Source organism: Arcicella rosea (genome assembly GCF_014204325.1).
Lineage (GTDB): Bacteria > Bacteroidota > Bacteroidia > Cytophagales > Spirosomataceae > Arcicella > Arcicella rosea_A.
In genome coordinates, this window is record NZ_JACHKT010000039.1 from 1 (window position 1) to 47,103 (window position 47,103).

At 36.2% G+C, this 47,103-nt stretch carries 26 protein-coding genes; 8 read left to right on the forward strand and 18 right to left on the reverse strand.

From position 1 onward, the window contains the following. The first annotated feature begins 232 nt into the window (after positions 1–232). The 4 genes from aceA (at position 233) to HNP25_RS19105 (ending at position 6,017) form a co-directional block, all read left to right on the forward strand. Positions 233–1,522 (forward strand): isocitrate lyase, encoded by a 1,290-nt coding sequence (gene aceA / locus HNP25_RS19090; protein ID WP_221432513.1) that lies wholly within the window; start codon positions 233–235, stop codon positions 1,520–1,522. Positions 1,523–1,739: 217 nt separating this feature from the next. Then, positions 1,740–3,320 (forward strand): phosphoenolpyruvate carboxykinase (ATP), encoded by a 1,581-nt coding sequence (gene pckA, locus HNP25_RS19095; protein WP_184136896.1) that lies wholly within the window; start codon positions 1,740–1,742, stop codon positions 3,318–3,320. Positions 3,321–3,446: 126 nt separating this feature from the next. Beyond that, positions 3,447–4,487: a class 1 fructose-bisphosphatase gene (fbp, locus tag HNP25_RS19100; protein WP_184136898.1), complete on the forward strand. Its 1,041-nt coding sequence runs from the start codon at positions 3,447–3,449 to the stop codon at positions 4,485–4,487. 129 nt (positions 4,488–4,616) lie between these two features. Beyond that, entirely contained in the window at positions 4,617–6,017 is a 1,401-nt protein-coding gene (locus HNP25_RS19105; RefSeq protein WP_184136900.1) for a glycoside hydrolase family 30 protein, read from the forward strand. Positions 6,018–6,358: 341 nt separating this feature from the next. On the opposite strand, the gene HNP25_RS19110 is transcribed toward HNP25_RS19105, so the two are convergent. From HNP25_RS19110 to HNP25_RS19140, 7 genes are all read right to left on the reverse strand, one after another. Then, a complete protein-coding gene (locus HNP25_RS19110; RefSeq protein WP_184136902.1) occupies positions 6,359–7,837 on the reverse strand; it encodes a c-type cytochrome domain-containing protein in 1,479 nt (492 codons plus the stop codon). Between the two features lie 585 nt (positions 7,838–8,422). Further along, positions 8,423–9,496, reverse strand: coding sequence for an NHL repeat-containing protein (locus HNP25_RS19115; RefSeq protein ID WP_184136904.1), 1,074 nt, complete (start codon positions 9,494–9,496; stop codon positions 8,423–8,425). A 3-nt stretch (positions 9,497–9,499) separates the two neighbouring features. Further along, complete coding sequence (locus HNP25_RS19120) at positions 9,500–9,868, reverse strand: glyoxalase superfamily protein (RefSeq protein ID WP_184136906.1); 369 nt, start codon at positions 9,866–9,868, stop codon at positions 9,500–9,502. A 145-nt stretch (positions 9,869–10,013) separates the two neighbouring features. After that, the gene (locus tag HNP25_RS19125; protein ID WP_184136908.1) at positions 10,014–11,336 is read right to left on the reverse strand and encodes an alpha-L-fucosidase; all 1,323 of its coding nucleotides are present in this window, start codon (positions 11,334–11,336) and stop codon (positions 10,014–10,016) included. A gap of 73 nt (positions 11,337–11,409) precedes the next feature. Further along, positions 11,410–12,885 (reverse strand): DUF1501 domain-containing protein, encoded by a 1,476-nt coding sequence (locus HNP25_RS19130; RefSeq protein WP_184136910.1) that lies wholly within the window; start codon positions 12,883–12,885, stop codon positions 11,410–11,412. Positions 12,886–13,096: 211 nt separating this feature from the next. Beyond that, positions 13,097–15,883 carry a DUF1553 domain-containing protein gene (locus HNP25_RS19135; protein WP_184136912.1) on the reverse strand — a complete coding sequence of 929 codons (2,787 nt, stop codon included), beginning with the start codon at positions 15,881–15,883 and terminating at the stop codon, positions 13,097–13,099. A gap of 412 nt (positions 15,884–16,295) precedes the next feature. Beyond that, complete coding sequence (locus tag HNP25_RS19140) at positions 16,296–17,636, reverse strand: sugar porter family MFS transporter (RefSeq protein ID WP_184136914.1); 1,341 nt, start codon at positions 17,634–17,636, stop codon at positions 16,296–16,298. 108 nt (positions 17,637–17,744) lie between these two features. On the opposite strand from HNP25_RS19140, the gene HNP25_RS19145 reads away from it, so the two are divergent. After that, on the forward strand, positions 17,745–18,632 hold the full coding sequence (locus HNP25_RS19145) for an AraC family transcriptional regulator (protein WP_221432514.1): 888 nt from the start codon (positions 17,745–17,747) through the stop codon (positions 18,630–18,632). A gap of 146 nt (positions 18,633–18,778) precedes the next feature. On the opposite strand, the gene HNP25_RS19150 is transcribed toward HNP25_RS19145, so the two are convergent. From HNP25_RS19150 to HNP25_RS19200, 11 genes are all read right to left on the reverse strand, one after another. After that, positions 18,779–22,108 carry a DUF5107 domain-containing protein gene (locus HNP25_RS19150; protein WP_184136918.1) on the reverse strand — a complete coding sequence of 1,110 codons (3,330 nt, stop codon included), beginning with the start codon at positions 22,106–22,108 and terminating at the stop codon, positions 18,779–18,781. 66 nt (positions 22,109–22,174) lie between these two features. After that, on the reverse strand, positions 22,175–25,036 hold the full coding sequence (locus HNP25_RS19155) for a sugar-binding domain-containing protein (RefSeq protein ID WP_184136920.1): 2,862 nt from the start codon (positions 25,034–25,036) through the stop codon (positions 22,175–22,177). A gap of 141 nt (positions 25,037–25,177) precedes the next feature. Continuing rightward, the gene (locus tag HNP25_RS19160; protein WP_184136922.1) at positions 25,178–28,480 is read right to left on the reverse strand and encodes a VCBS repeat-containing protein; all 3,303 of its coding nucleotides are present in this window, start codon (positions 28,478–28,480) and stop codon (positions 25,178–25,180) included. Positions 28,481–28,591: 111 nt separating this feature from the next. Then, on the reverse strand, positions 28,592–30,172 hold the full coding sequence (locus tag HNP25_RS19165; RefSeq protein ID WP_184136924.1) for a RagB/SusD family nutrient uptake outer membrane protein: 1,581 nt from the start codon (positions 30,170–30,172) through the stop codon (positions 28,592–28,594). 53 nt (positions 30,173–30,225) lie between these two features. After that, entirely contained in the window at positions 30,226–33,297 is a 3,072-nt protein-coding gene (locus HNP25_RS19170) for a SusC/RagA family TonB-linked outer membrane protein (protein WP_184136926.1), read from the reverse strand. 431 nt (positions 33,298–33,728) lie between these two features. Then, complete coding sequence (locus tag HNP25_RS19175; protein ID WP_184136928.1) at positions 33,729–36,290, reverse strand: TonB-dependent receptor; 2,562 nt, start codon at positions 36,288–36,290, stop codon at positions 33,729–33,731. Between the two features lie 367 nt (positions 36,291–36,657). Then, positions 36,658–37,656, reverse strand: a complete 999-nt coding sequence (locus tag HNP25_RS19180) for a YpdA family putative bacillithiol disulfide reductase (RefSeq protein ID WP_184136930.1) — start codon at positions 37,654–37,656, stop codon at positions 36,658–36,660. A gap of 95 nt (positions 37,657–37,751) precedes the next feature. After that, positions 37,752–38,465, reverse strand: a complete 714-nt coding sequence (locus HNP25_RS19185; protein WP_184136932.1) for a head GIN domain-containing protein — start codon at positions 38,463–38,465, stop codon at positions 37,752–37,754. 156 nt (positions 38,466–38,621) lie between these two features. Further along, positions 38,622–41,069 carry a PspC domain-containing protein gene (locus tag HNP25_RS19190; protein ID WP_184136934.1) on the reverse strand — a complete coding sequence of 816 codons (2,448 nt, stop codon included), beginning with the start codon at positions 41,067–41,069 and terminating at the stop codon, positions 38,622–38,624. 71 nt (positions 41,070–41,140) lie between these two features. Next, a complete protein-coding gene (locus HNP25_RS19195; protein WP_184136936.1) occupies positions 41,141–41,509 on the reverse strand; it encodes a PadR family transcriptional regulator in 369 nt (122 codons plus the stop codon). A 637-nt stretch (positions 41,510–42,146) separates the two neighbouring features. Continuing rightward, positions 42,147–42,686 carry a hypothetical protein gene (locus HNP25_RS19200; RefSeq protein WP_184136938.1) on the reverse strand — a complete coding sequence of 180 codons (540 nt, stop codon included), beginning with the start codon at positions 42,684–42,686 and terminating at the stop codon, positions 42,147–42,149. Positions 42,687–42,830: 144 nt separating this feature from the next. Here HNP25_RS19200 and HNP25_RS19205 point away from each other — a divergent pair, with 144 nt between their 5' ends. The 3 genes from HNP25_RS19205 (at position 42,831) to HNP25_RS19215 (ending at position 46,942) form a co-directional block, all read left to right on the forward strand. Beyond that, entirely contained in the window at positions 42,831–45,035 is a 2,205-nt protein-coding gene (locus tag HNP25_RS19205; RefSeq protein WP_184136940.1) for a TonB-dependent receptor, read from the forward strand. Between the two features lie 151 nt (positions 45,036–45,186). Next, a complete protein-coding gene (locus tag HNP25_RS19210) occupies positions 45,187–45,831 on the forward strand; it encodes a hypothetical protein (RefSeq protein WP_184136942.1) in 645 nt (214 codons plus the stop codon). Between the two features lie 43 nt (positions 45,832–45,874). Next, on the forward strand, positions 45,875–46,942 hold the full coding sequence (locus HNP25_RS19215; protein WP_184136944.1) for a sensor histidine kinase: 1,068 nt from the start codon (positions 45,875–45,877) through the stop codon (positions 46,940–46,942). The last annotated feature ends 161 nt before the right edge of the window (positions 46,943–47,103 follow it).

Here is a 47,103-nt window from a genome sequence, read left to right on the forward strand (position 1 = left end):
AGCCAATAGCTTTTTCAGAAAAGGATTGAATATTATCAGGCGAGGATTTAAGAATCCTACAAAAGTCTTTGTCCAACTCTGGAATAAATGCTTTGGGGCATTTGCAAAATGGATAAATATACAAATGTCTTACAATCAAAACTTTAAAGAAATCTTCGGGTAGAGTATGACATTTTATAATTCATAATTCAAAACTCATAACTATTATAAATTCTTATAACAAAACAAAACCATGAAAATTTCACAAGAAGACAGAATCCAACAGTTGATAACTGATTGGACAACCAACCCACGTTGGAAAGGCGTAGAAAGACCTTACACCGCTGCCGAAGTAGCACGTTTAGCAGGTTCGTATCAGTTTGATTTTAGTATCGCTCGCATGGGTGCTGAACGCCTTTGGAACTTGTTACAGACTGACGAATGGGTAGCTGGCTTAGGAGCATTGACGGGAAATCAGGCTGTGCAAGAAGTACAAGCAGGGATGAAAGCCATTTACTTGAGTGGCTGGCAAGTAGCTGCAGATGCCAACCTTTCAGGCAATATGTACCCAGACCAAAGTTTGTATCCTGCCGATAGCGTACCAAACGTAGTAAAAAGAATCAACAACGCATTGTTGCGTGCAGACCAAATTCAATCAGTAAGTGGCGAAGGCGATGTGCATTGGATGGTACCCATCGTAGCAGATGCAGAAGCTGGTTTTGGCGGAAACTTAAACGCCTTTGAATTGATGAAATGGATGATTGAAGCAGGAGCTTCGGGCGTTCACTTTGAAGACCAATTATCTTCGGCTAAAAAATGTGGACACTTGGGCGGAAAAGTATTAGTACCTACGCAAGAAGCCATTAATAAATTAATTGCCGCACGTTTGGCAGCAGATGTTTGTGGAGTACCAACTTTGGTGATTGCTCGTACAGATGCAGAAGCCGCAAATTTGATTACTTCTGATGTTGACGACAGAGACAAATCTTTTGTAGAGTATGAAAAAGGAAGAACTTCAGAAGGTTTCTATCATGTAAAAAATGGTTTACAACAAGGTATCGACAGAGGATTGAGCTACGCACCTTATGCAGACTTAATTTGGATGGAAACAGGAAATCCAGATTTAGCAATGGCACGTGCTTTTGCCGAAGGTATTCATGCTAAATTTCCAGGAAAAATGTTGGCTTACAACTGTTCGCCTTCGTTCAACTGGGCGAAATTCATGGATGAAAAACAAATGGAAACTTTCCGTGAAGAATTAGCGGCAATGGGCTACAAATTCCAGTTTATTACTTTGGCTGGTTTCCATGCCCTTAATACGGCCATGTTCGAACTTTCATCAGACTACGTAGCTCGTGGAATGGCTGGTTTCTCGCAATTACAACAAAGAGAATTTGCTTTACAAAGCAAAGGCTTCAAAGCAATAAAACACCAAGCTTTTGTAGGAACAGGTTATTTTGATGCCATTCAAAGTACTGTTACAAATGGCTTGAGTTCAACTGGAGCATTAAAAGGCTCGACGGAAGAAGAACAATTTCATTAATTGATTGATTAGTCTTGGGGATGAAAAAAGCCTGTTCATTTTGTGTGACAGGCTTTTTTTACTCAAAGAATCTATAAAAAAACAATAATCTCTATTCTTAAAAAAGTATATGGTAGTGGACTATTAAGCTTATTGACTTTCACAATAATACATTCATCAAGCTTTACAATTCATTTATTCTTTCAGTTTTGTCTTGATCAAATTAACAATTAAAAAAATGAAACATGACATCCTTACTTCTGATTTTAGCAAAATAGCTAAACAAAAAGTGAATCATCCATTATTAAATCTCCACACCGACATTCACCTCAACCTTAGAGTATCAACACTTATCGAGGAAGCTCTGAAAAATGGTGAAGGTACACTTACGGATACAGGTGCTTTTATGTGCGACACTGGTAAATTTACAGGACGCTCGCCAAAAGACAAGTTTACGGTATATGACGATAAAACCGCTGAAACAGTAGCTTGGGGAGAAATCAATCAGACTTTTGAGGCTGATAAATTTGAAGCTCTTTACCAAAAGATGTTGACTTTCGTTGCCAACAAAAAACTCTACGCTCGTTATATTTATGCTTGTGCTGCACCCGAACACCGAACCAATATTTTAGTTGTAAATACATTAGCTTGGCATAACCTATTTTGTAATCACTTGTTTCTTCGCCCAACTGAAAACGAAATTGAAAACTTTGAACCAGAATGGTTGATTTTGAATGTGCCAGAATTTGAAGCTAATCCTGCCATTGATGGTACTCGTCAAGGCAATTTTACTATCATTGATTTCACCAGAAAAATCATTTTGATTGGCGGAACGGCTTATGCTGGAGAAATGAAAAAAGGCATTTTCACAGTACTGAATTATATTTTACCAGAAGAGAAAAAAGTACTTTCGATGCACTGTTCTGCCAACATTGGCAAAGACGGCGATACGGCTTTATTCTTCGGTTTGTCAGGTACAGGAAAAACAACACTTTCAGCCGACCCATACAGAAAACTCATCGGTGACGACGAACATGGCTGGGACGATAAACAAGTATTTAATTTTGAAGGTGGTTGTTATGCCAAAGTTATCAACCTAAGCCAAGAGCAAGAACCAGAAATTTTTGGTGCTATCCGCTACGGTGCTATTTTAGAAAATACTCGTTTTATCGAAGGTACTACCAGTGTGGACTATACCAACCAAAGCGTTACCGAAAATACCCGTACTGCTTATCCAATTAATTATATTCCGAATATAGCTGTGCCGTCGGTTGGCAATGCTCCTAAAAATATTTTCTTCCTTACGGCAGATGCTTTCGGAGTTTTACCTCCAATTTCAAAATTGAGTACAGAACAAGCCATGTACTATTTTGTGGCTGGTTATACTTCAAAATTGGCAGGAACAGAAATGGGAGTAAAAGAACCACAAGCTACTTTCTCGGCTTGCTTTGGAGCAGCATTTTTACCATTACATCCCCTAAAATATGCTGATTTATTAGGCGAAAAAATCAAAGCTGGCGATGTAAAAGTATGGTTGATTAATACAGGCTGGTCGGGCGGTGGTTATGGTGTTGGTTCAAGAATGAAACTTTCTTATACTCGTGCCATGATTCACGCAGCTCTGAAGGGGGATTTTGAAAGAATTAATTTCATCAAACACGATGTTTTCGGTTTAGAAATGCCTGAAAGTTGCCCAAATGTGCCGCAAGAATTATTGAATCCTAAAAATACTTGGGCAGACAAAGAAGCCTATGATACAAAAGCTAAAAACTTGGCGGTATCATTTGAAGAAAACTATCTTAGAATTAGTGGTAAATAGATTATCAGCTGTGAGCTATGAGCTGTCAGATTTCAGCTGTGAGCATTGAGCTATGAGATTTGAGATTTTTTTTAAGAATTAAACCAAAAAAGCTCAAAGCTCATAGCTGATAGCTTACAAAAAACTATGACCAACAACCTTAATCTCGCTTTACCTGTTGGCACTACGCTCGACAGGTTTATCAATCGCCAGCAAGAAGCTTTTCCGTATGCCAAAGGAGAACTTTCTCAGTTGTTGAGGGACATTGCTCTGGCTTCAAAAATCATCAATCGTGAAATTAATCGAGCAGGATTAATCGACATTACGGGTGCTTTAGGAACTGAAAATGTTCAAGGTGAATCACAGCAAAAATTAGATATGATTGCCAATATTCGATTTATCAGGGCTTTGATTAATGGCGGAGAAGTAGTGGGCATAGTCTCGGAAGAAGATGACGAAATTATCCAAACAGGTAATCTGAACGCAAAGTACGTGGTAGCGATAGACCCTTTAGACGGTTCATCGAATATTGATGTAAACGTTTCTATCGGAACAATTTTTTCTATTTATCGAAGAATCAGCCCTATCGGAACGCCAGCCACCGAAGCCGATTTTTTACAAGGTGGACGCAAACAAATAGCAGCAGGTTATATACTTTATGGTTCTTCGACCATCATGGTTTATACCACAGGCAAAGGTGTAAATGGTTTTACTTATGAAAATTCTCTGGGCGAGTATTTCCTTTCACATCCTGACATGAAAATGCCAGAAAATGGCAAAATTTATTCGGTCAACGATGCTTATTATGATGAATTTCAGAATCCTATCAAAGATTTTATCAATAAAATGCGTCAAGAATCAGGCTGTATGGCACGTTATATTGGTTCGTTGGTGGGAGATTTCCATAGAAATTTATTAAAAGGTGGCATTTATATTTATCCGCCAACACGCAAAGCTAAAGATGGGAAACTACGTTTACTTTACGAATGTTACCCATTGGCTTTCGTAATTGAACAAGCAGGCGGAGTATCCTCAGACGGAACACAAAGTATTTTAGATATTCAACCAAAAACACTTCATCAACGAAACATTGCCTATTTAGGCTCTAAAAAACTATTATTTAACCTAAAAAAAAGGCTGGATAAATATCATGACTTGATGATAGAGCAAATGGAAAATGGACTTTGATTATTTTTAATTCGTTTTTATCCAAAATTGCTGTTCTGAATAAAACAGACAAGTCAGGATATTACTTCCTCAGTAAAAAAGATTATTTTGCACAAAAAATGGGAACTGTGTAAAATAATCTTTTTTCTTATGAAAATTATATTCAAAATCTTCTTGTCGATTAGCTTAAATCTTTTTCTTTTTGGAAATCTTCAAGCTCAAAAGCAATTTGCTGAAATTTGGTTCACAAGCTCAGACGAATCTATTTTGTTTAAAAAGCAAGCCAAAACTTTCAATTTTGAATATACCAACAATACTTTACCGAATATTATCATCGACGAAAGTAAGACTTTTCAGAAAATGGATGGCTTTGGTTTTACTTTGACAGGAGGAAGCGCCATGCTTATCAACCAAATGAATACTAAAGAAAGAGCAGCTTTATTACAAGAACTTTTTGCCACAAATGATGCTAATATTGGTATTAGTTATCTCAGAATCAGCGTTGGTGCTTCTGATTTAGACGACCATGTTTTTTCGTATGATGATTTACCCGAAGGAGAAACCGACCCAGAATTGAATAAATTTAATTTAGCAGCCGACCAACAATATTTAATTCCTGTTTTAAAACAGATTTTAGCAATTAATCCCGAGATTAAGATTTTGGCTTCGCCTTGGTCACCACCAGTTTGGATGAAAAGCAATGCAAACTCAAAAGGCGGAAGTTTAAAGCCAGAGTATTATACCACTTATGCGAAATATTTATTAAAGTATATTCAGGAAATGAAGAAAGAAGGCATCAGAATTGATGCTTTGACAGTGCAAAACGAACCACTTCATCCCGGAAACAATCCAAGTTTATTGATGTTGCCCGAAGAACAAGGACTTTTTGTAAGAAAACATTTAGGTCCAATTTTCAAAGCGTCAAAAGCTGATACTAAAATCATTATTTATGACCATAATGCTGACCGTCCAGATTATCCAATCACAATTTTGAACGACCAAGAAGCTAGAAAATACATTGATGGCTCAGCCTTTCATTTGTATGGAGGTTATATTAATACTTTGTCGGATGTACACAATGCTCATCCTGATAAAAACTTATATTTTACTGAACAATGGATCGGAAGTCCTGGAAATTTCTCTGGAGATTTAATTTGGCATGTAAAAAACCTCATCATTGGTGCGTCCAAAAATTGGTGTAAAACGGTATTAGAATGGAATTTAGCTGCCGACCCAAAACAAAATCCACATACAGAAGGCGGATGTACAGAATGTCTTGGAGCAATTACAATTGATAAAAATAATATTAAAAGAAATCCTGCTTACTATATCATTGCACACGCTTCAAAATTTGTAAGACCTAATTCTGTCCGAATTTTTTCAAATACAACCATTAGTTTACCTAACGTTGCCTTCAAAACTCCTTCTGGGAGAAAAGTTTTGATAGTTCAAAACGAAAGTAATAAAGCACAGAAATTCAATATTTCGTATCAAGGGAAAAAAGCCATTCAAACTCTTGAGGCTGGGGTTGTGGCTACTTATGTTTGGTAGGTTTCTTGAAAATTAAGTAAAAAACACATTTATCAGAAAAATTAAAAACATAAAACATGAGTCATCCCGAATTTTAAAATCACAAAAAAGCGGCCAAAAAACTAATTTCGATCGCTTTTTTATGATTGATGGGCAACGAATTCCTACTGTTTGAGCGAAGCGAGTTTAGGAATTCTTGAATTTCTTTTGCGGCCGCCGCTGCGGTTACTTTTCTTGTTTCAAGACAAGAAAAGTAAGGATTGTACAATAATAAATATAAAAACCTCTCAAATCGTCCTAAACCTCACTATTCTAAGAAAAAATTCGGGATGACTCATGTTTAATTTTAAAATTCTGAATAACTATTTCTGAGCAATTACTTTATTAGAATCAACCTTTGTCACTTTATCTTCCCAACCGATGTTTACTTCTACATTTGGCAAGGCTTTTTGTAAGGCTATTACGCCTACTTTTGTAACTTTTGTTTGCCAGCAATATACTTTCTTTAAGTTTTTGAACTTGGCTAATTCTTTCAGTCCTGCATCACCTATTTGAGTATCAAACAAATTGATGTATTCTAAAAATGGTAAATCTTTCAATTGAGCCATTCCAGCATCTGTGATGGCTGTATGTTCTAAATGCAAACGTGTGAGATGCTTTAGTTTAGCAATTTCAATTAATGATTTATCAGTAATTTTCGTACTTCCCAACTTCAACCAGATAATTTGTTCTGATAAATTTATCAAGAGATTAATTTTTGAATCATCAAAGTTTCGAGCATTCACAAAGTTGACATCCAAAAAATTATGACTTTTTGAAACTGGCATTACCATTACATTTAACGCCTTTAGTTTTTGAATATCGTTTTCTGACGCAACAGGAACTTTTTCGCTAAAAACGGCTGAAATACTTTCTCCGCCTGTAGCATCACTACCTTCGCTCCCACTTGCCAAAGAGGCTAACAATGGCTTTACTTTTTCGTCTGGTTTTAGTTGAGCTACTTTTTTATCAAAAGCCGCTCCGTTTTGAATCCACCAATGCAAAAGTGAAATTTCTTGTGCTGTCAAAGGTGTTTTGCCTTTGGGTGGCATGTGATGTTCATCTTCTTCAGGCAATAACAAACGCTTGATTAATTCACTATTAGCAACATCATTTGCTTTGATGATTACTCCGTTTTTACCGCCTTTCATCAAAAGTTCATGAGTATCCATTCGTAACCCGCCTTTTATTTTGTTGGCATTATGGCACGACCAACATTTTTGTTCCATCACAGGAGCTACAATATCTTGATAGACCAATGCTTCGTTTATATTTTCTATTGTCTTTTTTTCACCAGATGTCCCTTTTTCTCTTGGTGGTAAACCTACTAAAGAACGAAAAGGCTCGGGAGTGAAACTATAGAGATAATCTTCGCCATGCGTCATATTTCCACCTAAATGCCCTGTGCCAGTTAACAAAATCACAATCAAGTAAACGGCAGGCATATATGCTTTTTTCATGGTTGGGTCTTCTTGCCAATTTACTTTCATGTACCAAGCAGCTAAAGCAACCAATGCTACACCAATGCCCATCCATTGATGCAAAAACAGCGTTTCTTCACTGTATTCGCCAGAACTTGAGAGTAAATAACCAAAAATACATGAGATAACTGCGGTCAACATACCCCAAAATAAAATTGGAGCAATAGCTGGTTGTAAAGCTGTTAATCCTTTTTTACGAGAAATCAATTCTAAAATCGCTGCAATCATCAACATCCCGATAGGTAAATGAACTACCACGGGATGAAAATGCCCAAAAAACATTGCCCAGTCTGAAGGAGCATTGGCTTGTAATACAATCATTGTTTTGAATAGCTTTAAGTTTTTAGCTATGAGCTTTAAACTTTTTCCTTTACTTGGCGTAGTTTCCTACACTACGTTAAGCAAAGGAAATCAATATTTATTCTTTATTTCCTTGAATTACTGATGGCATGACTGTGAGTCATGCCATCAGTTGAAGTGGGAGTGTTTCAATACAGTTTAAGCGAGCTAAGACTCTGATTTTTTGAGTACTGACTCAGTGTGGGTGAGCTGGTACTCAGATTTTATGAGCTTCAATACAGTTTGAGCAAGCTAAGACTCTGATTTTTTGAGTACTAACTCAGTATGGGCGAGCTGGTACTCAGATTTTCTGTATTCCAGTTCACTAAATCTGTACTCTAATACAGAAAATCTGAGTTACAATACAGTTTAAGCGAGCTAAGACTCAGTATTAGTGAGTTAAGTATTTTGTTGTGGTTTATGGATAAAAACACCCCAAAAGGAGGAATGTAATGTGGACTGGTCAGGAGACCAGCCACGGGAATAGCACTAAATTCATTCCTCATTCCGCACTCCAAACTCAGCACAAAAATTCACTCCTCATTCCGCACTCAAAACTCAGCACTTCTAAGCGATTCTTTCTAATTTAATCGGATATGTTTTTTTAGAACTCCATTGTGGAACGTAAATATTTTCGTCTGAATCAACCCAAACATCATGTGGGTGCATAAATACTTGGTTGGGGTCGTCTTTGTACTGGCGTTGAAGTTTTCCGTCTTTGTAAATCGGTTCAGAACCACCCGGCGTTGATATTACCTTCATGTTTTTATCCATTACCTGAATGTAGCCTGAGTTATTCCAAGATTGGTCTGAACTTCTGTAAGCAGCCGCAAAAATATAGTCACCATGCAATACTGGGCGACAAACGAACGTACCGGGCAAATGATATACTGCTAAAAACTTACCGTCTAAAGTAAATCTTTTCATACAAGTATGCGAACGGTCAGTGATGAGTAAAGTGGGATTCTTTTTATCACGAGTATCTACTAAAATACCATGACAAGTATCAAATTTTTCATCTGAATATTCTTTTGAGTATCCACCAAAATGACGAATGTATTTTCCTTTGCTGTCGTACTGCGTAATGTATTGTGAACCGTAACCATCGGCAACATAAATATCCCCATTAGCTGGATTAATTGCAGTTTCAGTTGGAACAAATCGGTTGGGAGATTCATAAACGCCTGTTTCTTTTGGGTACTCCAATTTCATTACTTCACGACCTTTCAAATCTGTTTTAATCACTTGATGACGATTGTTATCACAAATAAATAAAAACTGCTCTCCGCCTTCGTTTGAAATCGTCAAACCATGTGCACCGGGATAAGTAGTTCCCCAAGCTTCTAACAATTTCCCTGATTTATCATAAATCAAAATATTGTTTTTGGTTTCATTGGTACACATAATCAAACGACCTTTGGCATCTTCAACCATTTCGTGGCAATCATTTACGGGGTTTTTATCGGCATCCAAAACGCCCCATCCTGCCACTACTTTATACTTGTGAGAATTGTGTCCAATAACAATATTTTCCATTTTCTTTTGAATTTTATTTGCTGAAACTGAATTAACGACTAAACCAGTTCCCATCGCTAAAGTACTGGTTTTTAGAAAATTTCTTCTTGATTGATGCTCGTTCATGGATTATGATTTGTGATATTCGTTGAAAACTAATTTATTTCCAAAAGGGTCAATTAAGTTGATAAATCTGGCATTCCAAAAAGCTTCTTCCAATGAAGGACGGTAGTACTTGTAGGGTTTTGCCTGTAATTCTTGAAAAAAACTATCTATGTCAATACAGTTGATGAATACTTTTGCAGCAGGCGAACAATCACCAACGTGTTCGGTCAAATGAAAAGTCAATTCCTCTCTTGAAATCTGAATGTAATAGGGCATATTTTCTTCAAATTGATGAGACCAATCTTCTTTGAAACCCAGCCAATCAATGTAAAATTCTTTAGCTTTATCAACATCAAAGATTCTCAATAAAGGAATTGTCTTTTCTATTTTCATTTTATTTCTCTGTTCCCGTGGCTGGTCTCCCGACCAGTCCACATTGATTATCCTGAATGCTATTCAAGCAGTATTTGCAAAAATAATGTTGGCTTGGTGGCTGGTCGAGAGACCAGCCACGGAAAAGGAATAGACCAATCTCTACTTATTTCTCTAACTCAATTACATTGTCGATTTCGTTTTTATCCAAAGCCGCTACATCAAAAACAAAGTAATTATTATCTAATTTTTGGAATTTAACGGCTGTTCCATTTTTAAATAATTTTGCCGTTTTGAATGCTTGTGGGATTTTTAACATGAATTTATCATCCTTTAATTTTAATAAATGAAGATAAATTTTGTTGCCTTTTTCGGTAACTGCTCCCCACTCTTGCGGACGAATAAATCCACCTTTTGTGCCGTAAATAGTTTCGCCATAAACTTTTGTCCAGTCACCAACTTTTGCCAAACGCTCTACAAATTCAGGCTGAATTTCACCATTGGGCATTGGGCCAACGTTTAATAAAAAGTTTGCTCCATAACCAGCAGCACGCACCAAGTAATCCACCAATTGCTTTGACGATTTATAATTATCATCTTTGATATTATAGCCCCAAGCTCCGTTGAGCGTCTCACAAGTTTCTAATGGTAAAGTAGAAATTTCTTGTCCACTCAAACCACCTTTATTTTCGCCCGGTAAATCACGTTCAAACATTTGAAAATCTTCTCCCGGAATCGGACTTAAATGGTGATTGTTTCCGATTAAACATTGCGGTTGAAGTTTGTGAATCAAGCTATAAATTTCTTCGTATTTCCAATCAATTTTAGATTGTAAAGATTTGTCATGGTCATTATCCAATTGGTCCCAATGTCCATCAAACCATATTGCTGATACTTCGCCGTATTTCGTCAAAAGCTCTGTCAATTGGTTTTTCATAAAATTTAAGTAACTGGCATAATCACTTTTTTTCGTGCGTCCAGTTCCTTTACCTGTTTTTCCTGTTTCGTAAGGATAATCGTCACGATACCAGTCTAATAATGAGTAATAAAAACAAATTTTGATGCCTTGTTTGTGACATTCGTCTGCCAATTCTTTTACAATATCTCTTTTGAATGGCGTATTCATAATGTTCCAGTCCGACTGCTTGGTAGCGAAATTGCTGAAACTATCATGGTGACGAGTAATTAGAGTAATGTACTTCATGCCTGCACCTTTGGCGATGTCCACCCAAGTTTTAGCATTGAAATCAACAGGATTGAAAGCTCTTTGAAGCCTTGTATAATCTTTAACAGGAATGTTTTTATTTTGCATGACCCATTCGCCATCGCCTAAAACACTTGATAAACCCCAGTGAATGAACATTCCGAAACGGGCTTCTTCAAACGCTTTTCGGGCTTTGATGTTTTCTGGACTTGGCGTATAACCAGTCTGAGCAAAAGTGGACATACTTGCCAGTAAAACCCAAAAAGCAACTTGTATTTTTCTCATAATAATTTGTATTGTTTGTTTTCAAAAAAAGGTTTTTACCTTCATTTATACTCACTCACACTGTCCTGTTTAATCAGGATAGCACCGATTGAATCACTTTTCCGCTGGTATCGGTCAGTCTAAAATTTCTTCCTTGGAATGGATAAGTAAATTCTTCGTGGTTGAAACCCAAACAGTGCATAATGGTCGCTTGCAAATCAAAAACAGAAGTACGGTCTTTGATGCCCACATAGCCCACAGGGTCGGTTTCGCCATGCGAGTAACCGCCTTTGATACCTCCGCCTGCCATCCAAACCGTAAAAGCTTCGGTGTGATGGTCTCTTCCTTTAAAGGCAGCGGCTTTTCCTTCACGGTTTTCTGCCATTGGCGTTCTGCCAAATTCTGCTCCCCAAACAATAAGTGTTTCGTCTAATAAACCTCTTTGTTTTAAATCTTGAATTAATGCCGTGATAGCTTTGTCAACGGTCGAACACTTTTTGCTTAATCCATTCGCAACATCCGAATCTTCTGAACCACCGCCATGCGAATCCCAACCCCAATCGAAAAGCTGTACAAAACGTACTCCTTGTTCCACTAATTTTCTGGCTAACAGACAGTTATTCGCAAAAGATTCTTTTCCCAATTGTGTGCCGTACATTTCGTGAATATAGGCAGGCTCTTTGGTAATATCCATTACTTCTGGAACAGTAGTTTGCATTCTGAAAGCCATTTCGTATTGCGAAATACGAGCTAAGGTTTCGGGGTCATGAAATTCTTCGTAAGATTCTTGATTGATTTCCGTGATAGCATCAATCGTACTTTTACGTACATCTCGATTAATCCCTGTTGGGTCAGAAATATACAAAACGGGTTCGCCTTGATTTCTACACTGAACGCCTTGATACACCGAAGGTAAAAAACCACTTCCCCACAAAGCCTTTCCGCCATCTGGATTTTTTCCTCCAGAAGTAAGTACCATGTATCCTGGCAAATTTTGGTTTTCTGAACCCAAACCATAAGTTGCCCAAGTCCCTGTACTTGGTCGCCCCAAGCGTGCTGAACCCGTGTGAAGTAACAACTGAGCAGGAGCATGATTGAACTGGTCGGTGTACATGGCTTTGATAAAAGAAATATCGTCTGCCACGCTTTGTAAATGTGGCATTTTGTCCGACATCCACGCACCGCTTTTTCCTACTTGTTGGAATTGTGCTTGCGGCCCCATCATTTGCGGAACGCCACTGATAAAGGCAAATTTTTTCCCTTCCAGAAATGAAGGCGGACAGCTTTGTCCGTCCAATTTCATCAAGTCGGGCTTATAGTCAAATAATTCTAATTGCGAAGGAGCACCCGCCATGTGCAAGTAAATGACAGATTTGGCTTTGCCAGCAAAATGAGGCATTTTGGGCGATAATGGATTAGAAACTGAAGTATTTTGCTGCGTACTTCCACAACTTTGTAACAAAGAACCCATCGCCATCATGCCCAAACCAGTAGTACACTGCTTGAGAAAATGCCGACGAGTTTCGTAGCGAAACTTTTCAAAAAGAAGTTCCTGTTGTAAATTTTTCATAGTTTATTCAATGAATAAAAGCTTTTAGGCTTCAAAAAAACAAATCCCAAATCAATATCTTTCTTTTACAATAAATTCATCCCAAATTCATTCAATCAAGTGGGACTATTGAAAAAATTCCATCCAAAATCACAAATCAAAATTCAATCTAAAATCCCACTCTATTGAAAAATTTCATCCGAAATCACAAATCCAACATCCCAAATCAAAATCATTCTTTCATAATAAATTCATCCAAATTCAATAAAGTACTTGCTACCAATGTTTTAGCCGCCAAGTCTGGAATATTTTTTGGTTTGATATTATCGTCTGGACAAATGTTAAGTAGTTTTTCAGCCTCTGTTCTATTTTTCTGATACGTTTGAAAAGTAGTAGAATAAAGCTTTTTCAAGACCGCCAATTTCTTCTCGGAAATCGTTTTGCACATCGTAAATTGGTACGTATTGCTAATCTGTTCGTCGAGCGTCCCTCCTACTTTATCCATTTTTTTTGCCAGATGTTTGGCACATTCCAGATACACAGGGTCATTCAAAGTAACGAGTGCTTGCAAAGGCGTATTGGTACGGATTCTTCTTGCCAAACAAATATCACGATTCGCCCCATCGAAAGTAATCATTGAAGGATAAGGCGTTGAGCGTCGCCAATAAGTATATAAAGCTCTTCGATATTGATCTTCATTTTCGCTGGTTTTCCAAGCCATACTGCTGTAAGGCGTGTTCCAAATGCCATCAGGCTGATAAGGCATTACACTTTTTCCATACATTTTTTGGCTTAATAAACCACTCACCAACAAAGCTTGGTCACGGATTTGTTCTGCCGACAAACGCACTCTTGGTCCACGAGCCAACAAACGATTCATCGGGTCTTTATCTAACAAATCTTGATTCGCTTTTGAATCTTGCTGATAAGTAGCCGACATCACGATTTCTTTCAATAATTTTTTAGGTTTCCATTGATACTCATCCATGAATTTTACCGCTAAAAAATCTAACAAATCCGCATTGGTTGGCGTAAAACCTTGTGTACCAAAATCTTCTAAGGTTTCGACTAAACCTGTTCCAAAAATTTGTTCCCAAAAACGATTAACAGCTACTCGGGCTGTTAATGGATTTTCTTTACTTCCCAGCCACATTGCTAAACCCAAGCGATTTTTGGGTGCATTTTCGGGTAATTTACCTAAAGAAGCAGGAATATCTGGTTGAACAAATGTCGTTTTTGCTAACCAATTGCCTCGCTCCCACACATGAGTTTGACGAGCATACTCTTTTGGCGAATCAAGCATCACGGGCGTATTTTCTGTATTGGCACTGACCAATGCCAAAAATTCCTTTTTCTTTTCAGCATAATCCGCCCTTCCCTTGCCCGGAAATTCGGGTAATAAGGTAAAACTTCCGATGATACAAGTACTTTGGTCGGGTTTTACTTTAGCATTTTTAAAAGTTAAATACCAGTCTTGGCGACCGTTCATTACTGGCAAATCATATAATTGATAATCCCAAGAATTTGTCCAACCGCCTTTTTGGGTAGTATCTAATTTTATGGTTGTGAGTACTTTGCCCGTTAAAGAACCTAAGTGAATTTCCATTAAGGTCGGACTTCCAGTTTTATTTCCGTAAGCTACCAATAATTGGCGTTTACCCGTCAAGGGCAAGGATTTGAATCGTACCGAACCGCCATTTCTAATTCCCAAGTACTTGGTATCTGCCAATGCTCCATTAATAAATTGGTCGCCTGAATGTGGATGAATTTTAGGTTCTAAAAATGTCAAATACTGACTAATTTCTTGCTCTTTGGCTGTGCCAAAATTGTTTTTTATCCAATGTTGTAAATCTGTTAATTTCGCTTTGTCCTCAGGCTTTGTGAATTGACGGAGATAAGGCGAATCGTCAGGAATGTCTTCGTCACGAGTATTATAAAAAAACGCCATTGATTTATAATAATCTTCGTGCCGAATGGGGTCATAAGGATGCGAATGACATTGCACGCAAGCAAAAGTAGTTGATTGAAAAACCTCCCAAGTCGTGTTTACTCTATCGACCATAGTGGCATTTCTAAACTCTTCATCATCCGTTCCGCCTTCGTCATTATTGACAGTATTCCGATGAAAAGCCGTAGCGATGTACTGTTCTTCAGTAGGATTTTTCAATAAATCGCCTGCCAACTGTTCTTTTATGAATTGGTTATAAGGCAAATCTTTGTTAAAAGCTTTAATCACATAATCTCGATACTGCCAAATATTTCTGCCTTCGTCTTTTTCGTAGCCTTTGGTATCCGAATACCTTGCCATATCGAGCCACATTCCTGCCCAACGTTCGCCGTACTGCGGAGAAGCCAGTAAAGAATCGACTACTTTTTCGTAGGCGTTGTCGGCATCATCTTTCAAAAAATCCTGAATTTGTTTTTCGGTAGGTGGTAAACCCGTCAAATCTAAAAATACTCTTCTGAGCAAAATCGACTTTTCTGCTTGTTTTGAAGGACTTAATCCTTCCTCATCCAATTTATTTTTTACGAAATAATCAATGTCATTTTTCTCCCATTTACTCGAAAACAAACTCAATAAACCAGCAAAAAAGCCTTTGTTAGGTACTTTTGGCATTTCTGGTTTTACAAAAGCCCAGTGCTCGCCCCAATTTGCTCCTTGATTCACCCATTTTGTCAAGATTTCAATTTCCTCTTTTTTCAACGGTTCTTTTTTCAAAGGCATTCTTTCCTCTGGGTCTTTGTGCGTCAGACGAATGATAAATTCAGAATGTTTGGCATCGCCCGGAATAATGGCAGGTTTGCCCGACTCCGTTTTGCCCAAAGCCTCCTCACGAAACAACAAACTAAATCCACCTTGTTTTTTCACGCCACCGTGACAAGCAATGCAATGTTTGTTCAGAATCGGTTTTACTTCTGTGCTGTAATTTACTTTGTTGGCTTCTCCCAAAAATGAATACACAGAATATCCTCCGATAGTGATAATACTACTGATGAAGAGTAATTTATTCGTATTCATAAAAATTTATTGAGTGATTTCTTAATCTATTGAGTGATTGATTGAATGAGTGATTTAGTGATTAAAAATATTTATTAATCTGTACAATGTTTAATTCTGATTACTTAACAAAGTCCTAAGTGATAATCTATTTTCACTCAGAACAATCCGTAGCGGCAACCCTTTCGGTTGCACGTCCATTGTAGCGGCAACTCCAAGGGTTGCCGCTACAATGATAAAAAAAGTATTCTTCAATCAGATTTTTAAAACTTGAGCCATTACTTCTAATACTAATGCAATTAATACACTTCAAAATAGTAGAATAATTTTTAAAATGCTGTCTGTAATTGCAGTGAAAAAGCGATAAACTGAATGTTTTAGGCAAGGACATTTCCTTTACTCAGCATTCTGCACTCACAATTCGCAACTCATGCTAATGCCCCAAAAAAACATCTTCTAATTCTTCTAAAGTCTTTCCTTTAGTTTCTTTTACTTTCAATTTAATAAACCAAAAACCAGCAAAACACACCACAGCGTACATCCAGAATGGGCCAAAAGTACCCAGCTTTTCTGCCAAAATTGGAAAAGTAAATACCAAGACAAAATAGGCAGCCCACAAAGCTAAAATGGCAATGGAAGAAGCTTTTCCTCTGATTTTATTCGGAAAAATTTCAGAAATCAACACCCAAGTAACGGGTGCTAAAGAACAAGCATAAGTACTAATTGCCATCAATACAAAAAGGGAAAGTACTCGTGGGTCAGCATGATTTTTCAAGAGTAAAGCAATGATAATGTACAAGACCGAAAGCCCGAGTGAACCCACTAACATCAAAGGTTTTCGTCCTATTTTATCTACTTTATTCATGGCGAAAATGGTAAAAATCAAATTGATTGCACCAATAGCCACGGTTTCAAAAAGTTGTCTATCAAGATTTGCTCCTACGGTTTCAAAAATGGTTGAAGTATAATTAAATACCACATTGATACCACATAATTGCTGAAAAACTGCTAAGCCAATACCTACCAAAACAGCAGGTCTGTAATCTACTTTTAGCAATAATTTAAATGATTCTTTCTGAACATTCTCTAAAGATTTTTCCACGTCGTGAATCGTTTTTTGGGCAAAATCATTGCCTCCGATTTTAGTTAGAATGGATTCACCTAAAGCTATTTTCCCATGTTGAATCAACCAGCGTGGACTTTCTGGCAACCAAAATACACCGACAAAAAAGGTAAGTGAAGGAATAACACCTAAGCCAAACATCCATCGCCAAGCTTCTGTCCCAATAGAAGAAAGTTGGTAGTTGACCAAATTGGTAATCAAAATTCCGATAACAATTGTGAGTTGATTGATGGAAACATTTCTTCCTCTAATTTCTGCAGGTGATACTTCTGCTATGTACATCGGACTTAGCATAGAAGCCATTCCTACACCGATACCTGCGATCAACCTCATTACAATAAAGATGGACAAATTACTGGAAAATGCCATTCCCAAAGAAGATAAAGCAAAAACTAAGGCTGAAATCATTAAGGCTGGTCTTCTGCCGTGTTTGTCGGCAATTTTTCCTGCCAACATACAGCCCAACATACAGCCTAATGCTAATGAACCCGTTAAAAACCCTTCCCACCAAGCATTCAGAGCAAATACTTCTCTTAAAAATGGTAAAGCTCCTGAAATTACGGCAAAATCAAAGCCGAAAAGATAACCTCCCAAAGCAGAGATAAAAGAAATCAAAAATGTATAGCGAGTATTGTTCGTATTTTTCTCCATGATTATTATTTGAATATACTTATATTATATTAAAGAATTACCAGTTGATATGTTAATTTTACATGACTGTTTTGATAAAAACATAGATAATATTACTAAACGTATTGAATGATGATAGAGAAACAAGAAGGTTTTGTTGGGCAACGAACTTACATCATGCCCAATGAATTACTAACCCGAATTGCCAAGCATCCATTGGTTGAAGCATTACATATTACAGATATTGGTTATTACCCAAAAGCGGGTTTTCACGCTCGTGAACGCAAGTATGGTTGTTTACAACATATTTTGATTTACTGTGTGCATGGCGAAGGTTGGTTTGAAATCAATCAACAAAAACACCTTGTAAAACCTGACCATTTCTTTATTCTACCTGCCAATATTGCCCACCGATACGGAGCAAACCTAAGTAATCCATGGTCTATTTACTGGGTACATTTTACAGGTTCTCGTTCCACTCATTACCTTGATTTTCTGATTGATGTTTCAGAAAATTATGCACCGATTATGATGCCGCCCAACAACGAGCGAATAGTAATGTTTGATGATATTATTTCACATATAGAGATGTCCTTCAACGACGATAATATAGTTTACGCCAACACCAGTTTTGCCCATTTTCTTACTACTTTCAAAATCTCTGTTTTTAACCCCAATCCACAGCAATCATCCGACGCAGACCCCATCAGTAAAGTGATTTTTTATATGAAAGAACATCTTACTGAAAATCTTACTTTGGAACAATTAGCAGAAGTAGCAGGAATGTCAGCTTCGCACTTTTCAGCAGTATTTCGCCAAAAAGTACAAAGCTCACCTATCAATTTTTTCACTTTCCTCAAGATTCAACAAGCTTGCCGTTTGTTAGAATACAGCAAGTTGAGAGTAAAAGAAATTTCCTATCAAATTGGTTATAACGACCCTTATCATTTCAGCAGAGTATTCACAACCGTAATGGGCGTTTCGCCACGTGATTTTAGAAAAATGGGGAAACATTAATTTTTTAGCAATTAGAAAAAAGTGATTGGTGATTAGCATTACATCAAATTATGTGCTTGCCTAAAATAAGTTGATTTTTTGTCAACCTATTTTAGGCAAGCACAGCTAATCACCAATCACTTTTTTCTAATCACTACTTTCAATGATTAGCTTTTCAAAAAATTAATCATCTTTTTATGTAAAATCGCTCCTTGATGATTGATGTTCAAGCTTAGTATTTTATCAAAAAAAGTTTGAGCCTCCTCATAGAAACCTAAGCCTAAATGTCCCAAACCAATCAAATAAAAGCAATGAATTTGATTTCTTTCGTTTAAATCTGCATCAAAAACCAATAAATCGGGTAAAGAAACAGCGAAGTAATCAATCTTTACTTCATCACTTTGATGAACTTCTCCAAAGCCAATCAGCCTATGAAAAAGAGCTTCTGCTTTTTCAAGATTCCCTAATTTTTTCCAAGCCAAACCTTGATAGAAAATTTTATCGGGTTGTTGATCATTATAAAAAATTGCCTGTGCGGGTTCGTCTAAACCTATCATTGCTAACTGAAAATTTTCTTTCGCTTTTTCTGGCATTGCTAAACCTTCATAAGCCAATCCTTTTAAATAGAAAATATCATTTTCCTGCACGCCAAATAATTTGCCTTCCCCTAAATTGATTGGATACTTTTCTGCGGCATTTAGCAAGCTTAAAGCTTTTTCAAAATTTTGATGTAGAATAGCTTTTTTAGCTAATTCAAGATGACAAATTAAGTACTGTCCTACTACTTTTCCTTCGCCGCCTTCCCAAGGATGAAACTGTCGAGAAGCTAGTAATTCAACCGCTTTTGCATAATTTCCTAATTGATTATGCAAAGTAATTCTTTCTAAAAATAAATCATCTCGCTGGTTACTTACTTCAAGGTCTTTTTCTAATAAATTCAATCGTTCTTGCGGATTGTAATTCAATTTTTTATACAATTGGTCGAGTTCCATCAATACTCTGGCATCTTTCGGGTCTAAAGCAAAAGCCTTTTCCATCGCTTCAAGCGACTTTTTTGCATCATTTAGTTTATTAAAGTAAGCCAAAGATAAATTTCTAAAAACCGTAGGAAAAGTGTCGTTTATATTCGCTGAACGCTCCCAACAAGCAATAGCTTCAGGATATTGACGATTGGCATACCAAAAATTTCCTAAGAAATAATAAGCGTTCGCATCCAATGGGTTTTGTTCCACAGCCCATGTCAAAACTACTACTTCATCTAAACGATTCGGAAAAACATATGCTGGATTTGCCTGTTGAGCATTCTCTAAAAAGCGTAATTTTTGTGCTTCCTCGCCAAGATTTTCGTAAGTAAAAGCCATAAAATAATACACCATCGGATAAGCTTCTTTACTTTCTGAAAGATAAATCGACAATAAATCAGCGACTTCCTGAAAAAGACCAGCTTCTAAATAATCGGTAGCGTATTCCAGATAAGTATGTACATTTTGGCGTAAAAGTGTGGTAAGTCTTGTGAAAGTTTCTTTGGCTAATTTTTTATCAAAAGCCTTTTCAATGAGATACTTTTCAAACAAACAGCCCACATTGAATTGATCTATTTGTAAACTTTCTTCTATCAGTTTTAAGGCTTCTTCTTTTCTGTTCAAATGGCGAAGAATGGATACTTTCAGATGACGAGCAGTATGTCCATGCCAATTTCTGAGCATCGAATTACTTACTTCTTCTAAAGCTTGTTCGTATTTTCCCTGACGAACTGAAATTCTTGCCAAAGCTAAATAAGCGTTATCTTGCCAAGCGGCATTCCAAGTTGCTTTAAAAAATACTTCATAGGCTTTATCGTAATCTTCCAGTTTTGTCAAACAAAGTCCCAAATTGAAATATGCTTCGCCATTATAAGGATTTGGATTTCTTTGCGTTAAGGTTTGAATTGCCTTTTCAAAATACGGTTTTGCTTTGGCAAATTGCCCACGTTTGTAATACCACAAGCCCATCGCATTGTTTGAACGAATATCTTGTGGGTCACGGCGGAGCACTTCTTCGTAATAATCAGTAGCTAAATAAGTAGCATGACGATACTGCTCGATGTGTTGCCCTGTCAGAAACAATTGCTCATTACTTTCAATTTCAGCAGGAGTTTTTGCAGCCATAGCAGGTGCTGGGATCTCCTTTTCTACTTGTAATTCTGGCTGATACCCCACCAATTCAGTGCCATCGGAAGATGATAAACGCAAATGCAATTGTTCCAGTTGAATATCTGAGTAAGGCAAATAATGATGAAATGCCTGCTCTGGAGAAATATCAATAGTCTCTGCAAAAATAATATTATCATTCAAGCTCAATTCAATCTTGGCTTTTGGGTACGAAGCCGTCGTGTAAGCTTTGAGATGAATGATATTATTTTCGTACTCCAAATTAATTGCCGCTTCTTTCGTAGCGTTTTTTACGATACCAATTTCGCTGTAAGGCATAAAGTATTGTACAAAACGACGTTCTTCGTTGGGCATTATCCATGAAAAATCAGGTTGATTATCGGTAAAAACTCCCGTCATTAATTCAATGTAAGGACCATCCTCATCCGTCAAATTTCTGTCCCAAGCATAGCCAAATTCACCATTTCCCCAAGTCCATTGTTTTTTTCCGGGCGAAACATGATGATTAGCCACATGAAGCAAACCTCCTTTGCTGTCGTTTTCATAACCGCCCATAAAATCGTACTTCGATTTTATCGCCATATAAGACGTAGGCACAGGAATATTTTTATACCAAGAAATATCCGTTCCGGGCGAATAATCTACTTTATAATAAGTGCGTTTGGCGATTGGAAAGGAAGAAACATCTCGTTTTCCGTGGTCGAAAACAGCATAAACATCTGGCGGAAAAACAGATTGATAATAATCGTTTACTTTCACTGCTGGATTTGCCCACCACAGAAAAGTCTGTGGAATACTTGTACGATTGTACAATACTCCTTGAATTTCTAAATAAGCTTTATCAGGATGTAAAGTAAAGCCTGCCATGCCTTTGGTACGAAACATTCTTTCAACTTCACTTACCCAAACCGTTTTTGAGCCATCGGCATTTTCTTCAATCGAAAAATCAATGGCTTCAAAAGTACTCGGACGGTGATGTTGAGGCCAATTAAACTCAATTCCGCCCGAAATCCAAGGCCCAGTTAAACCAACCAAAGCAGGTTTAATCACTTGATTATAATAAATAAAATGACGTTGCTTTACTTTGTCATAAGCCATTTGGATTCTTCCTCCCAATTCTGGTAAAATCATAATTTTTAAATATTGATTTTCCAGATAAATGGCTTGATAACTTTTATCCTCTTTAGTATCTTCTATTTTTTCAATAACAGCGTGCGGATATACAACACCGCTACTTCCTTGATATACTCTTTTTTCTAAAAACATCGGATTCTTTTCTGGCTTTCCAATGCCATAAGTAGGAATCAAGACTGTTTCTTCCCAAACATTCACTAATTGATTATTCATAATTATTGTATGCAAGTTCTTGGTTAAGGTTTTTACAAAACACCGATGGGAGATGTAAAATAAAGATTACTTTTTACTTTCAAATAAGCCTTGTAAAGCTGATACTTCCATTTGTTGGGTCGGGTTAAAAGCTTTACTGTTAAGGTATTTTAATAAACTATATTTTAATTGACGAGTAGCAGGACGTTGGTCAATATTTTTGATTAAATCAATACTACAAACCATCAGTTTTCCTTTGCCTACCTTTGCTTCAAAAGCCAAAGCTAGTCGGCGATTTTCAAACCAAGTATCAATCGGTTGAATACTTGCCTTTAAAGAAGTAGGAAATTCGTCCAGAATTATCGCTTGAGAATGACTCATAATATCTTGCCACTGATAATTACTAAATGATTCCGTAGGAAAATCACTAAAAATTGGACTTTTCGGATTACAAGTAATGCCTAAAGTGTGTGGACCTTGTCCGCTCGTCCAAGCCGTGTTCCAGAAAACAGTAGAAAATCCAACTTTTACTTCTGCTCCTTTTCCTTTTTTCACATGGCTAAAAGGTAATAATAAAACAGTTCTTCCAGCTTCTAATTGTTGTATAATTTCAGGATTTAAAGATTCTGCTATCAACACATTTCCAGTAGCGGATTCTACTGAAAGTTTAGCAGGATAAACCCAAAAATCCCAGCTATTTTTAATATCAGTGCCTTCGATACTTAATTTCAAGACTAATTTTTGAGCTTTTGTAAAACCTGACAATGATTCTTTTAGCTGACCGATGGTTTGTACATTATCAATATCAACTTGTTCTTTGATAAAAAATCCTTTTCGCTGTACTTTACCAGCTTCATCTACAATCTGCCACAAGATTTTAGCATTTTTTAAAGCTTTTGCTCCAAAATGAGCCATCTCTAAAGTAGCTTCCATATTGTCTTGATTGGTATAAATCAAAGATGGTAAACGAGCTAACAAAACGGTAGTATTACAAAAAGTACGATATTCTTCAGGCGAAGTATAGCCTTTTGATTCCCAAAAAGCATCTAAAGCACCCACCAAAGCTGTACCTTGTCCGGGAAAATCGTGCAAGCCTAATAACTGAAATCCACCAAAACAAGGAGTACGCAAAGCGGCTTCAATATCGGCTTTATAACAAAGTGTTTGCAAACGTCCAGAAGCATAAAGAAAATCTTCTGCTTGACTGCCCATGCCTTTGGCTTCTAAAGTTTCTTTGAAAATCTCAAAATTTGTTGCCTTTAAAACACCAGTATATTTCGATATTTCCTTTAAGTTGGGGTACGCACACCATTGTCCAATTTCATGACTGATATATGGCTGATTGGCTGTGCCACCAGTTCTTTTTCGCCAGTCGTAAGTTGTACTAGGTTTTTCTTTGTTGATAATACTGTTCGTCTCTTCGCCCCAACGCTGAATGCGTGCATCTGAATGAATATTGAATTGATTTTCGGGTAAAATTGGCCAACCTGCACCGCTGGTATATAAACGACGAGTATCTTTTTGTTTGAAATGTTCAACCCATCTTCCAAGAAATTCATTTTGGTTGATACCCGCAGGTTCATTGCCGTAAGACATCATGCAAAAAGAAGGATGATTACCATAATTTTTCAAAATACGTTCTGATTCTTTGTAAATAAAATCATCGACTAAACCGCCTGTTCCAACCGCACTTCCTTGGTTTGCCCAAAGTGGACTTTCTACATACAAATAAACACCCAAACTATCAGCTACTTGAAAAGCCACCTCTGGCGGACACCAAGAGTGAAAACGCAAATGATTGAGTCCATAACTTTTGATGGTTGTAAAAATTTTATTCCAAAAAGTACGCTCGGTAGAAGGATAGCCCGTCAATGGAAAACCTGCACAGTCAACATCGCCTCGCAAGAAAATCGGACGACCATTGATAGCAATTCGTGAACCAATTGTTGACATTTCACGCATACCGAAAGTCGATATTTTTTCAGAAATGATTATTCCTTTTTCATCCACTAATTGTGTTTTTAGTTGGTATAAATTAGGTGAAAATTCATCCCAAAGTTCAGGATTTGGAATGCGATAAGTAGTGCTGAGATTCGTCGTTTCAGTAGAAAAACTAACCGCTTCTTCTTGAACTGGCAAAAATGTTTTGTTTCCTTGCAGACTTTGTACTTGATAAATTACTTTTCCTTTAAAAGATTGGTTTCTAGCTTGATTCAATGCTAAAGAAACCATTATAGAGGAAGAGGAAAGATGGGGGAAAATCTGAATATCTTCAATATTCGTCGAGGCTTTTGCTTCTAAAGAAATCTCCCCAACTATTCCGTTCCAATTGGTTTGTGTGTGTTCAGTAATACTTGATGAATTTGGTCCGATATAGATTTTAATTCTATTATCAACCCTAATCACAATCTCATTGTTTTTCTCTTTCAAAAGACCCGTAATATCATATTGATGTGCCGTAACCAAACTATTTTGTGTACCCGCAAACTTCCCATTCACAAAAACACTTGTTTCCCAATGACAACGTTCTAAATTCAAGACAACTTTTTTCTTAGCCCAATTTTCAGGAATATTGATTGTCTTTTTGTACCAAGCAGGTGCAGCAAAATACTTCGTTGGTTTCAACCAAAAGGGCATTTTAATATCATTTTGACGATATTTGGCATATTTCTCAGAAAAATAATAGCTACTATCAATCACATCGCCCGTCCACGGAGTTTGTAAAGTAATGTCGTCGCCTTTACCATTTTCAGTTAAAGAACCTGGCAATTTTACTTTTTCTGAATAAGAAACATCCCACCAATGTTCTCGAAGACCTTTATCTTGTGGGTCGAGTTTTAGTTCCCAAGTTCCTGCTAATGAGATTTTCTGTTGGGCAAAAATATCGAAGGAGAAACCCAATAAAATTCCTAAGATAGATAAACTAATCAGTAATTGTCTTTTATACATTTTTCTAAAATCTGTCTTTTGATGGATTAAATATTTATACAAAACAACTTATTACAAGAGCTAAAAACCATAGAGTTTATCTTGAATTTAATGGACAATATTATGATTTAAAATTCTCTGAAAATTATATCTACTTCCGTTTTAAAAGCCTCTTTCCAAGACTAATACTTTTAAAGTAGCAACATTGCGAGAAACAATCACCGACTTTTTACCTGCTGAATTACGAATTGAGATGATACTTTTGCAATCTCCATCGACGAAAAAACCTGTTTTTTCTAAGTCTAATACTTCAAAATTCCCTTTGCCATTTCCTTTCAAAACTGTTCCGTAAGAGGCATCGTATCGCCCAGCAACGGGTTCTACTCCGTAATCATTTCCTACTAAAATCATGTCTAAATTTCCGTCTGCATTCAAGTCTTCTATCAAAATATCTTGGCAAACTGACCACTGAGCGACATTAGGCAATGCCTTGAATTTAAAGTTATTATTCCCCAAATTTTCAAGGTAAAAACTCTCTTGAAGAAATACTTTTGTTATCGTTGCAGCTTTGCGTTGTTCTTCTGAAAGTACATCCTTCATGGTAGCTTTGGCATACAATTCGTAAGTATTAAACTTGGCTTTGAATGATGGAATTTGACGAACAAGCTCATCTCTTGAGGGAATTGGATATTCAACGCCTTTCAAGAAGTAAGAAGGAATGGCATCCCAACGACCATTATTGTCGTAATCAGCTCCATAAATCGTCAGCGGTTCAGTACTTGAAAACTGATAGCGATTGTTTGTTCCGAGATTTCCTACTACAAAGTCGATGTCGCCATCTTTGTCAAAATCAGCAGCTTTGATACAATTCCACAAACCATTTGACGCTGGGAAAGTATTGGTTGCTACCAATTTTCCTTGTTTATTTTGAAATAAAGTAATGGGCATACATTCGCCAACGACAATTAAATCTTCCCAAGAATCATGGTCAATATCAGCCCAAACTGCCGAAGTAACCATGCCAACTGTTCGCAAGTTAGGAGCAAAACTTTCAGTAACATCGCTGAAATATCCTCCTTCATTTCTTAATAAATAGCTTTCGCCAGCTTTTGGATATTGCAAAGGCGTTAGCCTTCCACCTCTGAACAAATCCAAATCTCCATCGTGGTCAAAATCAGTCGCTACCACACAAGAACCACTATGACTAATGTTGGGCAAGTGATTTTTTGTCAGGGTAAAATTTCCTTTCCCATCATTAAAATATAATCTGTCTTGATAATATTCCGAACCATCAAAATACTCGTTTGAACCACTGACAATGTACAAATCCAAATCTTTATCGTTGTCAGCATCAAATAATAATACCCCTACATCTTCTTCGTTTTTCTCCTGATTTCCTTTCGTCAAAATGGTTTGCTGAAATTTCCCATTAGGTTTTTGAATGAAAAACTTTCCTTCGTGCAAGTACGAACCTCCCACAAAAAAATCTTCTAAGCCATCGCCATTCACATCACCAGTAGTCATTTTTGATCCTTGCTGAGAAAGTTTGTGCATCAACAACGTTTCCTGATTATAGTCCATATAAGGTTCTTCTTGATGAACATAATCTTTCAAAATATGAGATTCATCTCTAAAAATTCTTGAAGGATTTGGTTTGGTTACTGTTTGTAGTTTAGCATTTTTATAATCAACAAGCAAGGTTTGATTACTTTTTACATTTTTGATAGTCTGCGATTTTCCGTCTGACCAAAGTATTTGTAAAGAATCAATTTTCGAATTTTTACCCAAACCAAAATGAATTAAAAAATCACTAGAAGACTGAAAACCTCTGGTAACTGTCTGGTGAATTTTCTGCAATTTTCCTTCTTGAAAAAGCGTAACATCACTTCCTAAACCAAAAGTATTTTGTGCTGTTCCTTGTAGTTTTACTTTTAAAAAGGCTTTTGATTGTGTGTTATTTTTCAACAAAAAAGCTTCTTGATTGATGTTGTTTACAACTAAATCTAAATCTCCATCGTTATCAAAATCTGCATAAGCCGCACCATTTGAAAGCGAAGGTAAATCGCCAAACGCCTCATTTGAAATATCTTTGAAAGTTAAATCTTCATTGTTGCGAAACAAGTAATTTACTTTTTTAAGTGTATTCATCTTCAACGCTCCCTTCTTCATCAAGTCGTCTATTTCTTTTTTGGAAGTACTTGCCTGAGCCATTTCTGCGTTGTAACTTACAAAATCCAAATCGGTAATATCTCGCAAATAGCCATTGCTAATGAATAAATCTTTGTTGCCATCATTATCAAAATCGGCAAACAGAGGCGACCAACTCCAATCAGTACTATGAACTCCCGCCAACTGACCAATTTCAGAAAAATGTACTTTGCCATCGGGCGTTTTTCCGACATTCAAATGCAACATATTTCGCATAAATTGCGGATGATAGCCCAAAGCCAAACTTTGTTCGTACTGCACATAATTGGCTGGCCCAGCCATTTTTTTTCTTTGCTCATTATCAGCAGGAAGCATATCGACAGACATTATATCAAATTTCCCGTCATTGTTAATGTCTGCAACATCCGTTCCCATCGAAAACTGGCTGTGATGTCCAAAACTTTCTTTTGCAGATTCAGTAAAAGTACCGTCGTGATTATTGATGTAAAGTAAATCGTTGGAAAGAAAATCATTTCCAACAAAAATATCTTCCCAACCATCTTCATTTACATCGGCAATAGACAAACCTAAACTCATGCCATCGTGCAGAATTCCAGCTTTTCGAGAAATATCTGTAAAAGTACCATTTCCATTATTTTGAAAAAGTTTATCGGCAGACAATCCACTTCCATCCGTAATTGGAGCAACCAAAGCGTTTGGATTGCGAGTGGAATTGGTACTTGTGATGAGAAATAAATCTAAATCATTGTCTTTATCAAAATCAAAAAATGCGGCTTGATTACTGAAAGTTGTATCCGCTAAACCATACTCTTTTGCCGATTCGACGAAGCTAATTTTCCTTCCGCTAGAATGATTAATGTATAATTGATTCGCTCGTTGAGAAGATGGATAATTTCCTGATTTACAAACGTAAATATCTAACAGTCCATCTCCATTGACATCCGCCATCGTTACGCCCGTACTCCAACCTCCTTTTTTGATACCTGTTTTTTCTGAAATATCTTCAAATTTAAAAGCTGATTTTTCGTCAACTCCTTTATTCAAATACAATTTATCAGCTACTTGGTTTCCAGTAAAATACACGTCCGTCAAACCGTCATTGTTAATATCGCCAACGGCAACACCGCCTCCGTTATAAACATAATAGTAATCAATCAGGTTGAAAGAATCATTTTCAACAACCGTGTTTTGAAAAGAAATACCACTTTCGGTCGCAGGAATTACGGTAAAAAGTTTTTCTTTTTCAGGTTGACAAGCACCAAAAAACAAAAGGAAAAGTACTGATAATTTCTTCATAGCATCAGCTCAAATTTTAATAGCGTTTGAGTAAATATCGCTTTTCAAAAAAACAAAACATTCCAAATCTTGATGATTTGGAATGTTAAAACTATTATTTTCAATCAAAAACTATTGCCATTCAGGATTTTGCTTCACATTTGGATTTCCTTGAATTTCAATCAATGGAATCGGCAATACATAATCTTTGGCTTTAACAGTTCTTCCAACTTTGTAAGTATCAGAATAGTGTTTGATGTACGCACCAAGATAATCTGGATTTCCGCCAAACTTACTTTTACGACGAAGCTCTGGGTAACCTACTTGTTCAAAAGCAAATTCGTGAATAATTTCATCCACAATTGCATCTCTCAATGCCGCTTGCGAAAGTCCTTTTAAAGGTTCTAAACCAGCTCTTTCACGCAATTTATTAATACTTGCAAAAGCATCGCCTTGTCCAACTTCGTTACAAGCTTCCGAATGTCCGAGTAACACGTCAGCGTAACGTAAATAAATAGTATTTTTTTCCGTTGTTGACCAGTTTGTATTCAATTCCACTAATTTTCCTGACCATGCTTTACTGAAAATCAACTCAGAAGGATTATTGGGATTAGCATTTGGGTCAACTAAACCACCAAAACGAGAAAGATTATAATCTGCTTTTTCACTCCATTTTACGATTGGAAATTCTCCTTTAGAATTTTTAGCGGTACGACCTGTTGGATACGATTCTATAAAAGTGGCATCAATTCGCTTGTCAGAACTTTTATAAGACATTCTGAAATCTTTTGTAGCACTTAGCCAACTCCAACCAGCACCGCCTAAATCACTTGGAAAATCTTCTGGATTAAAGTGTGCAGAGTGATTCGTATATTCTGTTGAATTGGCTTTGGCAGAGCCTTGACCTTCAAATATTCTTTCTCCTTGATTTTTATGATTTAAATCGAAGTTACTTCCAAAATCTGCATAAAGCGACAGCCCACTATTATTGATAATATCTTCAGAAGTAGCTTTTGCTTCAGCCCATTTTTGTCCCCATAATTGAGCTTTCATCAACAAAGTTTTTGCTGCCCATTTTGTGGCTCTACCAGCATCCGCACCTGAATATGAAGCAGGCAAAACACTTGCTGCTGCACTACAATCAGCATAAATTTGTTCAAGTACTTTTTGTTTTCCTCCGCTATTACTTGGCAAATCGTTGTAGCTCTGGGTAGAAGTAATTTTCAAAGGCGGATTATCAAAATATCTTACCAATTCATAATAATAAAACCCTCTTAAAAACTGTGCTTCTGCTTTGATGCGTTTTACTTTATCGGCATTGGCAGGATCTTGAATTTTATCAGCCGTTTCGATGAGATTATTCGCACGGTCTATCGAACGATAACACTGTTGCCAATACGCATTGATATAATCATCAGAAGCACTGATATTTCCTAAATTATATTGCAATGGCCCTTTTTCCCAACCTATTTGATAACCCGCCAAACATTCAAACACATAACGATTGTAAAAGTGATTAGACCAATCGCCATTGCCCATCGTAAGGTCATCGTAAACTGCATTCACGCCCAATTCAAGCTCTTTGGCTGATTGATAAAAAGTACTTGGGTTAATAAAATCTGGATTTTCTTTCAAATCCGAACATCCCGTTGCCGACAACATAATGGCCGAAGCAAGGAGTGATTTTGTATTTTTTAAGATGAAATTTTTCATTTCTTATATTGCTAAGAATTTAATTTACAGTAAAAATTAATTTTGATAAAAGCCTAAAAACCAAGATTTAATCCGAACGTAATCGTTCTTGCTCTTGGATAAGCGTCATAATCATCTCCACGGTTCAAATTACTTTGTCCGCCATTGTTTACTTCTGGATCAAAACCTTTGTATTTCGTAATCAAGAATAAATTTTGTCCACTTACTGATACTCTTGCCGAACGAATAAATTTATTGTTGACAGGAATTCTATAACCCAATGAAACATTTTGAAGACGAATGAAAGAACCATCTTGAATAAAGAATGAAGATTTGCGGAATGAAATAAAATCTCTTCTACCGTCAATTACTGGACGAGTACCATTTTGATTTTCTGAACTCCAAGAATCCGTAAGAATATTCTCTAACTGATTGATTTTCTGCACACCATCACCAATTTCTGACTGTTGAAGGTTACGAATTTGGTTACCTTGTACTCCTCTGAAAAATACGACTAAATCAAAGTTTTTATATTTCAATGAAGTATTCATACCCCAAACAAATTTTGGATTTGGATTACCGATAATTTTGTAGTCATCCGAAGTATATTTTCCATCATTGTTTACATCAGTATATTTGGGATAACCCGCTTTAGCTGAATAGCTAGCTCCTTCTGCATCCGTTTTGAACAAACCTGCATATTCATAACCACGCCAAACGCCAATCGGATTTCCAGCTTCTACCCAACTTCCATCAATCCCTAAGTGACCACTTGGGCTACCAGCGAAATAAGGAGTACTTTTACCTAAATCAGCAATTTCGTTTCTTACAAATGAAATATTTCCGCCAATATCCCATTTAAAATCTCCTTTGTCGATTGCTTTATAGTTAGCTTCAAAGTCAACTCCTTTGTTGGTCAATGAACCTGAATTTAACAATACAGTACTAAAACCTGTACTTTGAGCGATAGAAACGTAGAGTAATAAATCAGAAGTTTTGGTATTGTACCAGTCAACGGCTAAGTCTAAACGATTGTTCAATAAACGAGTATTCAGACCGACATTCAGCATCGCTGTTGATTCCCATTTTAAGTCTGGATTCGCAATATTGTTTGCTCCGTAACCAGCAGCCAATTGTCCTCCAAAAACATAATTGAAAGGCACTAAACCAGAAACAGATTGATAAGGAGGAATATTTGAATTACCTGTAATACCATAACTTGCACGCAATTTTAAGTCGTTGATAACTTCTGAAATTTTAGAGTTTTTGAAGAATTCTTCATTGGCAATTTTCCAACCAATGGCAGCCGAAGGGAAAGTTGCCCATTTGTTATTAGGACCAAATTTTGAAGAACCATCTCGGCGAACAGTTACAGTCAATAAGTACTTATCTAAAGCAGAATAATTTACTCTTCCGATAAATGATTCTAAATTCCATTCTTGTCTTCCCGAAAATGGTGTTTGTGGTTTAGCTCCATTTTGCAAGTTCATTGAATTAACATCATCCGAAGGCAAACCCCAAGAAGAAGCTGCATCATACTGGTTAATTTCATGCTGATTGGTATAACCTGCGGTTACATCAACATTGTGTCCTTTACTCAAGGTTTTGGTATAAGTCAGTAAGTTTTCGTTCAATAAATTCATAACATTACGATTGAATTTATCTAACACACGTCCATTCTGGCGACCCAAACGAGTAAAACTATTATAGAACGATTTACGATTAGCATTTACCACATCAACCCCAATACTTGTCTTGAATTTCAAGCCTTCGATGATGTTAAAAGTAACTCCGGAAGTACCGAAAATACGATTGGTCACATCTTTGTCATAACCTTGTTTGGCTTCTGCTACTGGATTAATACTAAAGCGACCATCATAACTTGGATAATTATAATTTCCATTTTGGTCGTAAATAGCCACCGTTGGGTCCAAACCAAGTGCAGTAATAATTAAACCACCCGGTCCACCTCTATCGGTCGGCACATTACTTGATTCTAAATGACTGTACGACCAACTGTTACTCAAGGTAGCTTTTCCTCCTAAAAAATCATTATCTAAATTCACACGAAATCCATAACGTTTGAAATCAGTACTAATAACAACACCTTGATTATCAAGCACATTTCCACTAAAAGCATATCGCATCCCCTTTGTTCCACCTGCAAATGTCAATTGATGGCTTTGGATATTTCCTTGACGAGTCACTGCATCCAACCAGTTTGTACCAGCACCAGCCGCATTAATTTGTGCAGCACTATAACGTCCTGCACCTCCTTGGCTTACTTCTAATTTATTGATGTACTTCATGTAATCGTCTGCACGCATTACATCAATTTTTCTTGAAATATCTTGCATAGAGTACGACGCATCGTAAGTCAAACGTCCGTCTCCTTCTTTCCCACGTTTTGTTGTAATCATCACCACACCATTCGCTCCTCTTGAACCATAAATTGAAGTACCAGAAGCATCTTTCAGTACTTCGATAGATTCAATATCATTCGGGTTCAGCATCGCCAAAGCGTTTGAAGGCTGTCTGTTACCGCCAGTTCCGAGTGCATTATTATCAGGATAAATTGGTAATCCATCAATTACATACAAAGGTTCTGAACCACTCAAAATTGAATTGGGTCCTCTTACACGCACCGAAAGCCCACCACCAGGAGCAGCAGAAGCTTGTGATACTTGTACCCCAGCTACTCTACCTTGTAAGGCTTGATCTAATGAAGAAACAGGAAATTCTTTAATCACATCCCCTTTAATACTCGAAACCGAAGCCGTTAAATCACTCCTTTTTACTTGTCCATAACCCACAACCACTACTTCTTCCAAAGCTTGTACATCAACTGACAATTCTACGTTTACATTGGTTTTATTACCAATAGCAACTTCTTGAGATTTGAAGCCTACAAAACTAAATACCAATACCGCATTCGCAGGAACATCAATTTTATAAGTACCGTCTAATGCCGTTGTTGTACCTTTTTTAGACAGTTTTTCAAAAATACTTACTCCTGCTAGCGTTTCATTATTGCTTCCTGTTACTTTCCCAGTAACCGACCTTTGGGCAAAAGTCGAAAACCCTGTGATAGCTAAAAGAATAAAACCATAAGCTATCCTTCTGCTTTTTTGTAATAATTGCTTCATATACAGTTTTAATAATAGTTAAATGTTTATTAAAAGATTATCAGAATAGTAAAATAAAATATTGAAATATTATAATATTTTACCCTGCAAAATTGATTGAAGCAAAGAAGTAAAACAATGGATATTTATTCAAAAGGATGGATTATATTATTGTTTATAATATTATTTTTCAAAGTAATTTTATTGTTTTTCAAGCAAGTCAAAATAACATAGAAAGTAATTATTACGCTAAAAAAATAAATTTTTTTGTACTTTGTCAAGATTAATCTTGATTTAAATTCCATATTTCGCTAAAAGAATATAATAATTTCTATTACATGATGATAGATAATTAACTTATTAGATTTTTGGGGAAGTGAAATATATTAGCATAAAAAAAAGCGACCTTGATTGCTCAAAGTCGCTTTTGTATTCTTTAAAAAATTTTTGGCTTATCTCGGACGACCGCCACCTGCTGCTGGAGTAGCTGCTGGCTGTTGTTGTTGACCACCGCCGCCGTTTCCGCCTTCGCTACCTCCGTCTTTCAAGTCATCGTTATTCACAGATTTCTTTCTTTTCTTCGGTGCATCAAAAGTCATTTTTCCAATACGGTAACTGAAGTTAATTTTGAAGTTCATGTTACGTAAAGTATTTGTACTTGTTTGCGAAATCGTTGATGATTCAATGCTATTATTAATTTTGAATCCATTAGGAGTAAAGAAGTTTTCAGCACCTAAACCAATACTTCCTTTTTTGTTCAAGAAGTCTTTCTTTACACTTAAGCTATAGATTCCAAAACCACCTTGGCTACCTTGTAATTGTACTTGGCGACCACGGTAGAACGAGAATACTTGCAAACCCCAACCTTTTGTAAGATTATAACTACCGAACATTCTGAAACTTGCTACCCAACCTTCGTTTTTAGTATCACGATTATTGTTCAACTTAGAATAATAAATATCTGTTCCTCCACCCAATTGGAATTTGTTTGAAATATTCACGTTTCCAAATAAGTTCATCCCATAAGCATCTTCATTACCAATGTTTTCATAGTTGGTTAAAATATAAGGAGATTTTCCTACCTCTTCTACGGTTCTTCTTACACTTTGAATAGAACCCGTTGTATTACGCATAAACAATGCGGTAGTCAAGAATGTATTTTTGAAAAAAGTATTTACTGTAAACTCATAATTGTTCGTAAACTCTGGCGATAAGTTCGGGTTACCTTCTGTAACATTTGAAGGGTTAGAAGCATTACGGTTCGGGTTCAAGAATTGTAATGAAGGTCTTTGAATACGACGGTTATAAGCTAATTTCAAAGTAGTTCCGCCTTTCAAACTTTTAGAGACATTGAAACTTGGTACAAATGTTCCATAGCTTGGAATGTTGATGTCAGTTTTAGTTCCACCTTCAGCTGTTTGAATAGCGTTGATAGTTGTGTATTCGTAACGTCCACCTGCTTTGAAGCTATATTTTTTCTTTGTCGTTAAAGTATAAGAAAAATATGATGCCGCAATGTTTTGGTCATAATCTAATGAACCGCTATTTCCAATCTGAGTAAAATTACTGTTTACTTGTCTGAAAATTCCTTTTCCTCCAAATTCAATCATTTGTGTTTTCCCAATTGGTGATTGATAATCAGCTTGTAAAGTAGCTTCTTGATTATAACTTGGGTTGATATTTGTAATACGACTCAAAGAATCTGGTACTCCACGAATGATGTTTGTAAAGTTATTCTTACGATCATTACGACTAAATTGAGCTGATAAACTGAATTCTTGCTGTGGTTTTGCAAAAAGGTGAGTGTAATCAACGTTCAAATCTACTGTTCCTGAATTATCTTTTGTTTCTACATCACGAATAGTTGAAGTATTTGTACCATTAGTTCTCTTGATAATAGTAGATAGAGCATCTTGAAAAGTACTCTGATTTCTAGCACCATAACGAGCAGAAGCTGTAATTGAATTAGTTTTGTTGATGTCCCAATCCCAACCTAATTGGTAAGAACCAAACAATCCATTGTTACGAGTAGCTGCACTTTGTGTAGTACTTGTTCCATCAGATTTAGCAATTTGTGTATTTACAAAATCTCCGTTTACGTTGTAAGTAGCACGACCAAAACCACCTAAAGAAAAGCCCATATTACCTTTTCTATAGTTTCCGTTCAACGACATATTTCCACCACGAATACCAACACTGCTATCAAAATTCAAGGTTAAACCTTGTAAAGTATTCTTTTTAGTGATGATATTGATAATCCCAGAAGAACCTTCTGCATCGTATTTAGCCGAAGGAGAAGTAATTACTTCAACCGACTTAATCATGTCTGAAGGAATTTGTTTCAAAGCATCTGCTACGCTACTTGCTACAATTGTTGAAGGCTTGTTATTAATCAATACTCTTACGTTTTGGCTACCACGAAGGGTAACGTTTCCGTCTAAATCTACCGATAATGAAGGTACTTTTCTTAAAACATCTGTTGCATCGCCACCTTTATTGGTTCCGTCTTTTTCAGCGTTGTAAACCATTCTATCAACTTTATCTTCAATTAAAGAACGTTGTCCCTCTACGGTAACTTCTTGTAAAATCTGACTTGTTTGGCTTAATTTAATCACGCCTAAATCAATTTCATCATTTTTGTTAACAATTTTCACATCTACTCTTTTAGACTGATAACCCAAGAAAGTTATCGCTAATACGTATTCGCCAGTAGCTACTTTTGCTAAAGTAAATTTACCTTTATCATCACAAACTGTTCCATCAACTGGCTTGTTTGTTGCTTTTACGATTAATGCTACGCTGGCAAATTCAACTGCTTTAGTAGCCGCTGAATCTATGATATAACCCGTAATTTTTGCTGAGCCTTTTGGTGCTGCCTGAGCAGTGCCAGGAAGTGGAGTCGTCTCTTTCGGACGTCCGCCGCCCATTCCTCCCATTCCGCCACCTGGAAACTGAGCGAAAAGATTGGTACTGATAAGACTGATTAACGTTAATGATAATAATAATTTTTTCATAAATATAATTTTATAGTGTTCGCTCTTTTTTGTAATTAGAAACAAAGTTGGGGTAAATAGTTTATTGTATAAATTAAAAAAGTACAAATGGATTGATTTTGAGATAAAAGGAAAAGCAGGAAAATCAAGCATTAGACAAGGATACAACACAAAAATTGCATACTCGTCTCTTAGATTATGACTATTTTCGACCAAATACAGAAGTGTGTCGGTGAATGACAATTATTTCAGGACTCAATTTTAAGAAGCCCCAAATTGTGCATTTTTTTGAAGTGAAGGCAAGACAAATTGATGTTGATATTGTCAATTTTCTCACCTTCTTTGTGTGGTATTTTATGGTAGATTGAGATTTACACTCGACAAAAAATCAATAATTAGGTTGATGAATTTCTTTCCCAGTAATTTTCTGTAAAATTTTAACCGCATGAATTCTTGAATTTTCAATAAACAAAGAATGTGTATTCATGCCTCCACAAATTACGCCAGCTAAATAGACATTTGGCAAATTCGTTTCTTGGGTTTCTTCATCATAAGTAGGTTTCAATACTTCATCGTTTGATAAAGTAATACCTATTTTCCGCAAGAAATCTAAATTAGGTTGATAGCCCGTCATGGCAATTACATAATCATTTTGAATGGTAACGATACCTTCTGGCGTTTTGATGTCTATTTCATCTTGACGAACAGCCGCTACTTCTGAATTAAAATAAGCTTTAATAGTACCTTCTTTGATCCTGTTTTCAATATCTGGTTTTGCCCAGTACTTTACTCTGCTTCCAATTTCACTTTGTCTGATAATCATGGTTACTTCCGCTCCTTTTCTCCATGTTTCCAAGGCTGCATCAACCGCTGAATTATTCGCACCAACTACAGCTACTTTTTGTAAAGCATAAAAATGTGGTTCTTCGTAATAGTGTGTTACTTTCGGTAAATCCTCGCCGGGCACGTTCATTAAATATGGAATATCGTAAAAACCCGTCGCAATAATAATGTGCTGTGCTTGATATTCCGCTTTATTCGTTTTCAGTGTATAATTAATTTCATCATTTTCTTGATTTGTCCTGCTGATTTGCTCAACACTTTCAAAAAGTTTAATATGTAATTTTCGGTGAATAGCAACTCTGCGATAATACTCCAAAGCTTCTGAACGAGTAGGCTTGGCATTATTAGAAACAAAAGGAACATCTCCAATTTCTAGTCTATCCGAAGTACTAAAAAAAGTCATGTTTGCTGGATAATTATACAGTGAATTCACCAAACAGCCTTTTTCTAAAATCACATAATTTAAACCAGCCGATTGAGCTTCCAATCCACAAGCCAAACCAATAGGGCCACCGCCAATAATAATCAAGTCGTAATGTTGCATAAATTTTAAGTAAAAATCTTCTTTGTTGGCTAACAAACAAAAGCCCGCAAGAGTTCTGAAACGCTTGCGAGCTTAGTTTTTAATTAATGGTAAATTTATTCAGCACTTTTTACTGAAGAAGCACCAGAAACATCAGATCTGACAGCAGGTTGACCTTTATATCTTAATGAGGATGCTCCGCTTGCCTCTACATTCAAGGTTTTGCTTGCATTTACTTTAGCAGAACTTGCACCAGAAACCTCAGCATCAACATCTCTTGCAATAAAATTATAAGAATCAACACTACTTGCACCAGATAAATCAAAGTTTAGTTTAGAGGTTTTGCCATTCAATTTCAACCTAGATGCTCCAGAGCAATCTAAATTTACTTTGTCGGCATTAATATTTATCTCTGAATTGGCAGCACCAGAAAATTTCAAAGTGATGTCTTCTAAATCATTAAATCCAGAAATTTTAGATTTCGTTGCTCCTGAAAAATCAACTTGTTTCAGATTTGGCATCACAATCGTAAAGCTTACTCTTTTACGATTATTATTCCATTTCCAACCTTTTCCATCACGATACTTCACAATCAGTGTACTACCGCTTAATCTTACATCCAAATCCTCAAGGTCTTCTGAACGTTCAGCATCTACTTGTACTTTGTAAGTATTTCCGTATTTCACATCAATTACAAAAGCACTTGCCATGTCTAACTTATCAAAACCTTTTAACGAATACTCTTTTGTATTCTGAGCAAAAAGGACTTGAGCAAATCCTAACAAAAAAAACATTAATACTGAGTTACGAAAGTAGGGTTTAGTTTTCATAGTTTTTGAAACATTGTTTAACTGTTGGATTAAGTAGCGATTAGTTTTTTATCAACCAATTTTGTTTCGCCGTTTATTAGATGAAATTTAGAGCTTAAACGTTGCATAGACTTTCAATTTTTTATGAAAGGTTTTTGCAAAGGATAAATCCGATACTTATTCACGGTCTTTTGTTACCGAGCCACCTGCTTGTACTGAACGAGTAATAGAAGGTTCGCCACGGTAATGAATCGTTCCCATTGAAGTAGTTTTGGCTTCTAATTTTTCATGTACATTAATTTCTGCCGAAGCCATATCTTTTACTTCTACTTTGGCTTTATTTACTTCTAAATCAAAAGATTCTAATTTTGATTCATTGGCTAATTTGGCATTTAGCTCATCGTATCTGCCTTTTATTTTTAATATTGAACCATTTTCGAGACCGAGTTCTAAGGTTTCTCCTTCAAAATATTTGATTTTACTTGTACCAACACTTCCTTTTACGAAATAGCCTTTGAGCTTGGGCATGGTGATGTGAATTTCATAAATATCCGAAGCAGTTGCATTCCCTTTCGCCTCCAAAACCAAAGTATTGTTTTTGATTTCGGCTTGGATGCTACTTAAAATATCAGAATTTGTTCCGCTGATTTCTACTTTGTACTCATCTCCTTGACGAACTTGTACATCGGTAACGCCCCCTAATTTGATGTCGATATATTCAAAATCTTTTAACGGCAAGGTTTGAATGGCTACTCCTTGTTGAAATTCGTCTGAATCGTTATCATCATCATTTTGATTATCTTGAGAATACACTTTCGGAAAACGATTCTGACAAACTAATTCTCCATCTTTCGTAAATTGCCACAATGAACCTTTAAATAAATCGCCATTGCTTTCGTCAAAATATCCTCCATCAAAATCATTATCAACAAAACTTGCAAATCCACGGGTCATAGAGAATGACTTTCCATAAGGAATATAGACTTTCATTCTGATTCTTTGGTCACGGAAATAAGCATCATCTTTGAATTCAAATCTATCGTCAAACTTCAAAATAGAGTCTTTCTGAATGATATTATACGTAACAGCCATTGCATTGATTTCAGCATCTTTTTTATCAACGCCATCAGCTCTAAAGATTTTCTCGATTTTAATAACTTCTCCGTCGTAGCCAATTAGTTCTACTGAAGGTTCCCAGTCTTGGTCTAAACCAGTCGAAGTAATATCAAAAATTGGTATTTTCTTGTCAAAATTAAACGTTACGTTTTCTTCAATTGAAGCAGTTTTAGCGAAATTCTTGGCATATTTTACTCCTGTGTACATCGTAATTAATAAACCAATCAAGAATACGCCTAACAAACTTTGCCAAGTAATTGGCGTAAATAAATTTCTACGAATCACCAACGAAACACCTGCACAAGCTACCAAAAAGGCAGGAACTGCTAAGGCTAAAAACCCACCTAAAAACAATATCGGAGAAGCATCACGAGCAATTAAACCTACTGGAAAATGGTCGCCGATATACACATTTGCGTTTTCTAAAGCTGTTAAACCAACAAAAAGCGAGAAGAAAAGAGCGATGATAAATACTACTCCCGAAAATGCCATCATGCCACCAACAAAAATACGAGCCACCGAAGCCAAAAACACCGTGATTGGACCCAAAGCTTTGAATACCTGAGAAATAATTCTAAAAGGTAATAACAATAATCTCGTTAATGGTTCTTCAGGTTTATCTTCTGTATGTAAAGTACGTTTGATATTCGATTCGATGTTTTCAAGCGTAATAGGTTCGCCAGACATTTGCATTTTATCGGTTAAAGATTTGGCTTCTGGAGCAATTGCCCAGAGAATCAGGTACAAAACAATACCCGAACCAAAAAGAAAAATACTTAGCACAAAGACAAAACGAAGCATTCCTAAATCCCAACCAGTATAAGAAGCAATACCACTTACTACGCCACCCATTACTTTTCCGTCTGGATTACGATAGAATTTACGAATTCTTTCATCTTCTTCTAAAATGGCATTTGCAGGAAAAGCAATCCAGCAAGCGATATACAAAACAAAAGTAATTCCACTTAAAATTCCTGCTGTGATTGGACCAATTCCTAATAAACAAAATAAGAATGCTAAGCGAATCCAAAGGGGATCAAAACCCAAATTATGAGCTAAACCTGCACAAACACCCCCTAATAATTTTCTTTTTGTATCACGGTAAAGTTTGCGGTCACGTGGTTCATATTTGAAGTTTTCAAAACTACTTGAAGCTTTTTCTTGTGAAGATTCTTGTTTCTTTTCTTCTTTTTTAGTTTCCTCTTTTTTCTGTCCATTTACTGCGAAATCTTCCTCTTCTTCGATTGCAGCAAAATCTGAAACAGAACCCATAGAAGCAATCAAACCATCTACGTCTTCCAGTGTAATTACTTGAGAATCCTCACTTTTATGTTTTGTCCAAAATTTTTCAGCAATTCTGGCTTCAATGTCAGCAACAATTTCTTTTGAACCTTCATAAGAAGCAAAATACTTCTGAATGGATTTCAGGTAGGCATTTAATCGCTCGAAGCCGTCTTCTTCGATATGAAAAACTATGCCTGCAATATTGATTGATATGGTCTTTTTCATGTTTGAATGAATATATGAGTGAAATACCCAGATGCTATTTTAAATATTTGTTTGGCTTTTAAAGGATTGGTTTAAACGCCTTCTTCTTCTGACTCTTTGTTGTGATGATGAAAAGATTCGTGAATGATTTGATTCACAGAAGCTTGGAGTTCATTCCAAGTTTCTCCGAATTGCTCAAGGAAAATTTTACCAGTGTCAGTAAGAATATAATATTTTCTTGGCGGACCAGATACAGATTCCACCCATTTGTAATCTAACAATCCTGAGTTTTTCAAGCGAGTAAGCAAAGGATAAAGTGTACCTTCCACAACCATTATTTTGGCGGAAGTCAACTCCTCTAGCATATCTGAGGCATATACTTCTCCTCGGGAAATGATGTGCAGGATACAAAATTCTAAAATCCCTTTCCGCATCTGCACTTTGGCATTTTCTAAATCCATATTGTTAATTTATGTTTAAAATCGTTCGTAACTACTGGTAGTAAATATTTGTCTATTTGCTTCATCTCTAAAAGCTTATAGCTTAATGCTGGAACAAAGATATAAAAAGGTACTATGCAATGCAAGGTACTATGGGAAAATATTTTCATATTTAGACAAATGGAGCTAAATAATTACAAAAGGAAAAAAATGAAGGAAAATAAAAGCAAAGAAGTTGAGGTTGGCACAAAAAAATTTGGCGAGCCTTATTAAGGTTCGCCAAAATGTATCACTAACACACCAAAATATGGTTTCGAGTTCAAAGAGAAAACTCCTCTTACTAAAAACCTATTTGAAAATATAGATATTCACGATTGTCTCTATGACAGAACGCTACATTAATCTTCAATAGAAATAAAAAACAACATAAATGCTAGTAACAAACTTATAACAATAACTTGTTAATTCAAATTTGTAATATCATTTTCTTATTATACGGTTAAAAACTTCGTTTTTATTATCAATTGGTAATCATAAGAGATTAAATCTTAGGCTTATCTTTGATATTTCTTTCCAAGAATAATTCTAATTTGTATTTAATCCAGTACAAATAATATTTAAACTCTAAAAAATAGAAAAAGTAACAAGTTTTGAGTATTTATTTTTTTTCAATGACAGTAATTTTATTATCGCAATTCATAAATCTTCCCCCATAAACGTCTTCATATAAAACTTTAAAATGAAAAGAAGTATCAGTAATTACCTTGTAGCCCAGATGTTTTACCAACACTTCATTACGCTTCAAAGTATAAATCTGTAATTCTTCCCCAATTTTCATAACGCTTCCCTCTTCTAAATCGTCAAAATAATAAGGAAACTTATTGAAATCACTCCCATTTTTCTGATTCCATTCTTTAGTAAAAAATTTAGCAAAAGAATCATACTTTTTTTGCTTGTAATAAATCTCTATTTCTTTTATAAACGCCGGACCAACGCCTTTGTTTTCACAATTATAATAAAAAAAATCATTATCATAAACTCCACCTTCAAACCATAAATATGGATACACCGAAGCTTTTTGTTGTTCTCTTGAAATCTTTAATTGTTCAAGATAAATAAAAATAGAAATTACGCTGGTAAGAATCGCCACTGTACCTACCATCAATTCAATGTTCAGCTTGTGATTAAAGATTTTCATAAAAAAGATTTTAGCTTATATTTTGTTTAAAATTCCCTCCTAAAAATACTTAGTTCATCCTTGATAATCATCATTTCGTCGGAAAACAATTCAAGAAATATTCTTTTTGAACTTGTTTTGAAGCATCAAATAAACAACACGACGATGAAAACCTTTACTTATCTGTTAATCCTCTATTTCTTATTTATTGCTACTCAAGTATTTTCACAAACACTCGTAACAGGCAAAGTACTTGACGAAAAAGGCAAAGGCTTGCCCGGTGCAAATATTTCTTTGAAAGGCTCTTACGACGGTGCAACTGCCGATGCTGAGGGCAATTTCAAATTTAATACTTCTGAAAAAGGCGAACAAGTACTTGTCTGTACTTTTGTTGGTTTTGAAACAAGCAACAAAAATCTTGTACTAAATCAGGCAAGTATTGAAGTAGTTTTTAAACTGGTTGAAATGGCGAACGAACTCAATACCGTAACCGTAACGGCTGGTACTTTTGAGGCTTCGGACGAAAAGAAAACGACTTTAATCAAACCTTTGGATATTGTTACAACGGCTGGCGGCGGAGCGGACATTACCCAAACAATGACCTTACTAACGCCTGGTTCGCAACGTAATGGCGAATCTACGGGAATGTTTGTCAGAGGTGGTTCGGCACAGGAATCAAAAATCTTAATCGACGGACTTACAGTTCAGAACGCTTACAACACCGCTTCGCCTGATGTAGCTTCTCGCTCTCGCTTTGCTCCTTTTCAGTTCAAGGGTTCTGCATTTTCAACGGGTGGTTACTCGGCACAATACGGTCAGGCTTTATCAGCAGTTTTGTTGATGAATACCACCGATTTGCCCACAGAAACCAGCTACACAGTAAACGCCAACTTGGCACAAGTATCTGCTGGTTATACACATTTGGCGGAAAATCATTCTTTGAGTGGAACGCTTGCTTATAATAATCTTACGCCTTTGTTTAAAGTGTATCCGCAAAATATAGATTGGATAAAAATTCCTGAACAAATCAATGCTTCGGCTTCGTATCGTCTAAAACCATCGGCTGATGCCAATTTTAAAATTGATGCGGTTTATGCGAAAAGTGAATCTGGTATGATGTTTACGAATACTGAACAAAATCTTAGTCTTTCAAAATTTGGTATCAAAAACAATAATCTATTATTGACAAGTACTTATCAGAAAGCCTTAGACAAAAATGCAGAATGGGTTCTGAAATCTGGTGCTTCCTATTCTTATAATCAAGATTTATTGAGTGTAAATACTGATGCTTTTGAAAAAACAGAACAGCGTTCGCAGTTCAGAGCGGTTTTGGTGAAATCTTTTGATAATAATTCAAATATACTTTTCGGTACAGAAGGACACGTCGCTCAATATGGATTAACACTTGAACAAAGTAACAGTGATAAAAAAACGTATCAATTAACGGATAATTTCCAAGCTCTTTTCTCTGAATCAGAATTTTATGTTACTCGCAAATTGGCTGGAAGAATCGGAATAAGGGCCGAACACTCTTCTTTGGCTTCGAGTTTTAACCTTGCTCCACGATTTTCTTTGGCTTATAAAACTGGTCTTTACTCTCAAGTTTCGGTGGCTGGTGGTAGTTTTTACCAAACACCCGACTATCAATATTATTATTACAACAAAACGCTGGGCTACGAAAAGGCAAATCATGCTGTGCTGAATTATCAATTAATCAAAGATAACCGTACTTTCAGAGTAGAGGCTTATTATAAAAAATATGAAAATTTAGTGCGTGAATATGCCGAGCAAGAAAACTATTTTGATGCCAATCCTCAACGTTTCCCGAACGGCAGAACCGACAATAGTGGAAAAGGTTTTTCACAGGGCATTGATGTATTTTTCAGAGATAATAAATCTTTCAAAAACGGTCAACTTTGGGTGAATTACAGCTATTGCGATGCAAAACGTTTGTCGGGTAATTATTTGACAGAAACGCAACCAACTTTTGTTTCAAACCATAATTTGAATGTGATTTATAAACAGTACATCGCCAAGCCGATGATGACGGTTTCGGGTACTTATTCTTTTACGAGCGGTCGCCCTTATTACAATCCAAACAATCCAGTTTTCTTAGCCGACCGCACGCCAAATGTACATAATACCAGTATTTGGCTCAATTACCTGACCAATATTAAAGGCAATTTTATGGTGGTTTACTTCTCGGTTGATAATGTTTTAGGAACGCACAATGTCTATAATTATCGCTACTCTGCCGATGGCAAAACTCGCACAGAAGTAAGACCAGCAGCTTATAGAACCTTTATGATTGGTACTTTTATCACGATTTCAAAGAAAAAAGTATTGCCAGAAGATATGCGTAAAAACTAAAAAATTACTTGTTTTTCACGCTAAAAAATCAACAATTCACTCCTTGAAATACTTAATTCGTCGGAATTCCATTCATTCAAAACCCATCTTAAAATACCTTTGATTCATCAAAAAAGAAATATTTAAACATCAAAAATAAACGAATATCATCATGAAAAATCTATTATTAACTATCGTAATTGTATTAGCTTTCCTTACCTCTAAAGCAACTGACAACGAACGCTTCAACAAAGCAATGGGCGAAACCCTAGTACAATTAGGACAAGCAAAAGACCTGACTTCGTACCAAGAAGTAGCCAATAAATTTGAAAGAATTGCCAGTTCGGAAACGACAGAATGGTTGCCAAATTATTACGCAAGTTTAACTTACTCTTTAATCGCTATGCAGCAAAAAAGCGGTAGTGAAATCGACAAGTATTTAGATAAAGCTGACTCTTTTATTGAGAAATTGGCACAGCAAAAAGTAAGTAATCAGGACGAAATAGAAGTATTAAAAGCCCAAATTGCGATGATGAGAATTTCGGTGGATGGACAAGCTCGCTACATGAAATTTGGTTCGGCTTTTGAAGCTGCCATCGCTAAAGCAAAGAGTATTAACCCAGAAAACCCAAGAGCTTATGCTTTGAAAGCACAAATGATTTTTTATACGCCAGAGCAATTTGGAGGCGGAGCAAAAAATGCTTGTCCTGAAATTCAGAAAGCTTTAGAAAAATTCGCTAACTTCAAAGCAATAAGCCCCATTTATCCAAATTGGGGACAAGAGCAAATCAAAGAAATGGCAAAAGCCTGTAATTAAAATATTTCAAGCATGACGGCGTGAGGGTCGTCATGCCTTTTTTATGGGAAAAGAATTAAAATCAAGTTTTTGGGGAAGATTCTGGCTGCTGAGTTTCTTTACCGTAATGGCATTTAATGGTCATATTTACTTTATCATTGGCATTCTCAGAGGGAAAAATCAATACAAAGATTTCTTCATCAATATCGTTTACAGCAATATTTACGATGCCACCATGATGATTAGTTTGTGCTGGTTTTTTATCCGATTTTTTCCTTCCAGTAAATTTCCAATACTCCGTCACGGCCTTTTGTCTTTGTGTATCATCGCTTCGGCAATGTTGAAATTTTTTAGTTTTTCAATTTTATACAGTTTTTTTCAAGAAAGCGAACCCGTAAGAGTAACCAATAATGCCAGAGATAATTATGATATTTTGTTTATTCTCGGCCCGCTATTGGGTGTAAATATTATTTATTATTGGTTTACCCACGAACGCACAAGACTTATCAAAATGACTGAGCAGGAATATCAATTATTACAACTCAACGACCTAAAAATTCGGGCAGAATTAGAGGCATTGGAGGCGAAAATCAATCCGCACTTTTTGTATAATTCCTTAAATTCTATTGCTTCATTAGTACACGACGACCCCGACAAAGCCGAACACATGGTGCTTAATCTTTCTAAATTCTACCGATATTCCACAGGCAGAAGTCAAGAACATTATGATACTTTAGAAAATGAATTAGAAATTGTAAAGACCTATTTGGAGATTGAAAAAATCCGTTTCGATGAACGATTGGTTTATTCGGTAGAATTTGAAGATGAAGCTTTCAGAAAGTATAAAATCCCAAGATTTTTGTTGCAGCCAATCATCGAAAACGCCATCAAACACGGCATTTCTAAAATTGCAGGGATTGGAGTGCTAAAAATCAGGATTGATAAAGTAGAAGAAAACTTAACAATCAAGATTTTTGATAATGGTGTACCTTTTCCAGACAATATTTTTTCGGGCTATGGTTTGAAGTCAATTCAAGATAAACTTCGCCTACTTTCTGGTGAAACGGCTTCGATGGAACTGAGTAATTCGCCTGAGAAAGTAGTGATTATTAGTTTGCCAGTTAGCTTTTAGCTGTGAGGGTTGAGCTATGAGGCTTGAGCAGTGAGCCCCCTCGCTTGCCCGTAGTGTTTTACACTAGGCAGAGTGTCAAGCCTTCTTAGAAGGCATCCGTTAGTAGTATATGAGTAAACAACTTGGGACATAATTATAAAATGCGTTGCATTTTTGCAATG

Coding starts and splice junctions, on each gene's coding strand:
- HNP25_RS19155 (WP_184136920.1), bottom strand. CDS start 25,036: ATGTATAAAAGACAATTACTGATTAGTTTATCTATCTTAGGAATTTTA.
- HNP25_RS19145 (WP_221432514.1), top strand. CDS start 17,745: ATGATGATAGAGAAACAAGAAGGTTTTGTTGGGCAACGAACTTACATC.
- HNP25_RS19140 (WP_184136914.1), bottom strand. CDS start 17,636: ATGGAGAAAAATACGAACAATACTCGCTATACATTTTTGATTTCTTTT.
- HNP25_RS19115 (WP_184136904.1), bottom strand. CDS start 9,496: ATGAACGAGCATCAATCAAGAAGAAATTTTCTAAAAACCAGTACTTTA.
- HNP25_RS19120 (WP_184136906.1), bottom strand. CDS start 9,868: ATGAAAATAGAAAAGACAATTCCTTTATTGAGAATCTTTGATGTTGAT.
- HNP25_RS19210 (WP_184136942.1), top strand. CDS start 45,187: ATGAAAAATCTATTATTAACTATCGTAATTGTATTAGCTTTCCTTACC.
- HNP25_RS19160 (WP_184136922.1), bottom strand. CDS start 28,480: ATGAAGAAATTATCAGTACTTTTCCTTTTGTTTTTTGGTGCTTGTCAA.
- HNP25_RS19185 (WP_184136932.1), bottom strand. CDS start 38,465: ATGAAAACTAAACCCTACTTTCGTAACTCAGTATTAATGTTTTTTTTG.
- HNP25_RS19150 (WP_184136918.1), bottom strand. CDS start 22,108: ATGAATAATCAATTAGTGAATGTTTGGGAAGAAACAGTCTTGATTCCT.
- fbp (WP_184136898.1), top strand. CDS start 3,447: ATGACCAACAACCTTAATCTCGCTTTACCTGTTGGCACTACGCTCGAC.
- HNP25_RS19130 (WP_184136910.1), bottom strand. CDS start 12,885: ATGAAAAATTTACAACAGGAACTTCTTTTTGAAAAGTTTCGCTACGAA.
- HNP25_RS19200 (WP_184136938.1), bottom strand. CDS start 42,686: ATGAAAATCTTTAATCACAAGCTGAACATTGAATTGATGGTAGGTACA.
- HNP25_RS19215 (WP_184136944.1), top strand. CDS start 45,875: ATGGGAAAAGAATTAAAATCAAGTTTTTGGGGAAGATTCTGGCTGCTG.
- HNP25_RS19110 (WP_184136902.1), bottom strand. CDS start 7,837: ATGATTGTATTACAAGCCAATGCTCCTTCAGACTGGGCAATGTTTTTT.
- pckA (WP_184136896.1), top strand. CDS start 1,740: ATGAAACATGACATCCTTACTTCTGATTTTAGCAAAATAGCTAAACAA.
- HNP25_RS19190 (WP_184136934.1), bottom strand. CDS start 41,069: ATGAAAAAGACCATATCAATCAATATTGCAGGCATAGTTTTTCATATC.
- HNP25_RS19205 (WP_184136940.1), top strand. CDS start 42,831: ATGAAAACCTTTACTTATCTGTTAATCCTCTATTTCTTATTTATTGCT.
- HNP25_RS19105 (WP_184136900.1), top strand. CDS start 4,617: ATGAAAATTATATTCAAAATCTTCTTGTCGATTAGCTTAAATCTTTTT.
- HNP25_RS19125 (WP_184136908.1), bottom strand. CDS start 11,336: ATGAGAAAAATACAAGTTGCTTTTTGGGTTTTACTGGCAAGTATGTCC.
- HNP25_RS19170 (WP_184136926.1), bottom strand. CDS start 33,297: ATGAAGCAATTATTACAAAAAAGCAGAAGGATAGCTTATGGTTTTATT.
- HNP25_RS19175 (WP_184136928.1), bottom strand. CDS start 36,290: ATGAAAAAATTATTATTATCATTAACGTTAATCAGTCTTATCAGTACC.
- HNP25_RS19135 (WP_184136912.1), bottom strand. CDS start 15,883: ATGAATACGAATAAATTACTCTTCATCAGTAGTATTATCACTATCGGA.
- HNP25_RS19165 (WP_184136924.1), bottom strand. CDS start 30,172: ATGAAAAATTTCATCTTAAAAAATACAAAATCACTCCTTGCTTCGGCC.
- HNP25_RS19195 (WP_184136936.1), bottom strand. CDS start 41,509: ATGGATTTAGAAAATGCCAAAGTGCAGATGCGGAAAGGGATTTTAGAA.
- HNP25_RS19180 (WP_184136930.1), bottom strand. CDS start 37,656: ATGCAACATTACGACTTGATTATTATTGGCGGTGGCCCTATTGGTTTG.
- aceA (WP_221432513.1), top strand. CDS start 233: ATGAAAATTTCACAAGAAGACAGAATCCAACAGTTGATAACTGATTGG.